This is a genomic window from Streptomyces sp. CA2R106, from assembly GCF_037034245.1.
Classification (GTDB): Bacteria; Actinomycetota; Actinomycetes; order Streptomycetales; family Streptomycetaceae; genus Actinacidiphila.
On sequence record NZ_JBAGKC010000041.1, the window covers coordinates 1 to 53,324 of the forward strand.

Annotated in this window: 36 protein-coding genes, 1 tRNA gene and 1 pseudogene; 15 read left to right on the forward strand and 23 right to left on the reverse strand. The window is 69.7% G+C overall.

Annotated features, from left to right (window positions below):
- Positions 1–159 precede the first annotated feature (159 nt).
- Both WA788_RS32895 and WA788_RS32900 read right to left on the reverse strand, forming a co-directional pair.
- Positions 160–807: a hypothetical protein gene (locus tag WA788_RS32895; protein ID WP_335983832.1), complete on the reverse strand. Its 648-nt coding sequence runs from the start codon at positions 805–807 to the stop codon at positions 160–162.
- A 55-nt stretch (positions 808–862) separates the two neighbouring features.
- On the reverse strand, positions 863–1,549 hold the full coding sequence (locus tag WA788_RS32900; RefSeq protein ID WP_335983834.1) for a GntR family transcriptional regulator: 687 nt from the start codon (positions 1,547–1,549) through the stop codon (positions 863–865).
- Positions 1,550–1,710: 161 nt separating this feature from the next.
- On the opposite strand from WA788_RS32900, the gene WA788_RS32905 reads away from it, so the two are divergent.
- On the forward strand, positions 1,711–3,597 hold the full coding sequence (locus tag WA788_RS32905) for a serine/threonine-protein kinase (RefSeq protein ID WP_335983836.1): 1,887 nt from the start codon (positions 1,711–1,713) through the stop codon (positions 3,595–3,597).
- Positions 3,598–3,708: 111 nt separating this feature from the next.
- Here WA788_RS32905 and WA788_RS32910 read toward each other — a convergent pair whose 3' ends face one another.
- Positions 3,709–4,992, reverse strand: a complete 1,284-nt coding sequence (locus tag WA788_RS32910; protein WP_335983838.1) for an adenylosuccinate synthase — start codon at positions 4,990–4,992, stop codon at positions 3,709–3,711.
- Between the two features lie 134 nt (positions 4,993–5,126).
- On the opposite strand from WA788_RS32910, the gene WA788_RS32915 reads away from it, so the two are divergent.
- Positions 5,127–5,954, forward strand: coding sequence for a diacylglycerol kinase family protein (locus WA788_RS32915; protein WP_335983840.1), 828 nt, complete (start codon positions 5,127–5,129; stop codon positions 5,952–5,954).
- Between the two features lie 60 nt (positions 5,955–6,014).
- On the opposite strand, the gene WA788_RS32920 is transcribed toward WA788_RS32915, so the two are convergent.
- The 6 genes from WA788_RS32920 to WA788_RS32945 form a co-directional block, all read right to left on the reverse strand.
- Entirely contained in the window at positions 6,015–7,376 is a 1,362-nt protein-coding gene (locus WA788_RS32920) for a cytochrome P450 (RefSeq protein WP_335983842.1), read from the reverse strand.
- Positions 7,373–8,206 carry an MBL fold metallo-hydrolase gene (locus WA788_RS32925; protein ID WP_335983844.1) on the reverse strand — a complete coding sequence of 278 codons (834 nt, stop codon included), beginning with the start codon at positions 8,204–8,206 and terminating at the stop codon, positions 7,373–7,375. Before WA788_RS32925 ends, WA788_RS32920 begins: the two co-directional genes overlap by 4 nt.
- Positions 8,203–9,102 carry an NUDIX hydrolase gene (locus WA788_RS32930; RefSeq protein ID WP_335983847.1) on the reverse strand — a complete coding sequence of 300 codons (900 nt, stop codon included), beginning with the start codon at positions 9,100–9,102 and terminating at the stop codon, positions 8,203–8,205. The genes WA788_RS32925 and WA788_RS32930 overlap by 4 nt, the downstream gene beginning before the upstream one ends.
- Before the next feature lie 80 nt (positions 9,103–9,182).
- On the reverse strand, positions 9,183–9,506 hold the full coding sequence (locus tag WA788_RS32935; RefSeq protein ID WP_335983902.1) for a DUF952 domain-containing protein: 324 nt from the start codon (positions 9,504–9,506) through the stop codon (positions 9,183–9,185).
- 280 nt (positions 9,507–9,786) lie between these two features.
- Positions 9,787–10,254: a RidA family protein gene (locus WA788_RS32940; RefSeq protein ID WP_335983849.1), complete on the reverse strand. Its 468-nt coding sequence runs from the start codon at positions 10,252–10,254 to the stop codon at positions 9,787–9,789.
- Positions 10,251–10,409 (reverse strand): DUF4177 domain-containing protein, encoded by a 159-nt coding sequence (locus WA788_RS32945; RefSeq protein WP_202234418.1) that lies wholly within the window; start codon positions 10,407–10,409, stop codon positions 10,251–10,253. Before WA788_RS32945 ends, WA788_RS32940 begins: the two co-directional genes overlap by 4 nt.
- A 218-nt stretch (positions 10,410–10,627) precedes the next feature.
- On the opposite strand from WA788_RS32945, the gene WA788_RS32950 reads away from it, so the two are divergent.
- Together WA788_RS32950 and WA788_RS32955 are read left to right on the forward strand one after the other, a co-directional pair.
- Positions 10,628–11,791, forward strand: coding sequence for an ArsA-related P-loop ATPase (locus WA788_RS32950; protein WP_335983852.1), 1,164 nt, complete (start codon positions 10,628–10,630; stop codon positions 11,789–11,791).
- 162 nt (positions 11,792–11,953) lie between these two features.
- The gene (locus WA788_RS32955; protein ID WP_335983854.1) at positions 11,954–13,282 is read left to right on the forward strand and encodes an ArsA family ATPase; all 1,329 of its coding nucleotides are present in this window, start codon (positions 11,954–11,956) and stop codon (positions 13,280–13,282) included.
- On the opposite strand, the gene WA788_RS32960 is transcribed toward WA788_RS32955, so the two are convergent.
- Positions 13,264–13,602: a WhiB family transcriptional regulator gene (locus tag WA788_RS32960; RefSeq protein ID WP_335983855.1), complete on the reverse strand. Its 339-nt coding sequence runs from the start codon at positions 13,600–13,602 to the stop codon at positions 13,264–13,266. The two genes, WA788_RS32955 and WA788_RS32960, sit on opposite strands and share 19 nt — an antisense overlap.
- Before the next feature lie 625 nt (positions 13,603–14,227).
- Between WA788_RS32960 and WA788_RS32965 the strand changes: the two genes are divergently transcribed.
- Positions 14,228–16,591 carry a transglycosylase domain-containing protein gene (locus tag WA788_RS32965; protein ID WP_335983857.1) on the forward strand — a complete coding sequence of 788 codons (2,364 nt, stop codon included), beginning with the start codon at positions 14,228–14,230 and terminating at the stop codon, positions 16,589–16,591.
- Between the two features lie 168 nt (positions 16,592–16,759).
- Here the strand turns inward: WA788_RS32965 and WA788_RS32970 are convergent, their stop codons facing one another.
- The gene (locus WA788_RS32970) at positions 16,760–17,221 is read right to left on the reverse strand and encodes a GatB/YqeY domain-containing protein (RefSeq protein WP_335983860.1); all 462 of its coding nucleotides are present in this window, start codon (positions 17,219–17,221) and stop codon (positions 16,760–16,762) included.
- 154 nt (positions 17,222–17,375) lie between these two features.
- On the opposite strand from WA788_RS32970, the gene WA788_RS32975 reads away from it, so the two are divergent.
- The 3 genes from WA788_RS32975 (at position 17,376) to WA788_RS32990 (ending at position 19,443) form a co-directional block, all read left to right on the forward strand.
- The gene (locus WA788_RS32975; protein ID WP_335983862.1) at positions 17,376–18,299 is read left to right on the forward strand and encodes a metallophosphoesterase; all 924 of its coding nucleotides are present in this window, start codon (positions 17,376–17,378) and stop codon (positions 18,297–18,299) included.
- A 107-nt stretch (positions 18,300–18,406) separates the two neighbouring features.
- Positions 18,407–18,480: transfer RNA gene (locus tag WA788_RS32980), tRNA-Pro, on the forward strand.
- An 834-nt stretch (positions 18,481–19,314) separates the two neighbouring features.
- Positions 19,315–19,443, forward strand: a complete 129-nt coding sequence (locus tag WA788_RS32990; RefSeq protein ID WP_335983864.1) for a hypothetical protein — start codon at positions 19,315–19,317, stop codon at positions 19,441–19,443.
- A 1,328-nt stretch (positions 19,444–20,771) separates the two neighbouring features.
- Here the strand turns inward: WA788_RS32990 and WA788_RS32995 are convergent.
- The 9 genes from WA788_RS32995 to WA788_RS33035 form a co-directional block, all read right to left on the reverse strand.
- Complete coding sequence (locus tag WA788_RS32995) at positions 20,772–22,898, reverse strand: nuclease-related domain-containing DEAD/DEAH box helicase (RefSeq protein WP_335983866.1); 2,127 nt, start codon at positions 22,896–22,898, stop codon at positions 20,772–20,774.
- A 168-nt stretch (positions 22,899–23,066) separates the two neighbouring features.
- The gene (locus WA788_RS33000) at positions 23,067–24,758 is read right to left on the reverse strand and encodes a DUF6119 family protein (RefSeq protein ID WP_335983868.1); all 1,692 of its coding nucleotides are present in this window, start codon (positions 24,756–24,758) and stop codon (positions 23,067–23,069) included.
- Positions 24,759–25,065: 307 nt separating this feature from the next.
- Complete coding sequence (locus WA788_RS33005; protein ID WP_335983870.1) at positions 25,066–26,679, reverse strand: serine/threonine-protein kinase; 1,614 nt, start codon at positions 26,677–26,679, stop codon at positions 25,066–25,068.
- A gap of 338 nt (positions 26,680–27,017) precedes the next feature.
- Positions 27,018–30,215, reverse strand: coding sequence for a type I restriction endonuclease subunit R (locus WA788_RS33010; protein WP_335983872.1), 3,198 nt, complete (start codon positions 30,213–30,215; stop codon positions 27,018–27,020).
- Between the two features lie 5 nt (positions 30,216–30,220).
- Positions 30,221–30,835 carry a DUF4276 family protein gene (locus WA788_RS33015; RefSeq protein ID WP_335983874.1) on the reverse strand — a complete coding sequence of 205 codons (615 nt, stop codon included), beginning with the start codon at positions 30,833–30,835 and terminating at the stop codon, positions 30,221–30,223.
- Positions 30,832–32,043: an AAA family ATPase gene (locus WA788_RS33020; RefSeq protein WP_335983876.1), complete on the reverse strand. Its 1,212-nt coding sequence runs from the start codon at positions 32,041–32,043 to the stop codon at positions 30,832–30,834. Before WA788_RS33020 ends, WA788_RS33015 begins: the two co-directional genes overlap by 4 nt.
- Positions 32,044–32,077: 34 nt before the next feature.
- A complete protein-coding gene (locus WA788_RS33025) occupies positions 32,078–33,367 on the reverse strand; it encodes a restriction endonuclease subunit S (protein ID WP_335983879.1) in 1,290 nt (429 codons plus the stop codon).
- Entirely contained in the window at positions 33,364–35,430 is a 2,067-nt protein-coding gene (locus tag WA788_RS33030) for a type I restriction-modification system subunit M (protein WP_335983882.1), read from the reverse strand. Before WA788_RS33030 ends, WA788_RS33025 begins: the two co-directional genes overlap by 4 nt.
- Positions 35,431–35,596: 166 nt before the next feature.
- The gene (locus WA788_RS33035) at positions 35,597–37,726 is read right to left on the reverse strand and encodes an N-6 DNA methylase (protein WP_335983884.1); all 2,130 of its coding nucleotides are present in this window, start codon (positions 37,724–37,726) and stop codon (positions 35,597–35,599) included.
- Positions 37,727–38,069: 343 nt separating this feature from the next.
- On the opposite strand from WA788_RS33035, the gene WA788_RS33040 reads away from it, so the two are divergent.
- The 5 genes from WA788_RS33040 (at position 38,070) to WA788_RS33060 (ending at position 43,247) form a co-directional block, all read left to right on the forward strand.
- Positions 38,070–38,573 carry a hypothetical protein gene (locus WA788_RS33040; RefSeq protein WP_335983885.1) on the forward strand — a complete coding sequence of 168 codons (504 nt, stop codon included), beginning with the start codon at positions 38,070–38,072 and terminating at the stop codon, positions 38,571–38,573.
- 2 nt (positions 38,574–38,575) lie between these two features.
- Positions 38,576–41,077: an AAA family ATPase gene (locus WA788_RS33045; protein WP_335983886.1), complete on the forward strand. Its 2,502-nt coding sequence runs from the start codon at positions 38,576–38,578 to the stop codon at positions 41,075–41,077.
- 148 nt (positions 41,078–41,225) lie between these two features.
- Entirely contained in the window at positions 41,226–41,462 is a 237-nt protein-coding gene (locus tag WA788_RS33050; protein WP_335983888.1) for a hypothetical protein, read from the forward strand.
- Positions 41,463–41,778: 316 nt separating this feature from the next.
- Positions 41,779–42,396, forward strand: a complete 618-nt coding sequence (locus WA788_RS33055; RefSeq protein WP_335983890.1) for a transposase family protein — start codon at positions 41,779–41,781, stop codon at positions 42,394–42,396.
- A gap of 50 nt (positions 42,397–42,446) precedes the next feature.
- Positions 42,447–43,247 (forward strand): IS5 family transposase, encoded by an 801-nt coding sequence (locus WA788_RS33060; RefSeq protein WP_335983892.1) that lies wholly within the window; start codon positions 42,447–42,449, stop codon positions 43,245–43,247.
- 20 nt (positions 43,248–43,267) lie between these two features.
- Here WA788_RS33060 and WA788_RS33065 read toward each other — a convergent pair.
- Together WA788_RS33065 and WA788_RS33070 are read right to left on the reverse strand one after the other, a co-directional pair.
- Positions 43,268–44,572 (reverse strand): annotated as a pseudogene (locus tag WA788_RS33065) (IS701 family transposase); the annotation flags it as partial.
- 173 nt (positions 44,573–44,745) lie between these two features.
- Positions 44,746–47,331 (reverse strand): GmrSD restriction endonuclease domain-containing protein, encoded by a 2,586-nt coding sequence (locus WA788_RS33070; protein ID WP_335983894.1) that lies wholly within the window; start codon positions 47,329–47,331, stop codon positions 44,746–44,748.
- A 229-nt stretch (positions 47,332–47,560) separates the two neighbouring features.
- On the opposite strand from WA788_RS33070, the gene WA788_RS33075 reads away from it, so the two are divergent.
- Both WA788_RS33075 and WA788_RS33085 read left to right on the forward strand, forming a co-directional pair.
- Positions 47,561–48,913: a hypothetical protein gene (locus tag WA788_RS33075; protein ID WP_335983896.1), complete on the forward strand. Its 1,353-nt coding sequence runs from the start codon at positions 47,561–47,563 to the stop codon at positions 48,911–48,913.
- A gap of 541 nt (positions 48,914–49,454) precedes the next feature.
- Positions 49,455–49,907 (forward strand): hypothetical protein, encoded by a 453-nt coding sequence (locus tag WA788_RS33085; protein WP_335983898.1) that lies wholly within the window; start codon positions 49,455–49,457, stop codon positions 49,905–49,907.
- A 13-nt stretch (positions 49,908–49,920) separates the two neighbouring features.
- Here WA788_RS33085 and WA788_RS33090 read toward each other — a convergent pair whose 3' ends face one another.
- A complete protein-coding gene (locus tag WA788_RS33090) occupies positions 49,921–53,199 on the reverse strand; it encodes a type ISP restriction/modification enzyme (RefSeq protein WP_335983900.1) in 3,279 nt (1,092 codons plus the stop codon).
- Between the last annotated feature and the right edge of the window lie 125 nt (positions 53,200–53,324).

Genomic DNA, 53,324 nt, shown 5'->3' on the forward strand with positions numbered 1-53,324 from the left:
AGAGGCGAGCCGGCGGCAAAAAAAGGGGGCTTGAGCGGTGCCGCCGCGTAAGAACGGCCTCCACGTCCCCCGCACCTCACGCCCGAACGGCCCCCACGCCCCCGCCCCGTACGAACGCCCCCACGTACCCCGCACCCCCTACACCAGCCGTCCGCCCCCTCAGCTGAACACGATCATCGAACCCTGTGCCAGGGATCGGGTCACCGCGGTGTGGAGGCCCTGCCAGACGTGGTGTTCGCGGGCGAAGGGGCCCGTGGCGGCGGGGGCGAGGGCGGGCTCTTCGAGGGTGGTGTGGCGGGCGGGCGGTTCCGGGGCGGCCGGGGGGCGGGCGGGGTCGATACCGATCGCGGGGGCCACGAACTCGAGTTCGCGCAGCAGCCCGTGGGAGGAGCCGAGCGGGCCGCCGCCTTCGAGGAGTTCGTCGTTGACGACGGGGTGCGGGAAGTCGAGCGGCACGTAGGCGCCCGCGTGGTCGTAGTGCCAGACCAGGTGGGAGGACTGCGCGGTGCCCTCGAACATCTCGAGCAGTTCCTCGTAGTCGCCACCGAGCGCGTCGACCGGGGTGACGGCGAGGCCCTGGAGGGCCAGCAGGTAGGCGCGGCGCAGGAAGTGCAGGGCGTCGTAGTCGAAGCAGGCCACGGGGGCCACGTCGCCGGACAGCCCCGGCATGTAGCTGTAGACCGGCACCGGCGGTTGGCCCGCCTCGGCCAGCGCCTTGTCGTAGCGGGCGAGTTCCTCGGAGAACGGGTTTTCCGGGCTGTGGCACAGCACATCCACGAGCGGCACGAGCCACAGGTCACAGGCCACGAAGCAACTCCATCCGGTCGGGAGCGTACAGCCTAAGGCGGGGGGACCGGCCGCGTCAGGAGTGCGCCGTGGCGAGCCGCTCGACCAGTGCGAGGGTGTGCTCGCCGTAGGCGCGGGTGAGGTGCAGCGCGGTGGTGATGTCGCGGCCGGCGAGGGCGTCGGCGAGGGCGACGTGGTCGGACCAGTAGACGCCGGCGAGGTCGTCCAGGGCGCGCAGGTGGGGCACCGCGTAGATCCACGCCTGGGCGCGGACCCGGTCCAGGAACTCGCTGAGGTGCGGGTTGCCGCCCATGGCCGCGAGCTCGCGCCAGAACCGCAGATCGCAGCCGATCAGTACGTCCAGTACGCCGGCCTGTGCGGCGCGCGCGGCGGCCTCGGCGCGGCGCCGTGCGGAGGCGATCGCGTCAGGCGGGGGGTCGGCGGTGCCGTACTCGGTCATCCAGCGGAAGGCCGCGTCGACGACGAAGGCGCGGGCCTCGGCGAGGGAGCGGAAGTCGGCCGCGGTGAACTGCCGCACCTGGAACCCGCGGTGCTGCTCGACCTCCAGCAGGCCCTGCGCGGCGAGGTCGACGAGTGCTTCGCGGACGGGGGTGGCGGAGACGCCGTAGGTCTCGGCGATCTCCTTGACGGTGAAGCGGCGCCCGGCCTGGAGGCGGCCGGTGAGGATCTCGTCGCGCAGCGCGTCGGCGATCTGCTGGCGCAGGCTGCTGCGCCGCACCTGCGGCCCGTCGCCGTCCCGCATATCGCCTCCTTGGCGTACCGTCCTGTTCCGCGGGCGCGCCCGCGGCACCCTCGGACACCATAGGCGACCGGCGTTCGTATGCTTATTCTTCGCCGTAATGGGTGTGCCGCGATGACCGGCGGCGGCCCGCGGCCGGGCGGGGAGCGGGAGCGGACGGGGCGATGGACGAGCTGAAGGCCGACGATCCACGCTGGATCGGTGCATACCGCCTGCTGGGGAGGCTCGGCGTCGGCGGTATGGGCCGGGTCTACCTGGCCAGGTCCGAGCGGGGCCGCACGGTCGCGGTGAAGCTGGTGCGGCCGCATCTGGCCGAACAGGACGAGTTCCGCACCCGGTTCAGGCGCGAGGTGCGGGCCGCGCGGCGGGTCGGCGGGCGGTGGACGGCGCCGGTGCTCGACGCCGACACCGAGGCCGACATCCCGTGGGTGGCCACCGGCTACGTGCCCGGGCCGTCGCTCCAGCAGGTCGTCGCCAAGGAGTACGGGCCGCTACCGGAGCGCTCGGTGCGGGTGCTGGCGGCGGGGCTGGCGCACGCGCTGACGGACATCCATGACGCGGGCCTGGTGCACCGCGACCTCAAACCGTCGAACGTGATGATCACCATCGACGGCCCCCGGGTGATCGACTTCGGCATCGCCCGCGCCCTGGAGACCGTCACCGACGCGTCCCTGACCGGGCCCGGTGCGATGGTCGGATCGCCCGCGTTCATGTCGCCCGAGCAGGTGCGCGGCGACCGGGTCACCCCGGCGTGCGACATCTTCTGCCTCGGCTCGGTGCTCGCCTACGCCGCCACCGGGCTCCAGCCGTTCGGCGCGGCCGCGAGCGGGGTGCACGCGCAGATGTTCCGGATCGTGCAGGAGCCGCCGGACCTGACGGCCGTGCCGGAGGGGCTGCGCGGCCTGGTGGCTGCCTGCCTGACCAAGGACCCGCAGGAGCGGCCGTCGCTCGCGGACGTGACGCGGATGCTGGGCACCGAGGGCGTCGAAGGCTCCGAGGGCTCCGAGAGCTCCGGCGGCACGGCGGAGGGCCGCGACGGCGATGGGGACGGGGAGCCGTGGCTGCCCGGGGCGATCGTCGCGCGGCTGGGGCGGCACGCGGTGCAGTTGCTGGAGTTGGAGGCGGAGGCCGACGAGCCGGCCGAGGCGGCGGAGGAAGACGTGCGGACCGCGGTGCTCGCCCAGGTCCCGCCGCCCGCGCCGGCGTCCGCGCCCGATTCCGCGCCCGATTCCGGCGCGGATTCCGGGGCCGGCCCCCGGGTCGAGTCCGTGGCCGGGCCGGGCCGACCACCGGCCGAGGGCACGGCCGTCACCGAGGTGCCCGCGGGCGCTTCCGGCGTCCGGGCCCCGCAGGAGTACGAGGCGACGCCGACCCCCACCCCGCCGCCGACGGCCTACTCACCGACGTACACGTCCTGGCCGGAGCAGCCGACCCCGCCCGGGGCCACCCTCCCGCCCGGCGCGACCCTCCCGCCCGGCGCGGCCGTCCCGCCGCCCCGGCTGCCGGTGCCCGAGCCCGCGGCCGCCGCGCCGCCGGGCAAGCCGCGGCGGCGGATCGTGCCGGTCCTGGCGTCGGTGGCCGCGCTGGTGCTCGTGGCCGGCGGCGTCACCGCGTACGTCGCGCTGCGCGACGGCGGGAGCGCGGGCGCGGCACCGAAGCCGAACCCGACCGCGAGCACGCCGTCCCCGACCGGGACGGGCACGCACACCGCGGCGGCGGCCAACGGGCTGAAGGCCATGATCGGCACCTGGCAGACCTCGTTCACCAGCGCCGACAACGGCGACAACACGCGGACCCTGACCGTGCACGCCAACGGCGTCGTGGAGCTCTACGGCGCCGGCGCGTCGTACTCCTGCACCTGGAACATGATGGTGACCGAGGCCGGGCCGCCGGTGGAACTCAGCGCGTCGAAGGTGGTCACCGGCTCGCCCGCGTCCTCCTGCTCGCCCGGCGACGCCAGCACGCTGAGCCTGGTGGACGCCACGCACCTGCGGCGCAGCGACGTGGACGACGGCAAGGCGCCGCTGACGTACACGAAGGTCAGCGGCTGAGGGTGGGGGCCGGCTGACGGAGGTGGCCGGCTGGTGCGCCGCGGTCATGGGTAAGCCCCGCGCACCAGGGTGGGCGGGGCTTACCGGCGGGCGTGCTCCTCGAGGCGGGCTTCAGAGGAAGGAGTTGATCTCGATCGTCTGGTTCCGGCCGGGGCCGACGCCGATCGCCGAGATCGGCGCACCGGACATCTCCTCCAGCGCCTTGACGTAGTTCTGCGCGTTCTTCGGCAGGTCGGCGAGCGTCTTGGCTTCGGTGATGTCCTCCGACCAGCCGGGGAGGTACTCGTAGACCGGCTTGGCGTGGTGGAAGTCGGTCTGGCTGTAAGGGAGTTCGTCCACCCGGCGGCCGTCGACCTCGTAGGCGACGCAGACCGGGATACGCTCCCAGCCGGTGAGGATGTCCAGCTTGGTGAGGAAGAAGTCGGTCAGGCCGTTCACCCGGGTCGCGTAGCGGGCGATCACCGCGTCGAACCAGCCGCAGCGGCGGTCGCGGCCGGTGGTGACGCCGAACTCGTGGCCGACGGTGCGCAGCTTCTCGCCGTCCTCGTCCAGCAGTTCGGTGGGGAACGGTCCGGAGCCCACGCGCGTTGTGTACGCCTTGAGGATGCCGATCACCCGGGTGATCTTGGTGGGGCCGACACCGCTGCCGGTGCAGGCGCCCCCGGAGGTCGGGTTCGACGAGGTGACGAAGGGGTAGGTGCCGTGGTCGACGTCGAGGAGCGTGCCCTGCCCGCCCTCCATGAGCACCACCTTGCCGGCGTCCAGCGCGTTGTTCAGCACCAGGGCGGTGTCGGTGACGAAGTCCTTGATCTGCGCCGCGTAGCCGAGGTACTCCTCGACGACCTGCTCGGTGGTGATGGCGCGCCGGTTGAAGATCTTGACCAGGATCTGGTTCTTGTCGTGGAGGGCGGCCTCGACCTTCTGCTGAAGGATCGATTCGTCGAAGAGGTCCTGGACCCGGATGCCGACGCGGTTGATCTTGTCCGCGTACGCCGGGCCGATGCCGCGCCCGGTGGTGCCGATCTTCCGGTTGCCGAGGAACCGCTCGGTCACCTTGTCGATGGTCTGGTGGTAGGGCGTGATCAGATGGGCGTTACCGCTGATCAGCAGCTTGGACGTGTCGACGCCGCGTTCGTTCAGCCCGCTCAGCTCGGAGAGCAGGACCTTCGGGTCGACGACGACGCCGTTGCCGATCACCGGGACGCAGCCCGGTGACAGGATTCCGGAGGGGAGCAGGTGCAGTGCGTACTTCTGGTCGCCGACGACGACCGTGTGGCCGGCGTTGTTGCCGCCCTGGTAGCGCACCACGTAGTCCACTGAGCCGCCGAGCAGGTCGGTGGCCTTCCCCTTGCCCTCGTCACCCCACTGAGCACCGAGCAGCACAAGTGCGGGCACAGGCGTACACCCCTTCCGGGCGGGGCATGTCCAACGTGCAGAGAGCCGTCGAACCTGCCCCGGAATAGACGAAGCCCCTGACGCAACGGCGCAAGGGGCTCTTGCACCAAGACTTTACCTGAGGAAGGACGAAGGTGTCGGCTCACGTCCCGGCCGGGCATTCCCTGCTCGTCGTCATCGACCCCGCCGCACGCGCCACCGACGGCGAATCCGTCCGGATCGCCAAGGACGTGCTGTGTGCCGGCGCGGCCTCGGTGAAGGTGGTGTTCCCCGAGTCCGCGGAGGAGGCCGAGCGGGCGCTGGCGCACCGCGGGCGGCGCCATCCGGTGGTGCTCGGCGACGACGCGGCCCTGCTGCGCACGGTCCGGGCGCTGCGCCGCGAGCAGGCGCTGCGCGACGCACCGCTGTCCATGGTGCCGATCGGCCCGCGGTCCACGCTGGCGCACGCGCTGGGGCTGCCCGCGCAGGTCCCCGCGGCGGCCCGGGCGGTGCTCGACGGGGTGGCGCGCGAGCTGGACCTGCTGGTCGACGAGAGCGGCGGGATCGTGCTGGGCACGCTCAGCCTCCCGTACGGCATGCCGCTGGCGCACACCGCCGCGCACTGGTGGACGCCGGTGGAGAAGACCGCGCGCTCGCTGGTGCGCACCCTGACCTCGCCGATCCCGGTCAACGGCAACGCGCCGCAGCACCGGCAGCGGCTGCGGGTGGAGGCCGACGGGGTGGTGCTCGCCGACCTGGACGAGCCGGTGCACGAGGTGTCGGTGCGGCCCGCGCCCACCGGGCTCGCGGAGGTGTCCGTGCGCCGCGCTCCGGGGGCGGCGCAGGTGTGCGCCCGGGCGCGCAGCATCACCGTCTCCGGCCGGGACTTCCGCTACCGGGCCGACTCGGCGATCGCCGGGCCGGTGCGGACGCGAACGTGGACGGTGGAGCCGTCGGCGTGGCGGCTGACGGTGCCGCGGTAGGGGCCTCGGTAGGGGCCGCTGCCTGTCCGGCCCCGGGGCGCGTCGGGCGCGTCGGGCGCGTCACCAGGTGACGAGCAGTTCCTCCGGGCCGCGTATGACGTAGCCGGGGTGCCAGGCGGGCTCCTCGACCAGCCGCATGCCGGGGGCGTCGCGCAGGAAGGCGCCGAAGGACGCGGTCAGTTCGAGCCGGGCCAGCGGTGCGCCCAGGCAGAAGTGGATGCCGGCGCCGAAGGTGACGTGCTTGTTGGCGGCCGCGGGGCGGGTGATGTCGAAGCGGTCGGGGTCGGGGAAGCGGGCCGGGTCGCGGTTGGCGGAGCCGAAGAGCAGGGCGACCTCGGAGCCGCGCGGGATCGTGGTGCCGCCCAGTTCGATGTCGTCCAGCACCCAGCGTTCGAAGAGCTGGAGCGGGGTGTCGTAGCGCAGCATCTCCTCGACGGCGCCGCGCAGCAGTTCGCCGCCCGCCGTGCCGGCGCTGCCCGTGCCGGTGACCGTGCCGGTGCCGGTACCTGGGTCGGTGCCGGACCCGACGGCCTCGCCGAGCAGGCGGAGCTGGTCGGGGTGGCGGAAGAGCTGGAGCCAGCCGAGGGTCGTGCTGTTGACGGTGGCCTCGTGGCCGGCGTTGAGCAGCAGTACGCAGGTGGAGACCATCTCCTGCTCGCTGAGCACGTCCCCGTCGTCGTACGCGGCGATCAGCGCGCTGATCAGGTCCTCGCCCGGGTCGCTGCGGCGGGCGGCGATCAGGCCGCGCAGGTAGGCGGAGAACTCCTCGCTGGCCCGGACCGCGCGCCGGGCGGTCTCCTCGCTCGGGTTCAGCTCGAACATGCCGGTGATCGCCGAGGACCAGGGGCGCAGCAGGCCGCGGTCGGCGGGCGGCACGCCCAGCATCTCGGCGATGACGGCGACCGGCAGCGGCTCGGCGACGCGGGCCAGCAGGTCCCCGCCGCCGTCCGCGCGCAGCCCGGCGATCAGCTCGGCCGCCAGCCGGTGCACCGTGGGCGCGAGGTCGTCCACCATGCGCGGGGTGAACGCCTTGGCGACCAGGCGCCGGATACGGGTGTGCACGGGCGCTTCGAGGTCGAGTATCCCGTTGCCGTTGAGGGTGGTGAACGGTTCGTGCTCCGGCGGCGGGGCCGGGCGGCCGAACTCCTCGTGGGTGAAGCGGTGCAGGTAGGTGCGGCCGAGGCGGCGGTCCCGCAGCAGGGCGCTGACGTCGTCGTAGTGCGGGACGAGCCACTGGTCGGTGGGGTCGAACCGGTGGGCGCGGCCGGCCGCCCGCAGGGCCGCGTAGGCGGGGTAGGGGTCCTTGACGAACGACGGCGACCAGGGTGCGAAGAGGGCGGTGGCGTCGTCCGGAGCCGGGGCGTGGTCCTGGGCCTGGGCGGGTGTGGTCGGGGCGGGCGTGGGCTGGGAGGTCGAGGTCATGGCAGTTCGATGAGTCCGTGTTCGCGCAGGTAGTCGAGTTGGGCGAGGACCGACAGCTCGGCGGCGGGCCACAGGCTCCGGTCGACGTCGGCGTAGACGTGGGCGACCACGTCGGGGGCGGTGCGCAGGCCGGACTCGACGGCGGTCTCGACCTGGGCCAGGCGGTGCGCGCGGTGGGCGAGGTAGAACTCGACGGCGCCGCGCGCGTCGTCGAGCACGGGGCCGTGGCCGGGCAGGACCGTATCCACCTCGGCGTCCTGGGTGAGGGCCTGGAGCCGGCGCAGGGAGTCCAGGTAGTCGCCGAGGCGGCCCTCGGGGTGCGCGACGACCGTGGTGCCGCGCCCCAGCACGGTGTCGCCGGTCAGCACCGCCTGGTCCGCGGGCAGGTGGAAGGAGAGCGAGTCGGCGGTGTGCCCGGGGGTGGCGATCACCCGCAGCTCCAGGCCCCCGGTGGTCACGGTGTCCCCCGCCGCCAGCCCCTCGTCGCCCAGCCGCAGCGCCGGGTCGAGGGCGCGGACCGGGGTGCGGGTCAGCTCGGCGAAGCGGGCCGCGCCCTCCGCGTGGTCGGGGTGGCCGTGGGTGAGCAGGGTCAGCGCCACCCGGCGGCCCTGCTCCTCGACGGTGGCGGCGACCCGCGCCAGGTGCGCTTCGTCCAGCGGCCCGGGGTCGATGACGACGGCCAGCAGGGAGCCGGGCTCGGCGACGATCCAGGTGTTGGTGCCGTCGAGCGTCATCGGCGACGGGTTGGGCGCCAGGACGCACGTCGCCCGGGCGGTGGCGGGGCCGCCGACGGTGGGCTGCGGGCGGCCGGGCGGCTGGGTGGTGGTCATGGCTGCTCCCGGGTGAACTCGTCATGGCCCGGCCAGGTCAGCACGACCCGGCCCTCGTCGTCCAGGTGCGCGCGTGCGATCACCGGCGCCAGGTCGCGGTCGGCCGCGGCGGCCAGCGCGTCGGCGGCGCGGCCGTACGGCAGCAGTGAGCGGAGCGTGGCCAGCGTCGGCGGGAGCAGGGCCATCTCGCCGCGGGTGTGCCCGGCCAGCGCCTCGGCGGGGCGCAGCCACACGGTGCGGTCGGCCTCGCCCGAGACGTCCCGGGTGCGCTGGCCCGGCGGCAGGAGGGCCAGGAAGAACCAGGTGTCGTACCGCCGCCGCTCGAACTCGGGGGTGATCCAGCGCGCCCACGGGGCGAGCAGGTCCGAGCGCAGCACCAGGTCGCGGGCGGCCAGGAAGTCGGCGAAGGCGAGGTCGTGGGCGACCAGGGCGGCGCGGTCGGCCTCCCACCGCTCCCCGGTGGTGTCGGCGACGACGCTCGCGCCGTCCGGCCCGGCGAGCAGCACCCCGGCTTCCTCGAAGGTCTCGCGGACCGCCGCGCAGACCACCGCCTGCGCCTGCCGCTCGGGCACGCCGAGCGCCCGCGCCCACCACTCCAGGGGCGGCCCGGCCCAGCGCACCGGCCGCTCGTCCCGCGGATCGACTCCGCCGCCCGGATACGCGTACGCCCCCGCGGCGAACGCCATCGACGCGCGGCGGCGCAGCATGTGCACGGCCGGGCCGCCCTCCCGCGCGGGATCGGCACCCGCCGCGAGGGCGGCGCCCGCCTCGGCATCGCGCAGCAGCAAAACGGTCGCGGCAGGACGGGCCGCGACCGGGACCAGCTCACCGCGCGCCAGGGCGCGGACGCGGTCGGCCCAGTCCGCGCCGAAGGTTGCACCGTTGTTGCTGCTCATGGCCGGAGCCTACGTCGCCCGCGACGGTTTGTTCGAGGGTCACCCGAACGGCTGTGGACAAACCCCCGGCCGGCTCGGCGCTACGCCACCGGCCACGGCTCGACGCCGACCACCGCGTCCACCCGCAGCGGACCGTAGACGTGCGGGAACTCCTCGCCCCCGGGGACCGGCGGCTCGTAGCGGACCGGCACGTCGAGCCGCGCCACCTCGATCACGAGGACGACCAGGTCGGTGCGGTCCGGCTCGGCGCCGTAGAGCAGCGCGGCGACCCCCGGGAGCTGGTGGCGCAGCGAGCAGTGGATGAAGCCGACGTCGCCGAGGGTGCGGCCGCGGGTGGACATCTCGTAGCTGCCCACCGCGCGGGCCTCGTCCCACAGGGCGCGCTCGGTCAGGTGCAGGATCAGGTCCGGCCGCGCGCCTTCCGGACGTACGGGCGCGGCCTCGGGGCCGGTGTGGGTGTCGGCCTCGGTGCCAGGGCCGGTGCCGGTGCCCAGGCCGGTGCGGTCCGCCGTGCTGTCGCCCATCGTGCGCTCCTCACGTCGTTTCCCGTACGGCGCGTGCGTCACGTGCACTGTGTGCGTCCGGTACGTGCCGCCCGCACCGGACGTGCGCCCGCCGTGCGCCGGGCCGGCACCGGCCACCAGGGGCCGGAAACCGGCCGGGACCAGCTTCCACCAACCGGGATCAGTCGGCGAGTTCGACCTGGATCTCGACCTCGACCGGCGCGTCCAGCGGCAGCACCGCGACGCCGACCGCGCTGCGGGCGTGCACGCCCTTGTCGCCCAGCACCGCGCCGAGCAGTTCGCTGGCGCCGTTGACGACCGCGGGCTGCCCGGTGAAGTCGGGCGCCGAGGCGACGAAGCCGACCACCTTGACCACGCGGGCGATCCGGTCCAGGTCGCCGGCGACCGAGCGGACCGCCGCCAGGGCGTTCAGCGCGCAGGTCGCGGCGAGCTCCTTGGCGCGCTCCGGGCTGACCTCGGCGCCGACCTTGCCGGTCGCCGGCAGCTTGCCCTCGACCATCGGCAGCTGCCCCGAGGTGAAGACGTACGCGCCGGAGCGGACCGCGGGCTGGTAGGAGGCCAGCGGAGGCACCACCTCGGGCAGCGTCAGCCCCAGCTCGGCCAGGCGCGACGCGACCGCCCCGCTCACTCCTTCTCCCGCTTGAGGTAGGCAACGAGCTGCTCGGTGTTCGGGCCCGGGACGACCTGGACCAGCTCCCAGCCGTCCTCGCCCCAGTTGTCCAGGATCTGCTTCGTCGCGTGCACCAGCAGCGGTACGGTCGCGTACTCCCACTTCTTCGCCATACCGCGACCTTAGTGCCTCGCCGGGCCCGGCCCTCCCGCCACCCGGCCGCGGCGGCGCCGCGGTCCGGTGCCGGTCCTGCTCGGGCCTCGCGTCTGCCCTGCGGCCACCCTGCTGAGGCCCCGCTGCGGCCGCGCTGAGGCCCTGCCGAGGCCCCGCTGCGCCGAGTGAACCGGCGGCCGGAGGGGTGACCGGGCCGCCGAATGGTTAGGCTCGCAAGGTGAGCCCTCAACAGTCATCAGCCGTCAGGCTCCACGTCGTGACGGGCAAGGGCGGCACGGGCAAGACCACGGTCGCCGCCGCGCTGGCGCTCGCCCTCGCGGCCGAGGGCCGCCGCGTGCTGCTGTGCGAGGTCGAGGAGCGGCAGGGCATCGCCCAGCTCTTCGAGACCGAGGCCCTGCCGTACGAGGAGCGCAGGATCGCTTCCGCATCGGGCGGGGGCGAGGTGCACGCCCTGGCCATCGACGCCGAGCTGGCGATGCTCGACTACCTCGACATGTTCTACAAGCTCGGCCGGGCCGGCCGGGCGCTGAGGAAGCTCGGCGCGATCGACTTCGCCACCACCGTCGCCCCCGGCCTGCGGGACGTGCTGCTCACCGGCAAGGCGTGCGAGGCGGTCCGCCGCAAGGACAAGGCGGGCTGGCCGGTGTACGACTCGGTGGTGCTCGACGCCCCGCCGACCGGGCGCATCACCCGCTTCCTGAACGTCAACGACGAGGTCGCGGGCCTGGCCAGGGTCGGCCCGATACACAACCAGGCGCAGGCCGTGATGAGGGTGCTCAAGTCCCCGCAGACCGCGATCCACCTGGTGACGCTGCTGGAGGAGATGCCCGTCCAGGAGACGATGGACGGCGTGGCGGAGCTGCGCTCGGCGGGGCTTCCGGTGGGCGCGGTGATCGTCAACATGGTGCGGCCGGTGCTGCTGGCGGACGCCGAGCTCACGGAGCTGGCCGCCACCGAGGGCGGCACCGAGGGCAAGGGGACGGCGTCGGGCACGGCGTCGGGGCCGGTGTCCGGGCCGGGCAACGGCAAGCGCCGGGCCGCGGTCGCCAAGGCGCTGTCCCAGGCCGGGCTCGGCGGCGCGCGCCGCGGCGGTGTCGCCGAACGCCTCGTCGACCCGCTCTTCGCCCAGGCCCACGAGCACGCCCAGCGGGTGGTGCTGGAGCGCGAGCAGCGCGCCGAGATCGCCGCGCTCGGCCTGCCGGTGCGGGAGTTGGAGCTGCTCGGCGACGGGGTGGACCTCGGCGGGCTCTACCGGCTCGCGGAGAGCCTGCGCCACCAGGCGGTGGCGCCCGCCCGCGAGGACGCCTTCGCGCCCGTGGCGCCGGACGAGCCGGACCTGGCGGAGGAAGCGGAGGAAGCGGTGGCCGCGGACGATGACTGAGCCCCATGGCCGCAACAGCCACACCACCGCCCCCGCGCGCGACGCCCGGCCTGGCAGCACCACCAGCCCCGGGAGTCCCACCGGCACCACCCCGTCAACCCCGCCGCCCCGCGTGTCCCGCCCGCCCCGCGTACCGCGCACCCGAGTCCTGAGGTCGTACGGATGAGCCTGGAAAGCCCCCTGCTGGAGATCGACCCGCTGCTCGACGACCCCAAGGCCCGCATCATCGTGTGCTGCGGTTCCGGCGGTGTCGGCAAGACCACCACCGCGGCGGCGCTCGGGGTGCGCGCCGCCGAGCGCGGGCGCACGGCGGTGGTGCTCACCATCGACCCGGCGCGCCGTCTCGCGCAGTCGATGGGGCTGACCGAACTCGACAACACCCCGCGCGAGGTGGCTGGAATCGATCGGTCGGCCGGTGGGTCGCTGCACGCGATGATGCTGGACATGAAACGGACGTTCGACGAGGTCGTGGTGCAGCACTCCGACCCCGAGCGGGCCCGCGCCATTCTGGAGAACCCGTTCTACCAGTCGTTGTCGGCCGGATTCGCCGGCACCCAGGAGTACATGGCGATGGAGAAGCTGGGCCAGCTGCGGGCCCAGGACGCCTGGGACCTGATCATCGTGGACACCCCGCCGAGCCGGAGCGCGCTGGACTTCCTCGACGCCCCCAAGCGGCTCGGCTCGTTCCTGGACGGCCGCTTCATCAAGCTGCTGATGGCGCCGGCGAAGGTGGGCGGCCGGGCCGGGGTGAAGTTCCTCAACATGGGCATGTCGATGATGACCGGGACCCTGAGCAAGGTGATGGGCGCCGGGCTGCTGCGCGACGTGCAGACGTTCGTCGCCGCCATGGACACCATGTTCGGCGGGTTCCGCACCCGGGCGGACGCCACGTACCGGCTGCTCCAGGCGCCCGGGACCGCGTTCCTGGTGGTCGCCGCCCCCGAGCGGGACGCGCTGCGCGAGGCGGCCTACTTCGTGGAGCGGCTGGCCGCGGAGGACATGCCGCTGGCCGGGCTGGTGCTCAACCGCGTGCACGGCAGCGGTGCCGACCGGCTCACCGCGGAGCGGGCGCTGGCCGCCGCCGAGGCGCTGGAGGACGCTGCCGCGGAAAATGGGGCCGACGGCGGCATTGTCGATCTCCCCGCCGGGAAAGCTGACTTCGGCGGGCCCGGCAGCCTCGAGGGCGCCGCGGAGGGCGCCGGGAAGAGCACCGCGCAGGGGGGCGCGGACGGCGCCGCGGACAGCCGCACGGACCGCAGCGCGCAGCGGGCCCAGGGCCGTACGGAGCTGCTCACGGCCGGGCTGCTGCGGTTGCACGCCGAGCGGATGCAGGTGGTGGCCCGCGAGCGGCGCACGCGGGACCGCTTCGTGTCGGTGCACCCCGACGTCCCCGTGGTCGACGTCAGGGCGCTGCCCGGGGACGTGCACGACCTGGCGGGGCTGCGGGAGATCGGGCTGCTGCTGGGCGGCGGTCAGCCGGCCGCGGCGTAGTCCTCGTCCGCCTCGTCGCCGATCGGCAGCAGTCCGGTGCTGCGCTCGTACTCGGTACGGGCCGTCTCCAGCAGTCTGCGCCAGGACGTCACCGTCGGACGGCGGCGCAGCAGAGCGCGGCGTTCACGCTCGGTCATACCCCCCCACACACCGAACTCGACCCGGTTGTCGAGCGCGTCCGCCAGGCACTCGGTCCGCACCGGGCAGCCGGTGCACACCGCCTTCGCCCGGTTCTGGGCCGCACCCTGGACGAACAGCTCGTCCGGATCAGTCGTCTTGCACGCGGCCTGCGTGCTCCAGTCCGCTACCCAGCTGCTCATGCTGGCGCCGTCCTCTCCCGAATCGAGGCTCCCCCACGGCGGCGAACGGCATATTCACCGTTGCCAGTTGAGGACGTTACGGAAGGTAGGCGCGACGCAACAGCCCTTTCAGGCCCAATCTTGCATGGCCCGAATGGACTATGCGTGCGCGGCAGATCACCCAACGGAGTGAGCCGCGAATAAAACGGACGAACGGGAGGTTTCGGGATCTCCCGTCGCCCGGGGGGAGCCAAGTCCCCCGGCATATACCAGAATTCGGGCAGTTCTCATCACTCACAAGAGTGACGATGGAAGGTAAGGGGCAGCGATGCCCTCGCGCCCCACTTGCTCCAGGGTAGGCGACCACCCCGCCGCGCGTCCGGGAAACGGCGAGGCCCGTACGGCGTGGGTCGCGTACGGGGTCCCGTGCGGCGCCCGCCCCGTCATACGCCGGCGCACAACCGGAGAGTCCGGCCCACCGTGAGCCGGCGCGCGCCCCGCCGCCCGCGATCACCTGCGGCGGCCGTCCGTGACCCGATTCCGTCACGAAGGTCACGGCATCGCAATGTCACGGTCTCGTACGCGTCCGCCCGGAAAGCCACCAAGGCCTCGGGAACACTCAGGATCGGGGTTTAGGCTGCTCTGCATGGCTCACAAGCGTTCCGGTGGGGGAGTGTCGACGGCCCAGCAGGTCGCGAAATTCCTCGGTGTCAGCGTGTTGGCCGGGGTGGTGCTCGCGGGAATCGCGTTGCCCGCCGCCGGTGCCCTGGGGCTGTCCGCGAAGGGCACCGTCAAGGGCTTCGACGACCTGCCCGGCGAGTTGAAGCAACCGCCGCTGAGCCAGGCGTCCAAGATCCTCGACGCCGACGGCGGCCTCATCGCCACCGTCTACTCGCGCGACCGCACCGTGGTGCCGATCACGCAGATGAGCCCCAACATCCTCAACGCGCTGGTCGACATCGAGGACTCGCGGTTCTACGAGCACGGCGCGATCGACCTCAAGGGCATCCTGCGCGCGCTGAGCCACAACGCCTCCGACAGCGGCACCCAGGGCGCCTCCACGCTCACCCAGCAGTACGTGAAGAACGTGTTCGTGGAGGAGGCCGGCGACGACCAGAGCAAGGTCGCCCAGGCCACGCAGCAGACCGTGGGCCGCAAGATCAAGGAGATGAAGTACGCGATCCAGGTCGAGAAGGAACTCGGCAAGAAGAAGATCCTGGAGAACTACCTCAACATCACCTTCTTCGGTGAGCAGGCGTACGGCATCGAGGCCGCCTCGGAGCGGTACTTCAGCACCCACGCCAAGGACCTCACCCTCCCGCAGGCCGCGATGCTGGCCGGGCTGGTGCAGTCCCCGACCGGGTACGACCCGATCACCTCGCCGAACGCCGCGACCGAGCGCCGCAACACGGTGCTGGCGCGGATGGCGCAGCTGAAGGACATCACCCCGGCGCAGGCCGCGGCCGCGGAGAAGGCCCCGCTGGGCCTGAAGACCAGCACCCCGAAGAACGGCTGCATCACCGCGGTCAACGGCGCCGGCTTCTTCTGCGACTACGTCCGCGAGACCTTCCTGCAGAACGCCGCCTTCGGCAAGACGAAGGAGGCACGGGCGAAGGTCTGGAACACCGGCGGCCTGACCATCCACACCACGCTCGACCCGAAGGCGCAGAAGTCGCTGATCTCCGGGATCAGCAACCACGTCTACAAGAGCGACGCGGTCGCCGCGGCGATGACCATGGTGCAGCCCGGCACCGGCAAGGTCGTCGCGATGGGCCAGAGCAAGCAGTACGGCGTCGGCAAGAACGAGACGCAGATAAACTACTCGGTCGACGAGGACATGGACGGCGGCCTCGGCTTCCAGAACGGTTCGACGTTCAAGCCGATCACCGCGGCGGCCGCCCTGGAGGCGGGGTACAAGCCGTCGCAGACCTACCCGTCGCCGAACAAGATCCAGTACCCCGACGTGACCACGTGCAGCGGGTCGGTCCTGCACAGCGACAAGACGACGCAGAACGAGATGACGTCGGAGGTCGGGCCGTACTCGATGCCCGACGCGCTGAAGCAGTCGATCAACACCTACTTCGTGGCGCTCGAGGCCGACGTCGGCCTGTGCCCGATCGTGAAGATGGCCGGCAAGCTCGGGCTCGGCCGGGCCGACGGCAAGCCGCTGGTGCAGGGCGCGTCGCTCACCCTGGGCACCAACGAGGTGTCGCCGCTGTCGGTGGCCGCCGCGTACGCCGCCTTCGCCAACCGCGGTGTCTACTGCACGCCGATCGTCATCAACTCGGTGACCAACGCCCAGGGCAAGCACCTCACGGTGCCGAAGTCGCTGTGCTCGCAGGCGATGTCGCAGGACACCGCGGACACCCTGAACACCATGCTCAAGGGCGTCGTCGACGACGGTACGGGTACCGCGGCCAACCTCACCGGCCGGGAGACCGCCGGTAAGACCGGTACCACCGACAACCGGTACGCCGCCTGGTTCGCCGGCTACACCCCGAACCTGGCCTCGGCCGTGTGGATGGGCGACCCGTCGCACAAGCAGCAGATGATCGACGTCACCATCGGCCCGCGCTACTACGACAAGGTCCAGGGCGCCGACGGACCCGCGCCGATCTGGAAGGACGCGATGACCGGCGCCCTGGAGGGCACCCCGGTGGAGAACTTCACCACCGTGAAGCTCGACGTGCCCGACCCCAGCTCGTCCGACAAGTCGGCCAACGGCGACAACACCGGCGACACCAACGGGAACAGCGGCACCGACAACGGCAAGGGCAAGGGCAAACACGGCGGCGGCCACGGCGGCTTCACGGTGATGGGTGCGACGACCGGGGCGATCACCGACGGCGGCACCAGTACCGCCGGCGGGACCACGGGCGGCACCACCGACGGCGGTACGACCACCACCGGAGGCACCACCGGGGGCACCACCACGACCACCGGCGGCACCACCGACGGCTCGGGCGGCGTCATCCTCCAACCCTCCGGCGGCGGCACCGGCTTCCCGTAACGCCAGGGGTACACCCGTAAGGGAACAGCCGTATACGTAAGGGGCGCCCTCTTGGATGGGCGCCCCTTACGTATGTCCGGCTTCACGGATGTCCGGCCTTACGTATATCCGGCTTCGTTTGTCCGGTGCTCGCGCAACGGACCTCCCGGCGAGGCGGACCTGCCGGGGTCAGCCCGCGGCGAGCTGGCGCTTGACCTCGGCCGCCACCCGGCCGCCCTCGGCGAGGCCGGCGACCTTGGGGTTCACAAGCTTCATCACGGCGCCCATCGCCTTGGGCCCGGAAGCGCCGGACTCCTCGATCGCCGACCGTACGACGGCCGCGAGGGCCTCGTCGTCGAGCTGCTTGGGCAAGTACTCGGCCAGCACCTCGCCCTCCTCCTTCTCCCGCTGCGCGGACTCCGCACGGCCGCCCTGCGCGAACGCCTCCGCGGCCTCACGGCGCTTCTTCGCCTCGCGGGCGATCACCTTCAGCACCTCGTCGTCGGAGAGCTGCCGGGCGGTGGCACCGGCCACCTCCTCCTTCGTGATGGCGCTGAGGGTCAGCCGGATCGTGGCGGAACGCAGCTCGTCGCGGCTCTTCATCGCGGCGGTCAGGTCGTCGTGCAGGCGCTGCTTGAGGGTCGTGGTCATGCCCCGATTTTCGCACCGCCGCGCGGCGGGCGCGCCGGATTAACCGGCGACCCCGGGGGGATCGTACAGTCGCACCTTCCTACCGTCGCATTTGCCCCTGTTCCGGGGCCGTACCAGCGTCCACACGGGGTGTGGACTCTGACACGATGGACGCATGCGCGCGCGATACGGAATCCCCCTGGGTGTGACGGCGGCAGGCGCGGCCTGCGTGGCCTATGCGGCCGGTTTCGAGGCGCGGTCCTTCCGCCTGCGCCGGGTGGAGGTTCGGGTCCTGCCCGAGGGCATGCGGCCGATCCGCATCCTCCAGCTCTCCGACATCCACATGGTCTCCGGGCAGCGCAAGAAGCGCCGCTGGCTCCAGTCGCTGGCCGGGCTGCGCCCCGACCTGGTGGTGAACACCGGCGACAACCTCTCCGACCCCACCGCCGTCCCCGAGGTGCTCGACGCCCTCGGCCCGCTGCTCCGCTTCCCGGGTGCGTACGTCTTCGGCTCGAACGACTACTACGGCCCCAAGTTCCGCAACCCGGGCCGCTACCTCGTCGAGAAGGCCCGCGGCCAGCACGGGCTCAACGGCAAGAGCTCCGGCGCCCACGGCGTGATCCGCAACCCCTGGGGGGAGCTGCGGGACGCCTTCGACGCGGCCGGCTGGGTCGGCCTGAGCAACACCCGCGGGCGGCTCAAGCTCGACGACGGGGCCGTGCTCGGCCTCACCGGGCTGGACGACCCGCACATCAAGCGGGACCGGTACGCGGACGTGGCGGGCGGCCCCGATCCCGACGCCGACTTCAGCCTGGCCCTCGTCCACGCCCCCTACCTGCGGGTCCTCGACGCCTTCACGTCCGACCGCTATCCCCTGATCCTGGCCGGCCACACCCACGGGGGCCAGCTCTGCATCCCCTTCTACGGCGCGCTGGTCACGAACTGCGACATCGACACCGACCGCGTCAAGGGCCTCTCCACCCACACGGCCACCGGCTTCACGTCCCACCTCCACGTGTCCGCGGGCTGCGGCACCAACCGCTACACCCCGGTGCGGTTCGCGTGCCCCCCCGAGGCCACGCTCCTCACCCTCACCTGACCACTCCCCCGGCCCACTCCCGGTCCACCCCCGGCCCGCCTGCGGCCCGCCCCCGAAACCGGATTTCGCCTCCGGCTCCGGGTCCGCTAGAGTAATCCTCGTTGCACCGGGGTGTGGCGCAGCTTGGTAGCGCGCTTCGTTCGGGACGAAGAGGCCGTGGGTTCAAATCCCGCCACCCCGACTGGCGAACACGCAGGTGATGGGCGGTCTTCCGATCAGGAAGACCGCCCATCACGGCGTTCCGAGGGGGTCTTGGGAGAATATTGGGAGAAGATCTTGGTCGGGGGCTCTCTTCTTCTCCCTTCTGGCCTGGTCTTTCTCCCGATCTCAGGAGCGCGTCGAGCGCCCCGACCGAGGAGCCCGGGCTATCTGGCGCCGGGCTACGATCGCCTCCCCCCACTGCTCAGTGAGCGCGTCCATGAGGCGGGAGCGGGTGTGCCCGCCGTCGCGCGGCGGACGGGCGTTGAGCTGTGGCTCGGCCATGCCGGGCGCGGCGCGAGCCGGTCGGTACGCCGCCCTGGAGGCGGGCAAAGTGCTGGCGTCCGTCGGCGCGGGGGGGGCGTTCCTCGAAGATGCGGATGATCTCCGCGAGGTGGTAGGCGGTGAAGCGGTAACTGCCGCCGAGCCGGGTGAACGGAATCCGTCGGCGTCGCGCCTGTCCCTTGACCCACCACTCGGAACAGCCGATGACAGCGGCGATCTAGGCGGGCCGATAGATGGCAGGCAGGTTGTCGGGAGGGGATGAAGGCATGGCAGACCTCGTGAAGGCGCGGGCGCGTGCGGTCAGCAATCAGGGGGCGGTGGGGCGAGGACGACCGCTCACAGGAGAAACGTTCCGCCGGACGCCAAATCGCCCAAGAACAGTCGATCTTGGGCGAATCACGTGGTGCGTTCTGTCACGAATGAACTTAATAGGGTGACCCCGACGGCGCGCCAACGCTCTGGGGTCCGGCGCAAGGAGCCCAAACTCCCGATACAGATTCATCGTAGCCGCCATGCGCGCGGCTTCACGGTCATGCCCAACACGCTGCTGCAGGACCGGCGGCTGTCGTACACCGCCCGCGGCCTGCTCGCCGACCTACTCTCCCGCCCCGACGGCTGGCGCGAGGACGGCCGACACCGTACCCAGCACGGGTCCGGGTAAGCGGCGGGATGTTCCTGTCCACGCTCCTCGCTGGCGGTGACCGAGGCAGCGGCGCTGCTCCACCGCGTGACCGCAGCGGAGCCTCGCCTGCGCCTTGGCGCGGCAGAGGCCATGACGCTCGCGCCCCTGGTGACGCCCTGATTGGAACGCGGCCTGGGCCCGCGCGACCTCTCCTTCGCCCTGCTGGGGCGGCCTGCCCGAGCGGGTCCACAGCGCGTCGACCTTCATGCGTGACCGCCTCATCCGCAAACTGCCCCCGGCACCGGAGCCGGTCACCACGCCGCCGAAGCCCCGCTGGCACGAGTGCGCCAGCTGCGCGCGGCCGATCCCGCACGAGGGCGTCTGCCGGGCCTGCGCGGGCCTGGATGCCACGCTACCCGGCGCCGTAGACGAGCGCGCCCGTGCCGCCGCACGCGGACGAGCCCTGGTCTGCGCCGCCCTCAACGGCCACCGCCCAGGCCCGCTGGTACCGAAAGAGCCTGACCTCACCTCTCGCGGCCTGAGGCCGTCCCCGCGCCCGGCCCTGCCCTGCCGCGCGCCCCGCCGCCGCCCACCGCCATGCCTGGAGTTCCGCATGCCCACGTCCATCCCGCCTCAGACCGACCGCCCCATCCCGATACCGGAGCGGACCCGCCCCCGGTCCCCACCCTTCGACCGCCTCGCGATCCTCCTGCTCGGCGCCTGCGGCTGCGTGCTGTCCTTCGACTCGCTGCGCCAAGTCGCCCTGGCCACCCACGTGCGGCCGGACCTGAGCTACCTCAGATCGACGGGTTCGTGCGCCGCGCCAAGCCGCAGCCTTGATCGCAGCGAGGCCGAATCGACTCACCTAGGATCGTCCGACTCCTCGCGCAGCGCTTCCAGCGCCTCGGCGGTGGTGAGCTGCTGGTCCTTGCTGCCGTCCCACCGCGCGAGTGTCACGGCAGCCGCGTGCATCAGGGAGTCCGGCAGCCCCGCGTCCGCGAGTAGGCCGGCGACGTCCTCGATCTCCGGACCCAGCGCCAGGCCCGGGCGGCGGTCTTCGGGATGTAGTCGACCGCTACGTCGGTCGCCACCCCCACCCGCCAGCCGACGGCCGCAACTCGTCCAGCCCGCATAGCACTTCACCCGGGCAGAACACCATGGCCGCGATGTTCGCGCAGTAGGCCTGCCGCAACTCCTCCGCCGGCCCCACCAGCTGACAGCGGATTCGGATCGCCCCGACGGTGGACGGATACGTCCGCTCGGACACATCCCGAGGACGTACGTACGCGCCTCGTCCCCCGACGGTCCACGAGCGAGCACGAGGGGCCGCCGCACATCCGCACCTTAACGAACGGCCCCGTTCAGGCTCAGCCCGACTGAGCGCTGTCGGTCGGTGTAACACTTCCCGTCCAAAGGAAGTCACGAGCTCGTGTCGTCGCCACGAAGAGCTGGCGGCGGGCGAGTTCACGGCGCTCGTGGTCGGCCTCTGCGTTCCCTTCTCCCTTGGGTATCGCAGCGTCGTGTCGTGGGAGGTAGACGCGCTTGAACTCCAGTCCCTTGGAGCGCTGGTAGCTCCCGAGTTTCACGCCAGGCACCGAGCGGCCCTCGTAGCGTTCCAGCAAAACGACGGGAATACCCGACCCGACGAGCAGCCGCCGGTAGTGCTCCAGCAAGCGCTTGGATGAGCAGAGTACGGCTGAATCCGCCTGCTGTTCCGCGTCGAGGCTGCTCAAAGCCTCGAGCAGCACCTTGTCGTGCTCCTCCCAGGTCGGCCACACGCCCTGCTCCACCGCTCCTTCCTGGTAGGTGAATTCCACATCGCGACGCCCCGACAGGCGCTCACCGTCGATGTCTTCGAAGGAATCTTCTGCAACTCCGTCCAGGGCAACCTCAAGGATCTCCTTGCGGTTGCGGTAGTTGATGCGCAGCACCTGACTGCGGTCGCCGCGGACTTCAATGCCCGCGTCGGACAGCCGGAAGCCTCCTGGGTAGACGGCCTGCTGGCCGTCACCCACCAGCAGCAGGCCGTTCGATGCTTCGCCGGCCAGGGCGTACAGGAGCTTCGCCCCGACGAGGGTGAGGTCCTGGACCTCGTCCGCGATCACCGCGGCGTACGGCGGCCGGCCCCCTCCCTGCACCTCGGCCAGCGCGAGGGACAGCACGTCGTTGAAGTCGTGCACTCCGCGCTCCATACGGTTCGACTCATACGCTTCGTAGAGCGCCCAGACGGCCTCTTTGTGGTGGCGCCGGAGCGTCGTGCGGCGACCGGGCCGCCGCACGGTGACGTAGTCGGCGAAGGCGGTGATGCCGCGGCCCTTGATGACGTACGTGATCTCCTCGTGCCAGTACTGCGGCTGGGGGACGAGATCGGCAAGGACGCTTGCGCGGCCGACCCGTCGCCAAGCCAGGCTGAACGCGGTTTCCGCCTTTTCCGCGCTCAGGTTCACCTGCACACTCCGCGACCGCAGGTAGTCGAGAGCCCACGCGTGCAGACTGTGGAAGTCCACGCGATCGGCGACGTGCGGGGCGAGGGAGGAGAGGAACGTCTGCTGGACGCGGGGCAAGTTGCTCGCGAAGGTCACGTACAGGACGCGGCCGGTTGTGCGTTGGGCCAGGTAAGCCGTGCGGTGGAGGGCGACCACCGTCTTACCGGTCCCGGCCGGGCCGCTGATCCGGGCGGGAACTGCCCAGTTACGGCGGACCAGCGCGGCCTGGTCGGGGTGGAGGAACGTCATCCACTGCTCGATGGGGGCGCGCATGGCCTCGTCGAGAGCGGCGTCACGCATCGCGTCGACGTCGAAGAGTCCCAGCGGCGCGCCATCGGAAGCCGCCGCCGTGCCTGTCGGCTGCGAAGCCTCGTCCACCGATGCGCTCTCGTACCCCTGGAGGGTCCGCTCAAGGTGGTCGGCGAGAGCGCGTACCGTGGCCGGGCGCATTCGGACGCTGCGAGATACGAGCCATGGGCCGATCTCGCGCTCTCCGAGAAGGTGTACTCTCCCCAGCAGCGGCGCGTCGAGCTGCTTGCCCGCGAAGACCACGAGCGGTTGCACGGCCACCGGAGTCATGCCGAGTTCCCCCGAAGCCTCCACGACGGTGCGCGTCACTTGCAGAAGCCGCTGAACATCGCCGTCGCGGGGCTCACCGGCCGCACGGAGCTTGCCGTCGACGACGAACGGCTCGGCTTCCCCGTCCTTGACGTCGACGACGAAGATCCCGGCGGGGCCGACGAGCACCATGTACGCGCCCGCCCCTTCCGCGCCGGGCCAGCGGCGGTCGACCAGCAGCCGCCAGCCCCCCTTGCCGGTCAGCGTGAGCAACTGAGCGGCGACCTGCCGCTCCCCCTCACTCGCCCGCTCCCACCGTCGGGCCACCTGCCGCGCGGCCTGCCAGCGCTCCCGTAACTCCCGCTCCTTGCGCCGCGCTTCCTGCCCTCGCCGTTCTGCCGATCCGCCTACCCCCACAGCCCCACCCCTCTCACACGGAACAACGATCATAGGACGGTGTGCGACAGCGGCGACAGGCCGCGCTGCCCGCCGAGCCATTGCTCGGGGCGGACAGCAGCCTCGGGTTCCGCTCGGCCGATCGCCGAAGAGGCGCACCACGAACGGCGGTACGTTGCCGCGGGCTGTGTGCAGCTACCGAACCGGGAAGCTCGCCGTCGGCTACGCCGCGGCGTTGAACTGCTGTGGCACATACGAAGCGGACGAAGCCTCGGGGATGCCGACGACCTCCACAGTGACGTTCAACGTCTCCAGCATCTTGGCGGTCTGCGCGAGCGTGATCAGGGAGAAGGGGAAGAGCGTCTCGGGAGTCAACGCCGTCCCCTGCTTGAGCAGGATCGCGAACACGACCCGCTGCGGCACGAAGTCGTCCGGCAGGGTGTGGCGTCCGTTGCTCTGCTGGAGGACCCGGCTGGCGAACCGGCGGCGTACTTCCGCTGAAGTCTTCAGGAGCTGTACGGCGACGAGGCCCTGGCTGAAGAGGTGGCTCAGCGGCCCGGATCCGCCGTGGGCGTGCTTGACCATGACGAGCGTGTTGTCGGGGGTGAGCAGGTCGCACACCTCGAACCCGTCGGTGGGCCGCAGCGGGTTCGCCACGTTCTTGCGGTCCATGCAGACGTAGCCGGGACGCTGGTCGGGAACGTGCTCGTTGTACGAGCGCTCGCTGACACCGGCCGCCCAGGCGGGCAGGTCAACCGAAGGCGAGGGGGTGAAGAGCCGCTCGACCGTGCCACGGACCGTGGCCAGGTACTCCGTGCCGATCTCGTACCAGTCGCCTTCCAGCAGACAGAACCGCCGCGCGCCGAGAGAGACGCATGCCTCCAGCCAGCGCAGGGCCGGACTGGTGGAGAGCTGGTCCTGCGGCGTCGCGCGCTCGCGGCCGTAGAGCGTGACGGTGCCACGCTTGAGCGCCTCCAGGCGCTGCCCGCGCCTCTGCAGGCGGGCCCGCTGGAGCACGTAGTCCAGGTCGAACCCCTCGAAGCGCCCAGCCTCGTCGCTGGCGATCCTCAGGTGGAAGGTCCGGGCCTGCGAGTAGTCCTCCCACTGCTCCATAGGCACGGTCACGGCGAGCCGGCCGTCGGGGGGCGCGCCGAGGATGTCGTCGAGAGCCGACTCCAGGCGGGTGAGGGCGGTCCCGTCCTTGACCGGCACGATGTGCTCGACGAACTCCAATGCGGGCTGGGGGACGGTATCACGGCATACACGGGCGATCTCCCGGATGTCCGCGAGGAGGTCGTCCGGCTCGATCCCCAGGGGGAGACTCAGCCCGCATCCGCCGTCCGCGCTGCACACCGCACCGTTACCGCTTCGGGCCCGCGTGAGCTCCAGCCGGTCGAGGTAGCCGCCCAACCGCCGGACGATCTGGGCGTGCTCGCGCAGGCCGAGGCTGAGCACGGGGGTTCCACCGGGCACGATCGCGATGTCGGTCCTGGCCTCGCCGAGCGTCTGCGAGACGAGGTCGCGGACCTGCAAGGGGTCGACCTGCCGAATGGCGAACGTCAGACCGAAGCGCTGGTCCTTCATCCGACCGGGCAGCAGCCGGTACCCCTGGTCGTAGCCGATGGCGTAAACAGCCTCGTCGACCGCGATCAGCAGCAGGGCGGCGGTCCGCCGGACCGGCTCGACGATCCGGCAGCCCGTCGTCCGCGCGACTTCCCTGCACCAGGACGCCTCCTCGCTCGTCATGGCCGCGGTGATCAGCAGCGCGGGTGCCTGGAGCCGGTCGTCGGGAACGTGGATCTGCGCGTCAAGCGCGGTCAGTTGGGCGTGGTCGAGGGCGTCGAACATGGCGTCGAGGGTGGGTGCGACACCGGCGAGCCGGTACAGCGTGCGCTTGGCGGTGGCAGGGGCCATGGGTTCCTCCTGGATGCAGATCAGCCGACAAAGACCGAGGGATGAAAGCATCACCAGAAGACCATACATTGAAAGCACTGTCAAACATGAAGTGCGGAGGCAATGTTGTTCATGCGCCGACCGGACGGCTGGGTATGCGGCAGGGGTTGCACGCCGGAGGCCCGGGGTGGCCGACGGCACGCGGGCCCGTCGGCCGACGTCTCGGATACGAGTCGGCAACTGCCCGCGGCACACGTACCCGGTCAACCGCGAACGGCGCCTGGCGCGGGCGGCCCTCCATGCGTCGGTGCCGCGTCGGCGCGGGAGCTCAGCCCTCGGCCCGGCGCAACCGGAGGAGGAGGTCGGCGATTTCGCGGGTCTCCTCGTCGTCCTCCCCGAGGACCACGCACATGTCCTCGTGGAGCGCGTCGAGAACACCTTCGGCCGTGTCCCGGTCGCCCTCGGTGTACAGCAGGACACCGATGTTGCGGCGCAGGTCGAGGGCCGTCGCGGAAGCGTCCCCCTCCGCGCTGGAGACGAGTTCCAGTACGTCCTGGAACTCGCGCAGCGCCGCCTCGGTCTCGCCGAGGTTCGCCCGGCAGCCGGCGGCGGACCGGTGGCACTCCAGGGTCTCGTGACTCGAAGGCCCCGTCGTGCGGGCGTAGATGGCGGCCAGCGCGTCGAACTCCGGGAGTGCCCGGCGGTAGTCCTCACCCGCCATGAGAACTGCCGCACGCTGGCGTCGCAGACCGAGCACCCGCCGGTTCTGCACGCCGAGGGCGGTGGCCGCGGGCCCGATGAGCGCCTTGAGGACGTCGGCGGCCTGGGTGAACCGTCCGTCGTCGGCGAGGTCCGCGGAGCGGGCGTAGGCCTCGCGGATTGCGTCCCGCAGGGCCGTGTCGGCGGGCACGGGGGGCGGTACGGCCGGCGTCGGCTCGGTGGCGGGGGACGCGGCCGCCGTACGCCGCAGAGGCGCGTTCGGCTGCCGGTAGACGACAGTCGGGTCGGCCACCCCGGACGGCGTACCGTCGGCGCCAGGGAGCGCCGAAAGGCCGCTCCCGGCCCCCGGAAGCGGGAGGTGCGGGACCAGCCGCTCGTAGACGGCGTAGGCGTCGGCCGGACGCTGTTCTGGCGCCTTGGCCAACAGGTCCAGTGTCAGCGCCTCCAAGCCCTCCGGCACCTCGGGACGCAGGTCGCGCAACTTCTGTGGCGGCATGTCCACGTGCTGACGCATGAGCTGGAAGTCGCTGTCCCCGGTGAAGACGGGTTGCCCGGAGAGGAGTTCGTGCAGCACGCAGCCCAAGGCGTAGAGGTCGCTGAGCGGGGTGATCTTCCCGCAGTTGATCTGCTCGGGCGACATGTAGCGCGTCGTACCGATCGGGTTGCCAGTGGCGGTCAGCCGCGTGACGTCCGACCGCAGGATCTTGGCGATGCCGAAGTCCAGGACTTTGACGGTGCCGTCGGCTGCGATGAGGATGTTGTCCGGTTTCAGGTCGCGGTGCACGACGGGGATCGCGTGGGCGTATGACAGAACGGTGCACATCTGCGCGGCGATGGACGCGGCCCAGCTGACCGGGAGCAACGACGTGCCGACGCCGTCCGCACCGGCACCCGCGAGGACCGTGCGCAGGGACGTCCCGTGCACGTACTCCATCACCAGGTACAAGCGGTCGTACGACGCCTCGTCCAGCAGGGCGTCGAACACCTGCGGCACCCCGTGGTGCCCGATCCGGGCGGTCACGCGCGCCTCGCGCTTAAAGCGGGCCGCGAACTCCTGGGCGTGCGAGGGAGACCCGATCACGTCCGGGCGGATGACCTTGACCGCGATCTCACGGTCAAGGACGGTGTCGTAGCCGCGCCAGACGACCCCCATACCGCCGGAGTCGATCTCCTCGATCAGCTCGTAGCGGCCCTGGTCGCCGATCTTCGGTACCTGCGCCACGCCGTACGCCCGCCGTCCCCTCGTCTCGCTCTCCCACCGCCGCCCGCAGGCACCGGTGTGGCGGGCGAACCCGCCGACGCGGAGCCTTCACGCAGCACGGACCATGATGGCCGACGGGGCGCCCGTCGCGTGCGAAGTCGGATCTCTTTGCGCCCGCGAAGTTGGCTCCGGTGGGCGGCAACAGGCACGACAGTGCACGAAAGGTCCACGGGAGGCCGATGTCTCCTCCTCGTCGACACGCTCGCCGCGGCCTTGCACTGTCGTTCCCGCCCGAGCCGTGGCACGTCCGCGGTCGCCAGCCCCGATCCACCGGGGCGGTCAACCGGACGGGGAACGAGTCAGGCAGCGTCGCCGTCGATGTTCTCCTCGCGGCGGATCATCTGGTACGCGGCCCGGCGGGCGCTACGGTTGAGCGTCTGCTTGAAGCTGTCGTCGTGGCTGAAGTACTGGCGCCCCATGTCGGCGATGGTGTCGATGTGGTCGGCCATCTTGTCCTCGAAGACAGCGTCGAAGACCAGGCCGAAGTTCTCCTCGTCGTTGACGGCGGCGGCACGGACCTTCGGGTCCGCCGCCGCCTCCGTGAACGGCGTGATGACGTCCTGCTCGGTGAAGTCGGTGCCGAACTTCTCGTTGAACTTCTCGATCAGCTCCGACAGCGGCGACTTCTCCTGCTCCTTCGCCCCGGCCGAGCCGTCGCCGAACCCGGGCAGTTCCGTCGCGCCCTCGGCGGTCAGCGCCAGGTCGTACTCACCGGTCTTCTGCACACGCAGATGGCTGAGGTCCACGTCACCGATGTCCACGCCCCCGTCCCCGCGCCGGGGCAGCCGGTTGAGGAGGTGGCGGCCGTAGAGGTAGAGGCATTCGAGATCGGCGTCACGGTAGGGGACGATCTGAGCAAGGAACCCGTACTTGCGCACGTAGTCGTTGAGGTTGCTGCGGAACTCCTCCGCCGCTTCGCGCGCTTCCTCGTCCGGGTCGCCTGCCTCGTCCTTCCGGTCCAGCAATTCCATGAAACGCGTGGCGGCCGGGGCGAGGAGCCGGTACAGCTCGGCGTGCAGCTTCTCCCAGCGCGCCGCCGAGCCCGCCGCCTTCTCCTCCGCCGCCAGATACGCCTCGGCGAAGTCCCGCATCTCCGCCGTGACGAGGATGTCGGGCTCCATGACCCGGCTCTGCGCCGTGTAGAGGAGGTTGGGGTCGGAGGGGAGGGTGTTCGCCTCCTCGTAGTACGGGACGAACGAGGCCTTTATGTCCTCGGCGTCGTTGACGAAGTCCAGGACGGCCAGGTCTGCCTGCGACTTGCGGTCGGCGGTGCGGTTCAGCCGGGAGAGGGTCTGGACGGCGTTGATGCCCGCCAGCTTCTTGTTCACGTACATCGTGGTGAGCAGCGGCTGGTCGAAGCCGGTCTGGTACTTCTCGGCGACGACCAGAATGCGGTACTCGCGCTGCGTCGCCTTCGCGCCTGTGCGCACGGCCTTGTCGTCCTTGCGCGTGTAGGCAAACGCCTTCGGCAGCGCGGACTCCGACAGACCGCCGTTCTCCTTCGGCTCGGTCGTCTCCTCGCCGTCGTACGTCAGGCTGCCGGAGAACGCGACGAGGACGCCGGGGTCGGCGTACGCCCTGTCGTCGATGTACCGCTTGATCGCGCGGGCCATCTGTACGGCGCTGTGCCGCGACGCGGTCACCACCATGGCCTTGGCCCGCCCGCCGAGCCGGCCCGCGGTGTGGGCCCGGAAGTGCTCCACGATCACCTCGGCGTGCTGGGACACCGTGGACTCGTGCGTGAGCGCGAACCGGGCGAGCAGGCTGCTCGCCTTCGACGGTTCCACCTCGCGCTCGTCCGGGTTGTTGTTCACCAGCTTCCAGTACGTGTTGTACGTGATGTAGTTGCGCAAGGGGTCGAGAATGAAGCCCTCCTCGATGGCCTGACGCATCGAGTACGTGTGGAAGGGCACGTACGCCGGCTGGCCGTTGACAGTGTCCAGGGTGCCGAAGAGTTCGAGCGTCTTCGCCTTGGGCGTGGCCGTGAACGCGAAGTAGGACAGGTTCTTGGCCTGGCTGCGCTGGACGGCCTTCTTGACGAGCTTCGTGTCGGTGGTCGCAGCTGCTTCTTCGGTCACCCCGGCCTCGTCGGAGTCCGAGTCTAGGCCAAGTTCGCGCAGCGCCGCGCGGACGGCGGTGGCCGCGTCGCCGGACTGCGAGGAGTGCGCTTCGTCCACAATGATCGCGAAGTTGTGGCCATGGATCTCGGTGGGGTTGCGGCGCAGATAGTCGATGAGGGCCGGAAAGGTGTGCAGCGTGACCGTGATGATCTTCCCGGTCTCGCGGGACAAGGCCTTCGCCAACTGGTCCGACTTCGCGCCGTGCTTCTCGTCGATCTTCACGACCAGGCCGGCGGTCTTCTCGAAGCTGCCGACGGTCTCCCGGAGTTGAGCATCCAGGTTGCGGCGGTCGGTGATGATCACGACCTTGTCGAAGACGGGTGTGCCCAGCTTGAGCCCGGCGGCCAGCGCGTCGGGGTCGATCGCGGCGGGGTCGGTGGGCGTGTGCAGGGAGGACAGGCGATGGGCCAGCCAGGCGATCGTGTTCGACTTGCCGGAGCCGGCGGAGGCCATCCCGAGGTAGTTGTGCCCCGCGCCATGCCGGGCCGCGTGCGCGGCCAGCTTCGTGACGATGTCCCACTGGTGGTAACGCGGGAAGATCAGCCGCTTGCGGGTCCTGCCGTCCGCGCCCTTCTCCTTGCTCAAGTGCACGAACCGCTCGATCAGGTCCAGCCACGTGTCCGGCTGCCAGATCTGTTCCCAGAGGTAGGAGGTCGCATACGTTCCGGGTGTGGTGGGTGCCGGGTTGCCCGCACCGCCGGGCTTGCCCGGACCCTCGGAGCCGGTGTTGAACGGCAGGAAGCGGGTGGGCCTGCCCTTGAGCTCGGGGGCGACGAAGACGAGGTCCGGGTCGACGGCGAAGTTCGCGATCACACGGCGCGTGAAGATCAGCTCGGTGGGGTCCCGCTCCTCGCGATACTGCGCCTTGGCCTGCTCCACGCCCTGCCCGGTCAGGGGGTTCTTCAACTCGGCGGTGGCGAGCGGGATGCCGTTGAGGAAAAGGGTCAGGTCGAGGCGGTTGCCCTTGTCGGCCTGCTTGGTGGCGTACTCCAGCTCCCGGACGACGGTGAGCCGATTGGCCCGGTAGTCGTCCAAAATGGCGTCGGAGGCGACGAGGTTGGGTCTGAAGAACGCGAGCCTGATGTGTACGCCATGGTCCTTCACACCTTGCCGGAGGACGTTCAGCACGCCGTCTTCCGCTATCGCCTTGTCGACGCGCTTGGCGAACCCGGCCTGAGCGGCGTTGGGGTCGCCACCGTAGAGGGCGAGCAGGTCGTTCCACTCGTCTGCCTGGGTGGCGCCGATGAACTCAAAGAGCTGGCGGGTGTCCAGCCCGAGGTCCCGCTGGTAGTCGGCAGAGCTGCCGAGCTTCCAGCCGGAGGCGAGGAGCGAGGCGACGATGGCGTCGCCGAAAACGGACTCGTGGTGGATTGGCATGCGTACTATTCCCCCCGCTTCCCGGTGATCAGATACGTGACATCACGGCAGAACTTGTCGAATGACGCCGAGTTGGCGCGAGCAAGATCCAAGTCGACGCCGTCGGCAAGGGCTGCCTGGTCCAACCGGGGTCGATACCGCACGCCGTCGCGCCGGTGGTGGGTCAGCCAGCCCTTACAGTCGCGCAGAGTCTCGCTGTTGGCCGGAATCTCCAGTTGCTCCGCGAGACCCGCCCGGCCTCCGAGAGAAGGCGCGGCCGCGAGGAACCATGCCTCGAACTCCCGGTTTGCCAGCACAACAGCCGTACGGCGGTCCGGCCGCGCGGCCACAGCGCGGGCCAGCAGCGAGGGGCCAAGGCTCGCCGGGCAGTCGTCGTCGGCGTCGATCACGACGAGGACGCCGCCCGGGTAGTCGGCGGGGACTCGCCGAGCGAGGGCCTCCACGGCAGCTTCCAGGCCGCCCGGCCGGACCAGACGGCCTCGATCGACCAGGAAGGGCGGTTGGATGTCTGCGTCCCAGATCTGCGCCTGGTACATCAGACGCCGCAGGAGGACAGGCAGAGCACTGATCTCGCCCTCGCCCTCGACGACGGAGGCGATGGTGACCCTCTGCTGGTTCACTCCTCACCCTCCGGTTGATCAGGGAACAAGGTCGGCCCGGGCCGGTCGACGACCGGGCGCAACTGGTTGGAACGCAGCAGTTCCGCCGTGGTCGCCAGACCATCGGCCACGATCGACCGGCTTACCGGGTCCACCTCGCCGATCACGGTCTGCCCGTGTTCGGTGACGACCACGCGGATCGCCGAGAGGTTTGCCTCCTTGCGGTCGAACAGCTCCGCACTCTGCGTCGTGGCAAGAACCTGGACGTGCTCGCTCGCCTCCGTGAGCGCGTCGTACAGGGCCCCGGCCGCAAGCGGGTGCAGCGCCAGCTCAGGCTCCTCGACGGCGACAAGTGGGATCCACCCTGAACGGGCGTCCGGCTGGAAGAGCGCGGTCAACAGACCGATGGCCCGGATCGTCCCCTCCGACATGGACTCGGCCCGGAAGACGTGTGGCTCCGCCTGGCTCTCGGTAGCGATGCTGATCCGTGCCGCGACGTAGTCCGCGGAAGGGTCCGTGGGACCTACCTCCACGACGCCCGGCACGATTGCGCCCAGATACTGCGACACGCGGTCGCGCTCACGATTCCCGAGTGCCGCCAGGGCCGGACCGAGGCTTCCGCCGTCCTCGTACAGCTTTCCGAAGGCTGACGAGGCATGGCGGAGGACAGAGACACTCGGGTCGTAGAAGAACATCGCCGTTAGTGACTCGTAGAGGGAAGTGAACGGCTCATCCCCGGCTCTCTGGGCGAGTCCCAACCGTGGCTGCTGACGTGTCTTCCCGCCCCGGTCATGCAGCGAGAAGCGCTGGACGCCCGCCTGCCCCGCGGCGCTGAGCGGGCGAATCTCGCAGACCTCGTGGTCGATCCGGACACCGGCCCCACCACTCCGCCTTGTATCGGAATCGGCTTGTGGCGCGATCGTGATCTCGTACCGCCCCTCATGAGGCTCCATCTCCTCGCCGGCCATGGGCATGTAGAACTCCAGGCCGATCGTGAACGAGGCCGCCAGCACGGGAACCCGGCGAAGCACTGCCTCTACCCCGCCCCGTTCAGCGACCGCCATGCTGGGACCGTCCGTCACTGCGTCCCGGACGAAGTGGAGAGCATCGAGGAAGTTTGACTTGCCCGCCGCGTTCAGCCCGAACAGTACGGTGAACCGCCCGAGTCTCACGTCGCAGTGGGCGATGGACTTGTAGTTGTCGATCCGGACCCGGGTGATGAACGGCATCAGTCGATAAGAGGCGGCAGGGCTCATGGCTCGATCATTCCCCGATTCCCCGCCCGCTGGCGGTGGACACGTCGATCTGGCCGGTGACGGCGGCGGTAATCAGAGCTTGGCGCCGCTCTGACAAAAGATTGATTTGGCGCTTCAAATCCAGCTTTAGACGTTGCGAGGCACGCCTATCCTCGTTCAGCACACTTACGATTCTTTTCTGCTCATCCTTGGGTGGGATCGGAATCTTAATCGAACCCACCGTTTCTGAATTAAGGTTGAGTTGAGTACCAATCTTCCCGAGCCCCTTAAAGGCATCGCCCAGGAGGAGCAAGTAGTAGAGAAACTCAACGTCTACCACGGGGCACCGAATCGCCACAAACCCGTCATGGATACAGCAGGGGATGCGAGTGATAATAGGCTTCCCGACCGATGCTGCAATACTCACGAATAGCTCTCCGGGCTTGAGCGAAACAGAAAGCGAGCGCCCCCGCGAGGACAATCGCTGAGTTGTCTCGGTCAGATATTTTTCACTGGCCGTTACGTCCGAAATCCTAACCCAGGCATGCGAGCCTTTATCGTCAAAGTAGACGGGGTCATCGATCGGCCTCGGCGAAGCACCCCGTTGAATGCGCGAAACGTAGCGAAGAGGCGCCGTGTCCCAGTGTTGAGGTACGCCTGGAATCCAAGGAACCGTGGCGTTGTCGCTTGGCTCTCGCTTGCCGCCTCCCCGTAGTTGGTCGCGAATCACCGCCTGGTTGCGCTGAGCCACTAGCTCTGACATCTCTTCACGCTTATCAATAAGCGCGTCAATTCGGGCAGTCTCGGCGTCGAGGAAGTCCGCAATGCGGCGCTGTTCCTCTATGGGAGGGATAGGAATTGGAACGTTGGCCAACTCCGCTTTCGTAACGTGAACCATCCCGATCATGCCGCTTGTGAGCTCACGCTCAATCCAGTGAGTTGCGGCACGAAGCGACCAGTAGAGCCAGCTCTTATCGCATCCATGAACGGAGACGTTGAAGATATGCTGGTTCAGGTAATAGGATCCGCCCTTGACCCACCGAAACGGGCCAAAGGATGTTCCTGGATTCCCTGACCATGAAAATAGCAAGTCGCCCGCGGTTACCTTGTACCTGTCGTCGAGTGCGAGACTTGAGTGATTGAAAGTATCCGAACCATTTAGATTCTCGATTCGAATAATCGGCGTGCCAGTTCCTTGCCTGGATTCCGACTTGAACGCAAATCCATTAGACAGCACAGCAAGGTACTTGAGCGGAACCACCTTCCAACTGCTGGGCGGCGAGGCTCCGTACGGTAGTTGACTCGTAGCGGGGATCACCTGATCACCTCGCTCAGAAGCGCCTGGATCTCGGCCTCCAGCGACTTCAGCTCTGCGTCGATCTCCGCAAGTGGCCGCGGTGGCTTGTACACGTAGAAGTGCCGCGTGAACGGGATTTCGTAGCCGATCTTGTCCTTCGTCCGGTCCGCCCACGCGTCCGGCACGTGCGGCAGGACCTCTCGGCGCACGTACTCGTCCACGTCCTCGTCCAGGGGTACGTTCTCGTAGTCGCGCAGCTCCGGGTCCGGCTCAGGCTCCCCCTTGATCCTCTGGACCTCACCCTCGAGGTCGCGGACTCCGACCGCCTCCCGTAGTGCCTTACCGAACGGCGCACCCGTCGGCCACAGGCGGCCGGCCGCGACCACCGCCTCCTGGAGGTCCATCCACGTGTCGGACTTCGTCGGCCAGGACTTGCCAACCAGCGGTCGGAGCGCCGCGACGAAAGCGTCCACGTCCGTGGCCCGCGCGATCGGCTTCGAGGCGGCGACGGCCGCCAGCGTCTCCTCCGTCACCTCGAAGCGCAGCTTCAGCGGCCGCTCAACGGTGATCCGGCGGTAGCCGAAGTCCTCGTTCTCGAAGACCTTGATCTTCCCGGCCTTCTCGATCAGGTCATGGCCGCCGCCCCGCTCGGCGGCGTCCACCACGGCCAGCGCCTCCGTGTACAGGCGGGTGATCTCCGCGATGTGCTGCTCGCCCAGTTCCTTGCGCTTGTCGCCCAGTGACTTCCGCATCTTCTGCCAGTAGTCGCGGGCGTCGAGCAGCACGACCTTCCCGCGCCGGTCACGGGCCTTGCGGTTGCTGAGCACCCAGAAGTACGTGGAGATGCCGGTGTTGTAGAAGAGCTGGTCCGGCAGGGCGACGATGCCCTCCAGCCAGTCGTTCTCCAGGATCCACTGCCGGATGCGGGACTCTCCCGACTCGGCCGCCCCCGTGAAGAGAGGCGAGCCGTTGAAGACGATCGCGATCCGGCTGCCGCCCGCGCCGCTCGCGTCCACCGGCTTCATCTTCGAGATCATGTGCTGGAGGAAGAGCAACGAACCGTCATTGATGCGCGGCAGGCCCGCACCGAACCGCCCGCTCTCGCCGAGACGTTCGTGCTCGCTCTCGACCTCGTCCTTGACCTTCTTCCACTCCACCCCGAACGGCGGGTTGGCCAGCAGGTAGTCGAAGTGGGCGCCCTTGTGGCCGTCATCGCTGAAGGAGTTGCCGAACTTGATGTTCTCCGGGTTCTGCCCCTTGATCATCATGTCGGAGCGGCAGATGGCCCACGACTCGGGATTGAGTTCCTGGCCGTAGATGCCGACCGTGGCATCCGGGTTGAAGTTCTTGATCTGCTCCTCGGCCGCGCTGAGCATCCCGCCGGTGCCGCAGGCCGGGTCCATGACCGTGCGGACGGTGCCCGGCAGGGCCAGCACGTCGCTGTCGGGGGCGACCAGCAGGTTGACCATCAGCCGGATGACCTCGCGCGGTGTGAAGTGCTCACCGGCCGTCTCGTTGGACTGCTCGGCGAATCGCCGGATCAGTTCCTCGAAGATATAGCCCATCTGGTGGTTGGAGACGATTTCGATCGGCCTGCCGTCGTCACCGAGCACGGGCACACCCTGGGCATCCGTCCGTACCGGCCGCAGGTCCAGGTCGGCGAAGCGCCCGACGACCTGGTAGAGCAGGTTCGCCGCGTCCAGCTTCCTGATCTGCTGGGCGAACTCGTAGCGGTCCAGCACCTCGTACGCGTTGGGCGAGAAGGCGGCGCAGTACGCCTGGAGGTTCTTCGCGACCTGCGCGGGGTCGCCGGCGATGGCCTTCAGCGTGTAGGTGCTGGTGTTGTAGAAGCTGTGGCCGGATGCCTTGCGCAGGAAGCGGTCCGGGTTCATCTCCGAGCCCTGGTACTGATCGGCGACCTGGAGAACCTTGTCCTTGGTGGGCGCCAGGACGCACTCCAGGCGGCGCAGCACGGTGAACGGCAGGATGACCTTGCCGTAGTCGGACTGCTTGTAGTCGCCGCGCAGGAGGTCGGCGACGGACCAGGCGTGGTTCGCCAATTCCGTGTGCTTGCTGCTGTTCAACGAGCTCGGGTTCCCTTCACTTCCCCGCCCGAAAGGGGCGGAAGAGCCAGTGTGGTCGAAGTCGGGGGCCGCGGGCGGCCATCGGCGCGACATCCGCGAAATCGTGGGGGATTCGCGGCGCGTCGGGAGCAGACCTGCCCCTGGCCGCTGCCACGCGGTGGCGGGATCAGGCGGTGTCAGGCGGGATGTCGGTCGGTAGCAGAGCGCCGCTCGTGAGGCCCGTGGTGAGGAGGTCGGCGGCTTCGGCAGCGAGGTCCGCGGCCCGTCGTGCGGCGCCGGCCAGTTCGTACAGACGCCGGAACGCCTGCCCGTAACGCTGCTGCTCGACGAGCGGCAGGAGGGGGAGCCGCAGCCGTTGGGCCTGGACCTGGACCGCGGTGCTGCCGACGGTAGCGCTGCTGACGTTGTCCTTCGCGGCCAGGAATCCGGCGAGGAACCAGGGGTCGAGGCGTTCCGGGTCGGGCCGGAAGAGGTGGAGGTGCGAGCCGAGGAGCGAACCTGCGTCCTGTGCGTCGGCGACGCGGGCCGCGACCTTCCGGCCGCCGAGGGCCGGCAGGAGGACGTCGCCCTCCTCGACGACGACCGCATGGAGGAGGGTGACGTCGTCGCTGCTCCCCGACGCACGGGTGCCCGCCGTGACATCACGGCCGGTGAGTACGGTCCGGCCGGAGTGCCCTGGCGAGGCGTCCCGGTCCTGCCCGGCCCGTGCTGCCCGGTGCACGGTGAGCGCGCCGCCGCGGGCGAGGTCGGCGACGGTGGCCGTCCGCCAGGAGCGCGGATCCTGTCCTGCGGGCTGCCATCCGGTCACGGTGGCGGCCCTGTCGGCCAGTGCCGTCAGGCTTTCCGTCAGCTGCCCGTGCAGGTCGCCCGCTCGATGTGCGACGTCGGACGGGTCGATGCCCGCGGGGGTGAGCCGTACGTGACGGGCCGGAGTGATGTCGGTGAGGTCGTCGAGCAGTTCGATGACCGGCACAGCACAGGCAGTGCCGGGTTCGTCGGCGAATCCCTCGGAGTCCGCGTCGAACGCCTGCCAGTGCCGTAGGACGGTCGAGGTCAGCGCGTCCCAGTCCAGAGGTGTCCGCCCGCCCTGGGTACCGGCGCGGTCACCACGTGCACGCTGGTCGCTGTCGACGGTGTCGATGAACAGCACTCGACCACGGCCGGGACCGCTGGGCTCGGGACGTTGCAGGATCCACAGATGCAGCCCGATGTGCAGCGGCACCGAAGCACCGGGAGGGAGCGCGATCACCGCGCGCAGGGCGCCGCCGCGCAGCAACTCGGCCCGGATGCGTCGGCCCGAGGCGCGGGCCGCGGTCGCGGGAGGCAGCAGCATCACCGCGAGGCCGCCGGAGCCGAGGTGGGACAAGGCGTGCTGGTTCCAGGCGAGTTCCGATTCGGCACGCGGCGGAACGCCGTAGGCCCAGCGGGGATCGTACGCAAGCGCGTCGTGGCCCCAGTCGCGGTCGGCGTACGGGGGGTTGCACAGCACGGCGTCCACCACCAGATCAGCGAAGGCGTCGTCCCGCAGACTGTCGGCGCCCCGCACGGCCACCTCGGCGTCGGGCGCCCTCAACAGCAGCCGCACGGCACTGCGCTGCGCCTGGACCGGGAGAACATCCTGGCCGTAGAGGTGCGTCGCGCCGAGGCGGGCGGCAGCGGCGAGCAGGGAGCCGCCGCCACAGGATGGGTCGAGCACCCGGGCCGGGTAGGGCTTCGCCGTCGGTGCGGCGAGTCGTGCCATGAGATCGGCCAGCGGTGCGGGGGTGCTGTACGCGCCGGTCGCGGCGCTGTCCTCCAGCTCTCGTTCGGCCAGGACATCGAGGGCGTCCTGCCCGCCTTCGTCGCGAACGCAGTGCATGAGGCTGCGCAGAAGGCTTGCCTCGTCGGCCTTGTAACCGATGCCTTCGGAGGCGGGAACGGAGCCGCCCAGCGCGGCGACGGCTGCGCCGGCGTGGTCGGCGAGGTCCGCATCGGCCAGTGCGGCGAGTTCGTCGAGCTTCTTCCTGTCCAGGCGGCCGGCGGCAAGGACGAACGGGACAAGACGGGTCGCGCTCCCGCCCGGAGCCAGGCGCAACGCGGATCGCAGCTCTTCGGCCGACGACGCGGCGGCGCCCTGGCCGCGTGCTTCCAGCCAGGCGCGGACGGCCTCCAGGTCGTAGAGGGGGCTGGCGTCCGTACCGCCGCTCGGAGCCGGGAAGTCAGGGTGCCTGCGGCGCCAGTTGCTCACGGTGGCGCGCGTCACCCCGGCCAGCCGGGAGATCTCGGCGGCTGTGACCAGTGCGGATGGCTTAGGCATGAGCCTTCCCGAGGATCGATGGCGGACAGGCATCACAGAGTACACCATGATTCATTTTCGAACGAATGATTGACAACGCTTTCATGTTTCTATTTATCTGTGGATGCTTCCACGCGAGAGCTCGGCTCAGTGCGGCGAACTCCTGACTCTGCTCGGAGTCTGGTTTCGCCTCTCTCCCGTAGACAGCACCGTCGTCGACCGCCGCCTGTGAAAGAGGCCGCACCATGCCTGAGGAACCGACTCCGCCCACAGCGCCCCCCGGGGTCCGACCTGGCCGACACCCTCCGGCCCACCAGCCGACCCCGGATCGCAGACCGCACCCGCCGCTAACACCCCAAGCTCCGTGAAGAAGCGGCACCCCGTGCTAACCCACGGCGCCATCGCTCTCGTGGCGGTCGTCATCGGCGTCGGGATCGGCAACAGCGGTGGCTTGCCGGGCGACGGGAAGCAGGGGGCGGCCTCCGCGCCGTCCACGCCCACGACCGTCCCGCCGGTCACGACCCCGTTCACGCCGGCGCGGACGGCAGCGGCCGACCCGAAGCCCACGACCCCGACACCGAAGCCCAAGGCGACCGTCAAGCCGAAGGCGACGGCGAAGCCCGGCCCACCCACGTCCTTCGAAGGAGACGGCGAGTACCTGGTCGGCGACGACATTGCCGCCGGCACATACAGGACCGCGGGGCCGCAGGACGGAATTCCCTGCTACTGGGAACGGAACAAGGACTCCAGTGGCAGCTTCGACTCAATCATCGCCAACGACACCGTCAGCGGCACGGGCCGCGTGACCCTCCGCATGGGCGAGGTCTTCAAGACCGAACGCTGCACGATCTGGAAGAAGGTGGGCTGACCATGGCCTCCCCTGCGCAGAGCGCGCGCACCGACGCCGCCGCCCCCGAGCTCGCCCTTACCGACGAGGCCAGTACGACGAAGGCCGATGCGGACGAGATCCGACCGGACGAGGGCCTCCTCGCCGAGGTGAACCAGCGGTTGGCCTCCTCCGGACTGGGCGACGCGGTCCGGACACTGGTCTCCGACGCACTGGCCGTCGTGGCGACGGGCACCGACGGCCACGGAGGATCCCCCGCAAAGGGAGCCGTGTTGAAGTCCGTCACCGTGCAGGGCTTCCGGGGCATCGGACCGGCCCGCACACTCGATGTCCCGCCCGGCCCCGGCCTGACCGTCGTCACCGGACGCAACGGCAGCGGCAAGTCCAGTTTCGCCGAGGGCATCGAGGTGGCCCTCACCGGTGCCAACCGCCGGTGGCTCGGCGACAACGGCAAGCCGGCGCACCCGGTCCAGCAGCGCGGCTGGCGCAATCTGCATCACCCTCGGGAGCCGCGGATCGATCTGGCGATCCTGGTACCCGGCCGGACGGCCCCGCTCACCGTCACGCGTACGTGGGCGGGAGAGACGTTCACGGACTCGCAGGGCCGCGTCGCGGGCCTCAGTGCAGAACCGGCGCCCGTGTCCGCCCTCGGTTGGGACGAGGCGTGGCACACGTTCCGCCCGATTCTGTCGTACAGCGAACTTGGTCAGATGATGGCCGCCAAGCCGGTCCGCATGTACGACGCCCTCGCCACGATCCTCGGTCTCGGACCGCTCTCCGCCGCCCGGCAGCACCTGGCCGACCGGGAGAAGACGCTTGCCCAGCCCGGCAAGCGCGCCAAGGCAGCCTTGGAGGAACTCCGGACCGTCCTCGCCGCCACGGACGACGACCGGGCGCGCGCGGCCGCCCCCGCGCTGGCCGCGCCCGTCGATCCGGAGAGGGTACGGGAGGTCCTGGCGGGCACGCGCGCCGCGGATTCGGCCGAACTGGCCCGGCTGCGACGCCTGGCGGACCTGGACGGCCCCGACCCGGTCGGTGTCACCGCCGCGGCGGAGCGGTTGCGTATCGCTGCGACCGCCGCTGACGATGCCCATCTTTCCGACGCCGGTGATGCCCGTGCCCGTGCCGATCTGCTCGACCGCGCGCTCCTGCACCACCAGCGGCACCGTACTGACGCTTCATGTCCGGTGTGCGGCGAGGCACGGCTCGACGAGGCGTGGGCCGCTCGGGCCGCCGAACAGATCGAGATTCTCCGCGAGGAGGCCGCGGCCGCCGAAGCGGCAGCGGCCCAACTGCGTTCCGCGCGGGGTGGTTTGCTTGCGCTGATCGGCGGCCCGCCGGTATATCTGCCCGACGCGATGCGTCCGATGTGGGAGACGTGGACGGCCTGCCGGGAGATCTCCGGCCCGGACGTACTCGCCGCCTCTGCGGAGAAGGCGGCCCAGGAGCTGGCGGAAGCCTGCCGTCAGGTGCGCGCCCAGGCCGAACAGGAGCTGGCCGCGCAGGACGAACGCTGGCTGCACGTCGTGCCGCAGCTCGCGGAGTGGCTGCAGGACTACGACGCGGCTGCCGCGGCGAAGGAACTCATCGTCCGGGTCAAGGCGGCGCTGGAGTGGCTGAAGGATGTGCAAGCGGACCTGCGGGGCAGCCGCATGCGCAATGTCGCGGAGACCGCCGGGATGATCTGGCGGCTCCTGTGCCAGGAAAGCAGTGTTTCGCTGGGCAGCATCGAGCTGAAGGGGTCGGAGCGCTACAACGGCCGGAGTCTGGAGCTCGACGTCACCGTGGACGACATGGAGGCGCCCGCGCTGAGCGTGGTCAGCCAGGGTGAACTCTTCTCGCTGGCGCTGGCCTTGTTCCTGCCCCGGGCGACCGCTGCGGACAGTCCGTTCGGCTTCGTCGTCATCGACGACCCGGTCCAGTCGATGGACCCGCGCAAGGTGGAGGGGCTGGCCAAGGTGCTGGCCGCTGTCGCCGCGACCAGGCAGGTCGTCGTGTTCTCGCACGACACCCGCCTCGCGGACGTCCTCCGCTATCACCGGATCCCGGCCACGGTACTCGGCGTGACGCGTCACGACCGCTCCGAGGTGGAGGTTCATCCGGCCGGCGATTCGGTCGAGGCGGCTCTCGGAGACGCACGGCAAGCGGTCAGGGACCTCTCGTCCGAGCCCGACGTCCTGGCGGAGGTTCTGCCCGGACTGTGCCGTGTCGCACTGGAGGCCGCCTTCCACGAGGTGGTCATGCGGCGGGTCTTCGGCCCGGGTACGACATTGCGGGAGGCGCTAAAGATCGAGGAGAACGTCGACGGTTCCGGGAAGCTCGTGCAGCTCGCTGCGCTCGCCCTGTTCGGTGAGCGCCGTTCCACCGGCGCGGTGTACGCCGAACTCACCCAGCGGCTCGGGCGAGAGGCTTCCGATCTGGTGAGCTGGTGCAATCGCGGCTCCCATGCGGCCGTCGACGTGCGGCAGCCCGTGTCGCAGGTGGACCGCACACGGCGCGTGGCCGAGAACGTGAGGTCCCTGTGAATTCCGCCGATCGGCTGTCCAGGGTGGACGCACTTCTCGGTATCGCGATGGATGGGACGACGGCGGCAATCGCGGGCGGCCCGGCAGGCGTCAGCGCGCCCCACAACCGCGCCGCCGCCTTCCTCCTTCGGCGAGCGTTGGAGGACCGGTGGACTCCATCCTCGGCGCCCGGCACCCCGTCCTCCTTCGGTGCGCCGCCCGGACCCGCATCGCCTGGCTCGCGCAGCACGTCGGCACGGCTTCCGCCGGCCGGTACGCCACCACATGGCACTGCCTCAGCCTGGCCTGCCATTACCACCGCTCGGTGCTGCCTCCGACGCGAGCGGAGCTGCGCGGATGGCAGGATGACGTGGCGGCGGTTCTGCGGGAGCTGCCGACGCTCTGAACGCTGCTGAACGGCCACGAACCCCCGTGGCCGCCTGCGAGCGGCGCATGCCGCACGCAGGCGACGCGCACAAGGTCGTCTGCCACCCAGCGCTTTGCCGGGACCATCAGCTCCCTGCGAGGAACGCGCGCCGGGGCATCAGCATGCGGGCAGGGCGGTTGCAAGTTCCACGATTGCGTAGATCGTCCGCGCGCAGCGGGAGTTGATGTGGCAGCAGCACAGGCACGAGACCGGTGATCATCAGGGTGTCTACGCCAGCTGATCACATCGAGGTCCCGTGCCTGCCGCTCCATCCTGCCCGGTCCCTGCCGTCCTGGTGAAACTGGGCCCCCTCCATCAGCACGACACCGGCCGCCTGCGCGAGCACCTCCAGCGCGTACCCGACCCGCGTTCGCGCCGCGGACGGTGGTACCCCCTGGTCAGCCTGCTGCTGGTCCGCGCCCGCGCGGTCGTCTCCGGGGCCCGGACCGTCACCGAGATCACCGAGTGGGGACAGCGCGCCACCGCTGTGGTGCTGGAGCAGCTCGGCATCCGCCGCCACCTGCCCGGACATAGACGCGCCCCGTCCCACGCCACCCTCACCCGGCTCTTGGCCGCTCTCGACGGCGATGCCCTGGACGCCGCGGTCGGCGCCTACCTGGCCGAACACGACCACACCGATACCGGCAAACACCGGCTCGACGCCGCGGCCGGCGATCGCGGTGGACGGCAAGGCCCTGTCCGGCTCCGCGCACCGACAGCAGCGCCACCGGCACCTGATGTCCGCAGTCACCCACGCCCCCCACCATCACCCTGGCCCAGCGGGAAGTGGGGGCCAAGACCAACGAGGTGCGCCACGAGGCGCTCTGTCATATCCCCGGCTCAGAGCGTGTCTCAGAGCGTGTCTGAGATCCGCCGTATCGGCCGTTCGGGTGGCTCGTTGAGTGGTGTGTGAGTGCTGGCAGGGACGGCTACCCGTCTGATCTAACCGATGAGCAGTGGGCGTTGATCGAGCCACTGCTTCCCGCGCCGAGGACGGGCCGCAAGGGCGGGCGGCGCGAGAAACACCCGCGTCGGCGGATCGTGGACGCGATCTTGTACCTGGCGCGGACCGGGTGCCAGTGGCGGTACCTGCCCAAGGATTTTCCGCCCTGGCCGACGGTGTACTGGTACTTCACCTGGTGGCACGACGACGGCACGGTGGAGAAGGTCCACGACACCCTGCGGGTCAAGGTCCGCCAGGCCGACGGCCGCGACCCGGAACCGTCCGCCGGCCTGGTCGACTCGCAATCGGTGCGGGCCGCGGACACCGTCCCCAAGGCCACCAGTGGCTTCGATGCGGGCAAGAAGACCAAGGGCCGCAAGCGGTTCATCGTCACCGACACGCTCGGTCTCCTGCTGACCGTGCATGTGCTGGCCGCAAACGTCCAGGATCGCGACGGCGCCAGACGCTCCCTGCTGTGGACCCGTCTGGACCACCCCACCGTGACCAGGATCTGGGCCGATCAGGGCTTCGCGGGCAGGCTCGTCGAGTGGTGCGCCGCGGTCTTGCACCGCGCCTTGGACATCGTCCGCAGGGACCCCGGGCAACGGGGCTTCAAGGTGCAGCCCAAGCGGTGGGCGGTAGAGCGCACCTTCGCACGGATCACCACGCGACGCCGCCTGGCCTGCGACTACGAACGCAATCCGGCACACTCCGAAACCATGATCCGCTGGGCCATGACCGACGTGATACTCCGCCGACTCACCCGAGGCCGACCCGCCGTACGCCAAGGCCCCCACCCACTACGGAAAACCACCTCATAGCCGATCTCAGACACGCTCTCAGTGGCCTGGTGCCGGTGGTGACGGCGCCAGACGGACCAGTGCAGGGCGTGCTCGAGGTCGCGGCGGGGCGTGGGGAGTGCGGTGATCCGCAGGACGGCCAAGAGTTCGCGGCCGCTGGCCGGGGCGAGTTGAAGGCCGTGTTCGGTTCCGTCGGCGGTGCGGGTTGCAGCGTGGGTGACGGCGAGGACGGCGGCGGCGAACAGGCTGATCAGGCTCCAGCGCATCCAGGAGGTCCAGCAGGTCACCTGGCCCTGGTCGAGTCCGGCCAGGCCCTTCGCGCCTTGGAAATCCTCCTCGATCTTCCAGCGGGTGCAGATGATGTTCACGAGGACCGCGAGGCTGACGGGGGTGGTGGAGTGGCAGCGGTAGAAGGACAGTTCGCGGGTGTATCGGTGGCGGCGCACGACGAGGAACGCGTGTCCGGCCTCGTCCCGGCCTGCGGGGGCGTCGTCGGCCAGCACGTCGATCAGGGACCAGTCGTAGTGGCGGTCGCCTTTGGTGCCGTTGCCCGTACGTCGTCGCATCCAGGCCCTGGCCGGCACCTTCGCCGCCAGCTCGGTGGCGCTGAAGCGGCCCACGGCAGTGCGCGCGCGATGGTCGGCCTTGACCGTCAGGGCGTAGTCGAAGCCCAGAGTGCGGGCGGTGCGGCGCAGCTCCAGGCTGCCGTAGACCTCGTCGCCGGTGAACCAGCGGGCCAGATGGCCGAGTTGGCGGGCGCGGTGCAGCATGGCGGCGGCCAGCTGAGGCTTGGTGGCGAAGGTGACCTCGTCGGGCACGTGCCGCAGCAGCCTGCGCTCCTCGTCTTCGGCCCAGGCGGCGGGCAGGTAGAGCTCGCGGTCGATCAGGGCGTGGCCGCGCGGCGAGGCGTAGGTGAGATGGACGGCGACCTGGCACAGACCCACCCCGCCAAGAGCGCCGGAGTACTGGTGGGAGGCTCCCACGCAGTCGGTGGAGGACTTCTCGTCACCCGTCTCGTCGACGATCAACACGGCTTCGTTGTCAGCGAGTTCGGCCGCGACCCAGGCGGCGAGACGGTCGCGGACCAGGTCATGGTCCCAGGCGCCGCGCGAGAGGAAGTGCTGCAGGCGGTGCGGCCCGTCGTGCCCGAGCGCCTCGGCGAGGGTCCAGCAGTTGCGCCGCTCCAGCTCCATCAGCATGCCCTGCGTCATCGCCCGGCCCAGCATCCGCGAGTCCCGGCGGGGGAAGCAGACGGCCACCGCCGCCATCAGCGACCCGAACGCTGCCGTCCAGACCCGCTCGGCTATCGTGGCCTCCACGGCCACCTGGTTCTTGATCGTCTTCACACACGTCAATGATCACGGTGGCCGTTCCCGTGTCCGCGGCCACCCCCACCCTGACCTGCACGGACGCCTCAACGATCAAGACTTACATCTGCCGTGACGGAAGGCCGAGCCCGTTCCTCGAACTGGTCACCGACGCGACTGATTGACCTTCTTCGACGGGTAACGGCAGGGGGTCAGAAGGAATCTGCGTCGTCCACGGTCATGGAACGGCGGTTGGCCTGCGCGACCGTGTGCGCGAACCATTCCAGTACCGAGCACAGTTCATCGCCGTGTGCGGCGAAGACCTCCAGCGGGAAGGACGGGCGGAGGTCCAGTTTGGCTTCCGCGAGCCCGATGCCGTCGATGGCGTTGAAGCGGTTGAGCAGCTCGCGCCGCAACGGCTCGTCGTCGAAGGGTGGGCGGCGCTTCAGGTACTGGAAGACGACCTCGACGGTGCCGGAGACCGGGTAGATACCCAGCGGCCACGTCGTACGGATGCCGGGTGTGCCGACGATCCGGGCCGTAGGGAAGCAACTCGTCTCGTTCGCGCGCCCGTAGGCGACGTGACCGCCCTGCTGCTCCCAGAAGCGGAGTGCCCGCAGGACTCCGTCGACGGTCTCCTGGGTCTGGTTGTCCCGCAGTTGCGTTTCAAACCGAGCCGCCTGCGACTGCCTTCCGGCGTCGTCCGCGGGAGTGGATGACGCGGCCTCCTCATCGAGGTCCCGGCCCAGCAGGGCCGCCAGATCAGCCGTGGTCACCCGGTGGGAGCGTCGAGCCCGGCCGGCGTCGTCGAAGGGAACGCCTTCCGTCTCCAGACGAGTCCGCGCGTCTCCGGATTCCTCGCCGCCCGGCCATCGGAAGCCCGCCGAGACGCGGCCGTCTGCCGTCAGTACCCGGTAGGCACCGTGCAGTCCGGCCGTGCCGGCCAGGTGCTGGCCTACCGGGACCGCATGGGTGCCGATGAGCGCCGCGAGGTCGCCGTACGTCGTCCACGTCCCGGCCGGCATGGCGAGGAGGGCGGCACGCAACTCCTTCCAACCCGACCATTCGTCATCAGCAGGGATCGTCCCGGCGATCGGCCCCGGCCACAACCGCACCGCCCGCTCGGCAAGCTCGTCGGCACGGGCCAGGACCTCGGCCCGGCCCCAGCGATCCTGGCCGGCGATCGCCTGGTTCATACGCAGGGCGCTGGAGTCCAGGATCTCCTGCTTGCGGCGGAAGGGGTGGTTGGACAGCTTCGCGTTGTCAGCCGACAGCGTCAGGTTGCCCAGTGTGTGGACGAGCAAGGCATGGAGTTCTTCCGGAGTCTGCCCGTCCTCGGTCTCCTCTGCGAGCAGGTCCAGCCACTGCTGAGCAGGGGTCTGCGGGAGGACGTGCTCCACCGTGAGGCGGGCGTTGACGTAGTCGACCGGTTCGCTGCTCCCGTAACTGTCCTCCAACCTGCGCAGTACCTGGAAGCGTTGGTTGGTGCGGCCGGCCTTGTAGAAGGGCCGGATGCGGATGGCCTCGCGAACAGCATCGTCGTCGGGCCAGACGCGGGAGCCCACCTGGTTCTTGGACAGGAAGCGGCGCACAGCCTCCGCGGGGTCGTCGTCCTTCTCCAACTCCTTGGGAATCTCCATGAACACGCGGTTACTGCCCACGGTCGAGTAGCCGGCCAACAACCGCCGCACCATGTAGCTCTCGGCATAGGCGAGCGCCTGAGCCGCCTGATGGGCCGTGGCGTGTCCGGCGTCCACACGGTCGAGGAGCACAAGTGCCAATGGGTAGTGGGTCTGTCCTCCCCACCGGGACATCCGCTCCAGAACCTCCCTCAGGTCAGGGTCCGCTTGGCGCTCCGGCTGCAGAATGCGTACAAGGCGTTCGGCGCGCCGTGCGAGCGCCGTGATCTCGTTCTCCAGTGCGGCCTCGTCGGTACTGATCGGTTCCAGACGCCGCTTCTGGTCACGGTAGATGTCGCTCTGCTTGGCCCGGCTGTTGCCCGCCACGACCAGGTCGAGCCACACCAGGAGTTCGAGGTTGTCCGGGCCGAGGAGCTCCTGCATCGGCAGCCAGCGGTTGCGGTAGACCCATTCGCCGCGCTTCTGCAGGCACATGAAGAGGTAGTTGCGCAGCAGGTCGCTCTGGCTCAGCCCGACACCGGTGTTGTTGATCGACTCAAAGATCCGGTAGACGTTGTCGCCCTCAGCCGCGGTGATCTCCACGATCGACAGCAGACCGCTCAGGACGGACTCCACGGTGCCCGTCCACGCCTCTCCACCGTTCTCCTCCCCCTCGATCAAGGCCGACAGGAAGAAGCGGTAGGCGGCACCTACGTTTCCGGGCCCACCCGCTTTGGGTGACGTCTCGATGCAGGCGATGAACGCGTCGCGGTCCGCCTGTGTGGGCAGCAGGCGGTAATGGTCGTCGCCGCTGCGGTACTTGTTGACGAGGACGAGGTCATGGATGCGGTCTGCCTTCTGCTCCGCTCCCCGTGCGCGGTGCCGGTCGCGCAACGCGGTGAAGGCGAGCATGAGGGTGGTCAGTCGCTGCTGCCCGTCGACGACAAGCCAGCGCTGCATCCCACCCGCTGTGATCCGGCCGGGCGCCAACACGACGGAACCGAGGAAGTGCGCTGTGGTAGCGCGGTTACCCGACTGGTCCTCGACCAATTCCATCACGTCGTCCCAGAGCTGTTGCAGCTGCTCACGCCCCCAGCTGTACGTCCGCTGGTACAGGGGCACTTGATACTGCTTCTCGCCTTGGACGAGGTCATTGAACGTGGTCTCCTGAGCGTGCACGCGCGCCTCTCCAAAGGTATGTCGGTGGGCTCCATGCTTCCACTGCCGAGACGTCCAGGGGCCGAAAACCGGGCATATGGCGGCGGGACAACGTATCCGGGTGTGCTACGGACCGGCTTCAGCCCTCGTCAGCACCGGGAACCGTGGCACACGGCGTCGAACTTGAGCCCAGCCTCCGCCAACGCCGCTACTGTCAAGTCGTTGCCACTCACGCTCCAGGAGGTCACAGATGGTCGCCGTCGCCTTGGTGCACAGCACTGCGGTGATGATGCAGCGACTCCCCGAGAAACCCCCGGCGTGGCTGACGCGCGGCGAGCGAACCTTCGCGTACCCGTACAAGGACTGGAGGAAGCCACGCGTATGGTGCCTCTCCTTCTTCACGGACGGTCACGCCAGGTATGAGCAACGCAGGATCATCGGAGTGGGCAGCGTCTTCCCGGGCAGACGCTCGGGCACCTACGAGCGCGCCCTGCTTACACGCGACTTCACTTCGCTCCAGTCGCCGCTACTGCTCACCGATCTTGAAGGCGCCATGGGCGGCAGCCGCCGATTCCTCAACGACGACGGCCGTATGTCTCCTGCGGCGGGCGAAAATCTCCTCAACGCCGTTCGGCATCTCCGTCCACAACTGAACGAGACACTGGATGACCTGGAGAACAGCCTGGGGGCCAGTTCTCCAACAGGAGAGGTCGGAGAACGGCTGAGCCTCGAGAAGGACGCAGTAGGAACCCTCCTTGAGACGTTTGGTGTGGACCGCGATCCGCTCGAAGCGTGGCAGCACCCGCTCCTTGAAGATGACCCCCGTTCTCGATCTATCCCTTTCCTTGAAGGGTTACCCACTCTCCGGCAGATCGAGGACCAGCAAATCGTCCATGACTACATGCGTTTCCCTGGCATGGAGGGCGAAGACGCAGTGCAGGTCGGCTGGAGGATCTACCGCCGCAACTCCGAATCTCCGCACCGGCTTTTCGTGTACAACGCCAACCGCACGCATGCCGAGGGCGTCATGGGCGTCGACATGATCTACGTGAACGAGCACGCGCTCAGTGTCACGATGGTCCAGTACAAGCGCATGCGCCAAAGCGGAGGCAGGTGGGTCTACTGGTACGACGGCACTGGCGAGCGAGAGCTGAAGCGGATGGAAGCGGTAGACATTGAGTGCACCGCTGAGGACGACCGGGCTCGGACGAGGCACCAGCACTCCAGGACACTGGGAGATCCTCGCCTGGTCACCACACCGAGCATGGTCAAGCTGTGTCGGACCGTTCCCTTCATGATGAACTCGGCCGCCCTGATACCTGGCATGTACCTCACGCGGGAGCATTTCTGGGAGCTTCTCCAGCGCCCCGAGTCCGGTGGTCCGTCCGGCGGGACACGCGTAGTCGAAGACTCGGTCCCCCGGTACCTGAACAACACAACCTTCACCACGTTACTCAGGGACGGATGGATCGGCACGCGCGGTACCAGCTGGAACTACATCATCGACCTGATCCGCGAGAGTCTGTCCGTCGGGGGATCGGGCTCTGTCGTCGTCGGAGTGCACCGCAGCGAGGTTCCGCCTGGCAATCGTCGGGTCAACTGACCGGCCTTGCGCAGGTCGGGCGGAAGGCAAAGAACTCTTCGGGCGTCCGCACGGGCCTACTTCCCGGGGCAAAGCTGGTCAGTAGGGTGACCGTGGTCGGCAAGCCTCCCGCGTGTGCCAGCGAGCGGGACAGACATCGCTGGGAGCCATCTGGGAGCCGATCTGCTCCCCGGGCCCCCAGCGAGGGCACCCCAGGCCCACCCAGCCCAACCCCCTGACCACCAACAACGCCAAACCCCCAGCTAAGGGCTGTCCCGTAACTGAGTGACTACGGTTTCGGATCTTGCTTGAAGATGCCGTCCATCACGACGGCTCCGGCTGGACGACGGGCCGGATCTGCTTCCGGTAAACCTCTTCCGGGACGGCCGTACTGGAGTGCCCGACAAGCCGCGAGATCACTTCGAGAGGGACGCCCCCGTCCGACAGCAGCGAGCGAAGCCGTACCGGAAATCCTGTGGTGTCCACTCCTCAGCGTCCGCCCCGTCCACCCCCTTGACGGCGGTACAGAAGGTCCCGCGGACGTGTGAGGAGTCCCGACGGAATGGAGTCGCCGCTGCTGTCCGTACAGCGTGCTAGGCATGGCGGCATGTACTCTGCCGCACCCCTGCCTCACCTGGATCTCACGCAAGCACAGTGGGGACTCCTGGCACGGCTCGCCGAAGGATCGGTCCCGGACCCGAGCGATCGGTCGGCCTTCGTCGAGGCGTTGTCCTTGGACGGGCTGGATGCAGATCTGGCCCGGGACGACCTGCCGACGCTCCGCTGGATGAAGCTGGTCGACCTGGCCAGCGGTTCGCTGGCGCTCACGGATCTTGGCGCTGCAGTGCACTTCCGAGCGTTGTACGAGTCCTCGCAGGAGCGGCTGGCCGAAGTTGCCCGCCTGGCCGACATGCGCGAGTCGGCGGCCCCACAGTTCGCGCGGGCGGTGAGAAGTGTGGCTGATGGCTCCTGCTCGCTGCCAGAGGCGCTGGCGGGTATGGACGAAACCCAGTGACATGCGGTTGGGATCACGGCGCCTCGTGCCCCTCGAAGAGGACATCGACCGCAGCATGGCGCGCCTTCCGGGCAGCCGCGGCAACAGGCCACACTCCAGCCGCAGTCAGCTCCCCCTCCGTGATCACGGGGCCGGCGAGAATCTCCCCCAACAGCTCGCTCTGGCGCGGTTCGAGGTCGGCGAGACGGCGTAGTACGGAGAGCAGCTCGATGAGTTCCGTCGTCCATTCGTGGGGCCAGTGCTCCGCGTGTATATCGTCCAGGGGGCTCGTCCGCTTGCTGGTCGGCGTGGCCTTCCGGTAGCCGAACCACTTGCTGACGATCTTCATGCCGCCGACGTCGTACGCCCACACGACGTCGGGAACGGGAGCGAAGGACCCATCCCCGAGGCGGAGCGTCCTTGTCGCTGCGTCGTACTCCAGTCGATCAGGGATACGGCCGCCGATCTGCGTCAGGTAGCGGACCTGCCGCTCGTCCCCGGCAGTGAACTGCACCTGGCCGGCGACCCGCCCCAGCGCTGGGTCGGCGCACTGGTCTCCGTAGGTCGAGGCCCACAGGATCTCCCGACCGAGTCCGACGGCGCGTGCCCACAACGCTCCGTCTCGGGTCAGAGGTACGCGGACGCCCGGTGTCAGCAGTTCCTCGGCGAACTTCTGGGTGAAGGCATCGTGGCCGGCCACGGCCACGACATAAGCGGCGAGGTCGGTGGCTGTGACCCGATCCTGGTCCGCCGCGCGAGCCAGGTACGCGACCAGTCCCGGCGGCAGGTTCGGCGACCCGTCCGGGTGCAGGAGCGGCAGAATCCGTCCACCGCGGCCGTTGAAGTGGTGCGTATCCGGGACAAGGTGTGTCGCCACGACCGCAGGGCCGGAGTCGATCTCGTGGGAGGACTGCTGGTTGAGGAATATCTGCCCTGCCTGGAGTGACGCCCACAGGTCGGGTCGCGGGTAGTCGAGTACGCGGTTGTCAGCGATCAGCCACTGGCGGTCGAAGCTTCGGAGCGAGGTGCGTATGAGATTCGGGCGGACATCGCTCTCCTGCGCCAGCGAATGCAAGTGGGCGGGCTGGCCCGGTAACGGCTCCCTTCTGGTGTTCAGATCGCTGTCTCGCGTCTCCTTGAACTGAGTGGCCTTGAGGACCGGGTCGCCGCCTCGGATCAACGTGGTCCACCGTCGGCGAAGTACGTCCTCTGATGGGTCGCTCACCCACGAGCGGTTGGACTTCACACCGGGGCTCCCCCACGGGAACAGGTCGTCCAGCACTGGGAAGTCCTCCCATCCGGACTGCGTCACGGGTGTGAAGGGCCTCAGACTGCGGGAGTGCGCGTCACGCCAGCCGTCGTCATCGATCTGCACCGCGTGCAACTGGTCGAACTTGTCCGCCCGGCGACCGGCAAGTGCCCGGTAGTGCACACTCGCCCGGTGGCCCTCGCCCCGCTCCGCTCCCGCCTTGCGAACGAATATGGAGATCGCCAACGGCTGCGCGACGCCCGGGAAGGGCCGCGTGGCAACGTCGGAGCGGTGCCCTTCGGGCGACAGGTTGATGATCCAGCCCTCGTCGCAGGTGCGGCGCAGATACTCCCGCATGCCGCGACCACCAGGACCGGTGGCCCAGCCTGAAGGCGTGATGAAGCAGACCACGCCGTGGCGTTCGCCGTCGTCCGCGTCGAAGACCTTCCAGGTTGCCCAACGCCAGAAGTACACGTACATGTTCTTGAGCACGTGCTCGTACCGCCCGTTTCCTGGGTAGCGGAAGGCGTCGAGCAAGGGCACCTCGGCGCGGTCGGTGCGCTTCTCCACCCAGCCGCCGCGGTCTTCGGCCTTGTCGTCGTACGGCGGGTTGGCGATCACGACGGTCACGGGAACATTGGCCTTGACGTTGTTCGCTCGCCGCCGGGACTCAGACAGGGCCTCGTACGTAGAGGCCAGGTATTCATCCTCGACGAACGGGTTGTCCAGCGTGTCGGTGACGAAGAGGTTGAGCCCTCCCTCAGGTAGCGGAGTGTCGTAGCGCTTGAGCAGCTCGGAGGCCCGCAACTCCGCAACGGCGAACGGTCCCATCTGCATCTCGAACCCGTACAGCCGCGGGGCGAGGCGCGAGATGGCGTCGGCGGACATTGCCCGTCCGGAGCCCTCGGCGGCCTGCTCGGCGACCCGCTCGATGATCGTATGGAGAAAGGTCCCGGTGCCCATCGCGGGATCGACGATCCGAACGCCGTCGCTGCGGAACCCTTTGGGTTGACCGAGCCGCGTGCGCAGTACGTCCTCGGTGAGACGCACCATCTCCTGGACGACCTCATGCGGGGTGTAGTAGGAGCCGCTCCGCTGGCGCAGCACCGGATCATAGATCGTGAGGAAGTGCTCGTAGAGGTGGAGATAGGCGTCACGGTTGCCGGTGCGGATCGCCAGCCAGTCCACCTGGGCGATGGTTCGGCGCAGCAGTTCCAACGTGACGGTGAACCGCTCGTTGACGTTGTCGGTGAGGAGTTGGAGAGCCTTCCCCATGAGGGCGTGGTCGTCGGCGTCGAGGCGGCGTCCGACGTCGTGAAGGCCGATTCCCTCTTCAAGCACGCCTTCAGAACGGGCGAGCAGCAGGGCGAAGGTGACCGCCTGGGCGTAGCCGTCGGCGAACGTCGCGTCGTCTGCGGATGGGAACAGCATCCGCCGCCAGTCGTTCTTGAGGCCCGTGAACGGCCGGGCACGGACATCGTCATCCCGCCTGGACGATCGGGCCTCGGCCGACAACTGCTCGAGGACAGCAGTCCGCAGCAACCGGCAGAGCGGCGCGACGTGCTGCACGAGCCGAGCGACGCGCTTGATGGGTGGGGGCTTCCACACGAGGAACTGCTTCAGCAGCGCATCCAGCGCGCTAGGGTCCACTGGTGCCAGACTCTCGCCCGCCGAGCGGAGCGATCCGGTGAAGTAGACCGTCTCGCCGAGCTGGCGCCCGTCGCGGAACAACCGCCACTCGGTGCCGTTGGAGTACAGCAAATTGGGCAGGTTCCGCAGTTTCTCCCACTGCTCGCGGTTGCTCTTGCTGAAGGTTTCGGGGTCGACCGACAACCCCGGTTTCTTGAGCTCGATGTAGCCCGCGAGCTCACCGCTTGCGCGGATGGCGTAGTCGGGTCTGACGCCGAGGTCGGGGACGCGGAACTCGTCGTGCCAGGAGACCTCGTGCTGATCGTGGTGCTCGCCGACGGCATGGAGCAGCACCTCAAGGGGTGCGCGTATGGCGGCTTCCGGGCTGCCGCCGCCCGACAGTTTGACCTTGCAGGCACGTCCGAACTCCGACACGGCAGCGAGCAGCCAGCTGTCTAACCCCCCTGACATCTTCCCCCCAAGGATCGAGTCAGGGCGCCGATGCTATCTACGTACGGTCATCAGGGGAAGACAGATTGGTCAGCATACGGCCGAATCGC

Bases quoted from the DNA above. Each gene is read 5' to 3' on its own strand.
- WA788_RS33085 (WP_335983898.1), top strand. From the start codon at position 49,455: ATGGAGTCGCCGCTGCTGTCCGTACAGCGTGCTAGGCATGGCGGCATG.
- WA788_RS32975 (WP_335983862.1), top strand. From the start codon at position 17,376: ATGCGCGCGCGATACGGAATCCCCCTGGGTGTGACGGCGGCAGGCGCG.
- WA788_RS33010 (WP_335983872.1), bottom strand. From the start codon at position 30,215: ATGCCAATCCACCACGAGTCCGTTTTCGGCGACGCCATCGTCGCCTCG.
- WA788_RS33075 (WP_335983896.1), top strand. From the start codon at position 47,561: ATGGTCGCCGTCGCCTTGGTGCACAGCACTGCGGTGATGATGCAGCGA.
- WA788_RS33000 (WP_335983868.1), bottom strand. From the start codon at position 24,758: ATGGCCCCTGCCACCGCCAAGCGCACGCTGTACCGGCTCGCCGGTGTC.
- WA788_RS32960 (WP_335983855.1), bottom strand. From the start codon at position 13,602: ATGAGCAGCTGGGTAGCGGACTGGAGCACGCAGGCCGCGTGCAAGACG.
- WA788_RS32945 (WP_202234418.1), bottom strand. From the start codon at position 10,409: ATGGCGAAGAAGTGGGAGTACGCGACCGTACCGCTGCTGGTGCACGCG.
- WA788_RS33045 (WP_335983886.1), top strand. From the start codon at position 38,576: ATGGCCTCCCCTGCGCAGAGCGCGCGCACCGACGCCGCCGCCCCCGAG.
- WA788_RS32990 (WP_335983864.1), top strand. From the start codon at position 19,315: ATGCCCAACACGCTGCTGCAGGACCGGCGGCTGTCGTACACCGCCCGC.
- WA788_RS32965 (WP_335983857.1), top strand. From the start codon at position 14,228: ATGGCTCACAAGCGTTCCGGTGGGGGAGTGTCGACGGCCCAGCAGGTC.
- WA788_RS33035 (WP_335983884.1), bottom strand. From the start codon at position 37,726: ATGCCTAAGCCATCCGCACTGGTCACAGCCGCCGAGATCTCCCGGCTG.
- WA788_RS32900 (WP_335983834.1), bottom strand. From the start codon at position 1,549: ATGCGGGACGGCGACGGGCCGCAGGTGCGGCGCAGCAGCCTGCGCCAG.
- WA788_RS32955 (WP_335983854.1), top strand. From the start codon at position 11,954: ATGAGCCTGGAAAGCCCCCTGCTGGAGATCGACCCGCTGCTCGACGAC.
- WA788_RS32920 (WP_335983842.1), bottom strand. From the start codon at position 7,376: ATGACCTCGACCTCCCAGCCCACGCCCGCCCCGACCACACCCGCCCAG.
- WA788_RS33020 (WP_335983876.1), bottom strand. From the start codon at position 32,043: ATGCCGTTCATCACCCGGGTCCGGATCGACAACTACAAGTCCATCGCC.
- WA788_RS32925 (WP_335983844.1), bottom strand. From the start codon at position 8,206: ATGACCACCACCCAGCCGCCCGGCCGCCCGCAGCCCACCGTCGGCGGC.
- WA788_RS32905 (WP_335983836.1), top strand. From the start codon at position 1,711: ATGGACGAGCTGAAGGCCGACGATCCACGCTGGATCGGTGCATACCGC.
- WA788_RS32995 (WP_335983866.1), bottom strand. From the start codon at position 22,898: ATGATCGTTGTTCCGTGTGAGAGGGGTGGGGCTGTGGGGGTAGGCGGA.
- WA788_RS32930 (WP_335983847.1), bottom strand. From the start codon at position 9,102: ATGAGCAGCAACAACGGTGCAACCTTCGGCGCGGACTGGGCCGACCGC.
- WA788_RS32970 (WP_335983860.1), bottom strand. From the start codon at position 17,221: ATGACCACGACCCTCAAGCAGCGCCTGCACGACGACCTGACCGCCGCG.